Below are 57,316 nucleotides of genomic sequence, written 5' to 3'. Positions count from 1 at the left end.
CCCCGTCGAAGTCCCAGGCGTAGGTGACCGGCTTGCCCCCCGGCAGGCCGGAACCCTCGCTGGAGAACTTCACGCTGCGCGGCCCCGGGCCGGTGTCGGACGTGGTGGTGATCCTGGCGGTGGGCAGCGTGCCGTCACCGACGTAGTCGATGCGGTAGATGCCGGTGCCCTGGTTGATCACGCCCGTACGGCCGGCGCCCGAGCCGAGCCCGAAGTCGATCACGTACATGGAGCCGTCCGGCCCGAAATCAGCCTCGAACGCCTGGTTCCACTTCATATCGGTGAAGACGTTGTTGATCGACTGGATGTCACCCGCCTTGGCCGGCGGGAAGCGCGGGTCGGTGAAGGACTGGTCCTTGCTCAGGAGGGAGAACGTCTTGAACCAGTTCTGGTTCAGGTCGAAGTTGAACCACTTCGCGTCGAAGTACTCGGGGAACTTCGTGGGCGACGGGTTGTCGGGGTCGTAGTCGTAGACCGGACCGCTCATCGGCGCACCGCCGCCGCCGATCTCGGGGTACTGGGTCGATCCGGAGAACTGGTACCAGGCCGTCGCCGCCGTGGCCGGCGGCAGCTCACGCAGACCGGTGTTGTTCGGCGACTCGTTGACCGGGTCGGCGCAGTCGAACTTCGCCCCCGAGACCTTGGTCGCGAAGTCGTAGTCGTTGAAGGGGGTGTTGCCGCCGATGCAGTACGGCCAGCCGAGGTTCGCCGCCTTCGGTACGCGGTTGAACTCGACCGTGCCCTCGGGGCCGCGGTTCGGGTCCGCCGTCCGAGAGTCGGGTCCGTAGTCGCCCACCAGCAGCGCCCCGGTCTTCGGATCGGTGGTGATACGGAAGACGTTGCGCAGCCCCATCGCGTACACCTCGGGACGCGTCTTGTCCGTGCCGGGCGCGAAGAGGTTCCCCTCCGGGATGGAGTACGTCCCGTCGTCCTCGGGGGTGATCCGCAGAACCTTGCCGCGCAGGTCGTTCGTGTTGCCCGAGGTGCGCTGCGCGTCGAACACGGCCCGGCCCGCGCGCTCGTCGATCGGTGTGAAGTTGTCGGAGACGAACGGGTCGGTGTTGTCGCCGGTCGCGACGTACAGGTCGCCGTTCTTGTCGAAGGCGAGCGAGCCCGCCATGTGCACATTGGCGCGTTGGTCGTCGCGGTCGGTGGGGATCTCCAGGACCCGCTTCTCGGACGCCGGGTCGACGGTGTTCCCGGTGAGCGTGTAGCGCGACAGGTTGAGCTGTTTCTTCTCCTTGTCGGAGTGCAGCAGATAGAGCCAGTTGTTCTCGGCGAATCCCGGATCGAGCGTCAGCCCGATGAGCCCGTCGGACTGCTCCGTCATCTTCAGGCTGAAGTCGAAGTCGAGAGCGGTGGTCGTCTCGCTCGTCGCCTGGTCGAGAACCTGGAGCTTGCCCGTGCGCTCGATGTAGATCACCCGGCGGTCGGGGGTCACGGCCAGCTCGTACGGGTCGGAGAGGTCGGTCGCCAACCGCGTACGCTCGAAGGACCCCGTCTTGGTGGCGGAGCAGTCGCCGGGCTTGTTGCCGGCCGCCCACTGGATGCCGCCGAGCAGGTGCTTGAGGAAGTTCTCCTCGCCGAACGCGGACGGGTCATGGCCGCCGGCGGTGAACCAGGAACGCCCGCCGTCGTAGTTCTGGCACCAGGACCACGGGTGGTTGACGCCCTCGTCGAGCCCGGTGATGCCGTCGTTGACCTTGATCTGCGCGAGCGTGTGCACCTTGCCCGTCGGGTTGGTGCGCCAGTTGTACCACTCCTCCGTACGCTCCCAGAGTTCGGGAAGTCCCTTGGTGGAGGGGTGCGCCTGGTCGAGCACCTTCACGCGGCCGGTCTGGACCGCGGGGTGCTTGTCGAAGATCGCTCCGGTCAGCCCCTCGTACCAGTCCCAGTCACGCTCGCTCGCGGACGCGGCGTGCAGCCCCACCCAGCCGCCGCCCGCGCGGATGAACTTCTGGAGCGCGGCGCGCTGGGGCGCGTTCAGCAGATCGCCCGATTCCGGCGTGGAGTTGGTGTTGTTGAAGACGATCGCCTGGAAGCGCGCGAGGTTCGCGTCGGTGAAATCGGCGGCGTCGTCGGACGCCTCCACCTCGAAGCCGTTCTCCTCGCCGAGCTTCTTGATTCCCTCGATCCCGGCCGGAATCGACTCGTGCTCGAAGTTGGTGACCTTGGAGAAGACCAGGACACGGTAGGCCGCGGCCTGGGCGGGCGGGGGCGAGGCGACCCCGAGTCCGAGCACGAGCAGTGCCAGGACGACGGTGAAGGGCGTCAGCGCCCTTCGCGGTCGGCTGCTGCGCATGGGGGGTCGTTCCGGTGGACGGCTACTCATGGGCGCTCCCGATGCAGGTGGCGGCTACGGATGGGTAGAAAGCGCTTTCTTAAGTACGTCGCATAGCGTAGGTTCCCCGCTTCCGGAGGGTCAATGGGTCGGAAGCGCCCACTGTGGTGCGGGAGTTGCGGACACCGGAGCCACGGATACCGGAGCCGCCACGTGCGGTCGGTCGTTTTCCGGCGCGGTGGGCCGAATGTGACCGGGCGTGGTCGTACGTTCTGCGAGCCGCCGTCGCGAAGGCGGTGTCAGGGCGCCGCCGTCACCAAGTCGCCGCCCTGAGCCGTCCTTACGCGGCTGCCGTCAGGAATCCGGCGATGCGCGTGCGCAGCGACCGGGGGTCGAGACCGTGCGCCCTGAGGTGCTCGTCCATCTCCCCGTACTTGCGCAGCTCGCGCCGGCCCACCCCCAGCCCGAGTACCCGGTGCGGCACATCGGCCAGCGCCTCGTCCGCCGCCGCCGTCGACGTGCCGGCGAGATACGGCTCGACGAGCACCGCCTCGGCGGCGCGCCCGTCTCCGACGGCCCGGCGCAGCGCGGCGCCGTCGAAGGGGCGGACGGTCGTCGCGTACAGCACCGTCGTGTCGAGCCCTTCCGTCGCCGCGAGCACGCTGTCCAGCATCGGCCCGACCGCGACCACCACGCCGTGGTTCCCCTCGCGGACGGTCCGGAAGCCGGACCCGGTGACCGGCAGCGCCCGCGCGTTGGTCTGCTGCGACAGCCGCGCGTACACCCGGTCGTCGCCCTTCGCGGCGCGGCGCAGCAGGGCCTCGGCCTCGTCGGGATGCCCCGGCACGTGCACGGTCCAGCCGTCCAGCGTGTCGAGGAGCGCCACATCGCCCGGCGACATATGGGTGAAGCCGCCGGACGGCCAGTCGTACGATCCCCCGGCGCTCACCAGCACGCCGCCCACGCCCTGGTGCCCGAAGTCGAGCTTCACCTGCTCGAAGGGGCGCTCGATGAGGAAGCTCGCGAAGGTGTGGACGATCGGCCGCATCCCGGTGAGGGCGATCCCGCCGCCCGCGCCGACGAGCAGTTGCTCGCGGATCCCCACGTCGATCACCCGGTGCGGATGGCGCTGTTCCGCCTCGCGGAAGCCGTCGTGCCCGATCACGGCGAGTACGACGGCGAGCCGCGGGTCCTCGTCCAGCAGCCGGGAAGCGGTCGAGGCGAAGCGCTCACGCATGGTGTCCATCAGAGTCCTCCGAGTCGGTACGCGGTGGTCAGGAGTGGTCAGGAGTGGTCAGGACCGGGCTTCGACGCGGGCGACGACCGCCCGTGCCCGACCGGGATGGGGCGCGGTGAACGCCTCGTACAGCGCCTCGTGGTCCCGCCCGTCGACGGTCACGGCCGACCAGCCCGCCGCCGTGAACCGGGAGGCGATTCCGCCCGGCCAGCCGTGGGCGGCCGACGAGTTGTCGATCACGAGCGTGTGCAGCTGTTCGAGACCGGCGGGGCCCGCGTAGGCGATGGCCTCGTGGTTGCTGCCCTCGTCCAGCTCGCCGTCCCCGATGAGGACCCAGACCTTGGAGCCGGTACGCCCCTGCGCCCGCAGCCCGAGCGCGCTCCCGACGGCGAGCGGCAGCCCGTGCCCGAGCGACCCGCTGCCGATCTCGGCCCCCGGCACGAGCAGCCGGTCGGGGTGGTGGCCGAGCGGGGAGTCGTACGAGCCGAAGCCGGGGAGCAGTGACTCGGGGAAGAAGCCCTTGGCGGCGAGGACGGCGTAGTACGCCATCGGCCCGTGCCCCTTCGACAGCAGGAAACGGTCCCGGTCGGGGGCGTCGGCCGTCGTGGGGGAGACGTTCAGTACCCGGTCGTAGAGCACCCAGATCGCGTCGAGCGTGGAGGTGGCGGCGGACCCGTGCTTCTCGTCGCCGGTCATCAGAGACAGCAGTCGGTCGAGATCCTGGTAGCGGTACGCCGGAGCCTGCGGTGTCGGTGTCGTCATACTGATGACCGTGCTACCTCAACTTAACTTGAGGTCAAGTGCGCCGCCGCCGAAGGCGCCGAGGCTGCCGGGGCCGCCGCGGAACGGAAAAGCGGTTCGTGACCACCGGTCGGAGTGCGGTATTGTTCTCATGCGCGTTAGGCCAGGGGAAACCCCAGGTCAGGCGGGCATCGGGACGTGGCGCAGCTTGGTAGCGCACTTGACTGGGGGTCAAGGGGTCGCAGGTTCAAATCCTGTCGTCCCGACTGGAGACAGTCGCAGATCAGGGCCGGTTTCGGAGCAATCCGAGACCGGCCCTTGATCATTTCTGGGGACCAGTTGGCGACCAGTTGGGGTCCGGCGCCCTTGACCGGGTCAAGGTCATGACGATGGGGCTCGGCAGTGAGCGTGGTGCGCGCGGCACGTTGAAGTGAGCAGAGAGCGCCGCCTCGGCAGCCGTGATCTTGTGGACATCCGGGTGCGGGTAGCGCTGGGTGGTGGTCAGTGAACCGTGGCCGGCGATCCTGCGGAGGACGTGCACTTGGACCCCGGCGCCGGCGAACCAGGTCAGTCCGGTGTCCGGAGGTCGTCTCCCCTGGAAGGCCGGCGTCTTACTCCTGGTCGGCGGCCGGCGGGAACACCGCGTGTGGACATGGTCTGCGCGAACAGCCGCACACGGGCGGGGTGGCTCATGGTGCGGCGGAGGCGCCATGCGTGGTGGACGACGTCATCGCTGCGCGTCCACGAGGTGCGCAGGCCCGACCTCTACGGTGAACAGGCCCTTCCGGCCTCGGCCGTGACGCGAGGCTACGACTCAGTGCCCGCACGGGAACGAGACCGGTCGCTGCCACGGTACGTGTCGCCACCGGATCGGACCCGCTCCACACTGGGATCGTCTACCGGGAGGGCGCTTTTCCGGGGCTGGGCGCACACTGTGACGTACCGGCCTGAGAGTCGGGGGCGCCCGTGGGCGCCAAGGGACCGGGCAGACGGGGAAGCGGCACCCTGCCAGGGCGACCCGGGCACGGGACGCGCTCACGATCTCGTGGAACGTGGAACCCAGCCGTTCCCTCCGTCCTCTGGGAGCGGTACGTCACCGAACGGAAAACGGGCATCACGCGCAGGAGTGGTCGCCCGTCCGGAACAATGGGCGGCGATGACAGCACAGACTCCCGGCCACGAACCCGTCGACTACGGCCCCTTCGCACACCTGACCACTCCGAACTCTGCCCTGTACCGGCAGGTGATGCGCACCTTCCTGGCAGCCAAGGAGCGGTTCGCCGTGCACCTGCGGCCGGAGGACGTGCACGCCGCCATGGAGGCGGAGAGCAGACCGGCCGACGTGGAGCCGGTGGTCAAGGCCCTGGACGCACTTGTCGCCTGGGGCAATCTGCGGGCCGATCCGGACACCGCACGGGTGACGGCGGTCGAGGACTTCTACCGCAAGCGGTTCATCTACCAGCTCACGCGCGCCGGTGAGGCGGCCGAGGCCGCCTTGGGAACATACGACGAGTTGCTGGGGCGACGCGGCGAACTCCAGGCGGTCGCGCTGCACGACATCGTCACGCAACTGCGGGCGCTGCTCGTGATCGCGTCGGACGACGAGCCTGACCCGGCCAAGGCCCATCTCGCCCTGTCCGTGCTCACGGCGCGCTTCAGCGACCTCGCGGACAACGCCCGCGCGTTCATGGGGTCGCTCCAGCGCACCATCGACCTGCACGACATCGAGGTCGAGGCGTTCCTGATGTACAAGGACCGGCTGATCCAGTACCTGGAGCGGTTCATCCAGGACCTCATCACCCTCGGCGGGCGGATCGCCCTGTTGATCGGGGAACTGGAAGCACAGGGACGGGTCGGCCCGCTGCTGAGCCTCGCCGCCGCCCGTGAGGCCGCCGACGCCGCCCCCGAGGACGCCGAACACGCGGAGGCGGCGGCGCGGGAGAAGTGGGCCGCTCGATGGTCCGGGCTCGCGGAGTGGTTCGTGTCGGCGGAGGGACGCGAGTCGCAGGCCAGGCTGCTGCGTGGGCGGGCACTCGGGTCGATTCCGCAACTTTTGGCGGTGGTGCGGCAGTTGAACGAGAGGCGGACGGGGCGTTCGGATCGTTCGGCTGATTTCCGCGCACTGGCGCGTTGGTTCGCGGGGGCGCCGGACGACGAGGCGAGGCACCGGCTCTGGCGGGTGGCGTTCGGGCTGTACTCCTCCCGGCACCTCACGATCGACGCGGACACCCTCGCCGAACGGGCCGCCGAGCCGGAGCCGGCCTCGACCCCGTGGGCCGAGGCGCGACCGTTGCGGATCAGCCCCCAACTGCGCCGCACCGGCAGTTACGAACGGCGCGGCAAGCCCCGCGGAGTGGCTGACCGGAGCGAGGCGAAGCGCAGGCTCGCCGCGATCGCCGCCCGTCAGGCGGAACAGGCGGGCGCGGCCCGGTCCCGTCTCGCCACGGGCGGCCCGGTCCGGCTGTCCCGACTGGGAGAACTCGACCCGCTCGCCTTCGAGTTGTTCCTCCGCCTGCTCGGCGATGCCCTCTCCACCTGGCGGCCGGGCATGACCACCACCGCGGCCACCAGCGGGGACGGCTCGATGGAGATCCGGCTGACCGCGCTCGACGACGGCTCGACGGCCGAAGTGCGCACGCCAGACGGGGTGTTCAGCGGACCGGACCATCTGGTCGACATCATCGACCTCGCCGGGACCTTCGGCATCGGACCCAGGAGCGGGCGGGACGAAGTGGCTGTCGCGTCCGCAGGCAACGAAGAGGCGGGGTCGGCCGGGCCGGTGCCCGCGCCTGTGCGAGAGGGGGTTCTGGAGGGCGGAACGGCGCGGTTCGGCAGGTACGGGCTCCAGAAGGCCCTCCTGCCGCGGGATGGGGAGGAACGATGACCGGACCCCTGACCGAGGTCCTGGACGGCCAGCGGGAGGCCGACCTCCAGCGGGCCGCCCGCGCCCTGCTGAAAGAGCCGTTGCTCACCGCCGACGGGCCCCACTCCGACGCGTTCCGGCTGGTGCGCCGGCACGCCGCTGAGCTGAGGGAGTGGTTCGAGCGCAACGTCGGCTGGACACTGCGCACGGACGCCGAGGCCGCACGGCTGCGCAAGACGCCGGGCACCCTCACCGACGCCACCCACGCGGCACGCGAGACCGGCCGGGCCGCCCTGCCCTTCACGCGCCGTCGCTACGTCCTGCTGTGCCTGACGCTGGCGGCGTTGGAACGGGGTGAGTCGCAGGTCGCGCTCGGAAGGCTCGCCGAGCAGGTCGTCCTGGCCGCGTCGGACCCCGAACTCGTCTCCACCGGGATCACGTTCACCCTGGAGCGGCGGGACGAGCGCCTGGACCTCGCCGCCGTCGTACGACTGCTGCTGCGGCTCGGTGTGCTGTGTCGGGTGGCAGGCGACGAGGAGGCGTACGTCAGCGGATCGGGAGACGTGCTGTACGACGTACGGCGGCGTGTACTGGCGGGGATGCCGGCCGTCCGGCGCGGCCCCTCCCTGATCGAAGCGCGGGACTTCGAGGAACGCCTGGTGGAGATGACGGCGCAGACCGCGCTCGACAGCGACGAGCTGAGGTTCCGCGCGATCCGCTGGAAGCTGACCCGCGTCCTCCTCGACAGCCCGGTGCTGTACTACGACGACCTGACCGACGACGAACTGGCCTACCTCACCCGGCAGCGCGGTTTCATCACGGCGCGCATCGGCGAGATGACCGGACTGGTCGCGGAGGTACGCGCCGAAGGGATCGCCATGGTCGACCCTCTGGACGACCTCACGGACGTACGGATGCCGGAGCAGGGCACGCACGGGCACATCACCCTGCTGCTCGCAGGACACCTCGCGCGGGCCGACGGGCCCGTCGAGCCGGCGGAACTGGCGTCCCTGGTCCGTGAACTGGCCCTGAAACACGGCGGTTTCTGGTCGAAGTCGGCGCGAGAACCAGGATCGGAAACCGAGTTGGTGGAGCAGGCACTTCAGAAGCTGGGTGCGCTGGGGCTCGCCCTGCGTACGGAACGGGGCGTGCTGCCGCGGCCGGCCCTCGCGCGGTACGCGGTAGGAGACCCGGTCGTCAAAGAGACGGCGCCCGCCCGGCCGACCGTACAGGCCGGCACGACCGCGAAGAACGAAAGGTGAACCCCGCCTTGACCACGCTCCCCACCCCCGCGCCCGGCCGGTGGCGGCCCCTGCGCATCGGACTCGTCGACCTGTTCCACTACGACGTCGAGGAGTTCTGGTTCCGCGACGGCCGGCTGCTGCTGCGCGGCAACAACGGCACCGGAAAGTCGAAGGTACTCGCCCTCACCCTGCCGTTCCTGCTCGACGGAGACCTCTCCGCGCGCCGCGTCGAGCCCGACGGCGACCCGGGCAAGCGGATGGAGTGGAACCTCCTCCTGGGCGGCGAACACCCGCATCCCGAACGGCTCGGCTACACCTGGATCGAGTTCGGCCGGCTCGACGAGACCACGGGCGAGGCGCATTTCCGTACCCTCCTCTGCGGGCTCAAAGCGGTCGCCGGACGCGGAATCGCCCGCCACTGGTTCGCGGTGACGGACCAGCGGATCGGCGCCGACCTCGACCTTCTGGACGCGACCGGCACGGCGCTGTCCAGGGACCGGCTCGCGGAGGCCGTCGGCGCCCGCGGCATGGTGTACGACACCGCGAAGACGTACCGCAGAGCGGTCGACGAAGCGCTTTTCGGTCTCGGAGAGCGGCGCTACGGGGCACTGGTCGACCTCCTCATCCAGCTGCGCCAGCCACAGTTGTCCAAGCGCCCCAACGAAGCGGCCCTGTCCAGGGCGCTGACAGAGGCGCTGCCACCGATGGACCAGGCGGTCGTCGCCGACGCCGCGGAGGCCTTCAGGTCGCTGGACGAGGAGAAGGAGGAGCTGCGGGCGGCCCGCGAGGCGGAACAGGCGTCCTCGGGGTTCCTCGACCATTACCGTCGCTACGCCCGTATCGCCTCCCGGCGCCGGGCACGGCTGCCGCGCACCGAACACGCCCGGTACGAGAACCTCCAGCGTGAACTCCTCAAAGCGCAGGGCGAGCGCCAACAGGCCCAGGATGACCGGAAGAAGGCTGGGGAAAGGGCCGCGGCCCTCGACGAGCGGGCCGCGCGGCTGAGCGCCCAGGACGCCACACTGCGGACCGGGCCAGAGATGCGCGACGCCCGCGCACTCGAACAGGCGGCGGCCGACGCCTCCCGCACGGCGGGGGAACTGACGCGCGCCGAGGCGGACCGCCGGACGGCGGCCGAAACTCACACCCGGGCCTTGGGGCGGCTCGCCACCGCCGGCAATCGGCTCACCGTCGCACAGGAGACGCTGGACGACGTCCAGGACCGCCTGGCCGAGAACGGCGCAGCGGTCCGGCTCGATGCTCCGCGGACGCGGGGGGCCTCCGAAGCCGCCCTGCGCCGGGAGGCGGACGAGGCGACGGCACGCAGGCGGCGCGCCGTCGTGCATGTCGAGGAACTCATCACGCGGGCCGAGCGGACCGGGGAGGCGCGCAGGGCCGCCCAGTTGCGTGCCGACGAGGCCGAAGAGGAGGTCGTGCACAGCGGGGAGAGGCTGGCCGAGGCCGAGGAGAGCGTCGCCGAGGCGGGCCGGGCACTGGTCGCCGCCGCGCGGGAACACCTGTCGGGCTGTGTGGAGTTGCGGATTCCCGGGCTGCCCGGAGTCCTCGACGCGGTCCAGAACTGGGTGAGCACTCTGGACGGGCCGCACCCGGCCCGTGAGGCGGCGGCCGGGACCCATCGCACGCTCGCGTCCCAACTGGCCGACCGGGCCGCCGACCTGGCCCATCGTGAGGCGGCGAGGTCCCAGCGACAGCGGCTCGCGGCAGAGGAGCTGACCACTCTCGAAGCGGGCGGGCAGCGCGGTCCGTCGGCTCCGTACACCCGCACGCCCGATGTGCGGGAAAGGGGTCTCGGCGCCCCGCTGTGGCGGCTCGTCGATTTCCGCTCCCACGTCACCGAGTCCGAACGCGCGGGACTTGAGGCAGCGCTGGAGGCATCGGGGCTCCTCGACGCCTGGGTGCGGCCGGACGGTTCCGCGGTGGCGGCGGACGGCGACGACGTGCTGCTCGACCCCTTGAACCAGCCCGGCGGAGACACCCTCGGCAGCGTGCTGTGGCCGGCGGTGGACCACGCGGACGCGGGGGCCGCCGTGGCGGAGCCGACGGTCGAGCGGCTGCTCGCCGCTATCGGGCTGGCCGGAAAGGACGGCGGCAGCGCCGAAGAGACGACCGGAGGCTCCGGCGGCAACGACACCTGGGTCTCCGCGGACGGGCGATTCCGCGTCGGTGCGCTGACCGGAAGCTGGACCAAGGACAGCGCGCAGTACGTGGGAGAGGGCGCGCGGGAGCAAGCACGCCGCGCCAGGATGCGCGAACTGCGCATCGCCCTGGCCGCGTTGGAGGCGGAGCGGGAGCAACTGGCCGAAGAGCTGCGCACGATCGGCCGGCGGCGCGGCGTACTGGAGGCCGAACTCGCCGCGGTACCGGGCGAGGACGACCTGCGTCAGGCCCACGCCCGCGTCACGGCCGCGGCCGACGCGACCCGCCGGGCCCGTACGCGGCACGGTGAGCGAGCCGCCGACCTGACCCGCGCGACCGGGGACGCCGAGCGCGCGGCGGCGGAACTCACCGGGACCGCGGCGGACATGACCCTTCCCGCGGAGAGGGCAGGACTGGGCTCCGTACGCCAGGCGCTCGCCGACCGCACCGCCCTCCTCGCGGCGCTCTGGCCGGCGCTGCGTGAACGCGCCGAGGCCGAGCATGCCGTCCCCGGCGAGCAGGCGGAGAAGGACCGGGCCGAACTCCGGGTGTCCGAGCTCGCGGAGCGCACCGCGGAAGCGGCCCGTTCCGCCGCCGCCGCGGACGAACGGCTCACCACCCTGCGCTCCACCGTCGGAGCCGCCGTCGCCGAACTCCAGCGGCGACTGGAGGAGACAGCGGCGGCCGTACGCGACTGCGCGAGCGAACAGCGGCGGGCCCAGGACGACTTCGGCGACGCGGACCGGCGCGCCAGCCACGCCGAGGGACGTATCGAGCGGCTGGCCGAGGACGTCACCGAAGCGACCGCCGCCCGCGAACGCGCCATCGAGGCCCTCCAGCGGTACGTGTGCACCGGACTGCTGGCGGTCGCCCTTCCCGATGCCGTCGTACCGGACGGCGACGGCGGGGCGTGGGCGGCGACCCCGGCCGTCAACCTCGCCCGCGCCATCGAGTCCCAGCTCTCCTCCACGGACGACTCGGACGCGGCCTGGGAGCGTGTGCAGAAGCGTCTGAGTGAGGAGTTCGGCAGGCTGCAGGAGGCGCTGTCCCGGCATGGCCACACCGCCACGGCCCGTCCGAGCGAGGACGGCATGCGGGTCGACATCGTCTACCAGGGCCGTGAACGGGCTGTTCCCGAACTCGCCGAGGCTCTTGCCGCCGAGGTCGCCGAACTGACCCGGATCCTGTCCGCGCACGAGCGCGAGATCCTTCAGACCCATCTGATCACCGAGGTCGCGGGGACGCTTCAGGAACTCATCGGCGCCGCCGAAAGGCAGGTGCGCGCCATGAACAAGGAACTGGAGGAGCGCCCGACCTCGACCGGAATGAAACTGAGGCTCGTGTGGAGGGCGTCCCGGCGCGCCCCGCAGGGACTGGCGCAGGCCCGTGAGCGGCTGCGCCAGTCCGCCGACGCGTGGTCGACCCAGGACAGGGCCGCGGTCGGTGCGTTCCTCCAGGAGCAGATCGCGCGCCGACAGGCCGACGACAGCGCCGGCAGCTGGCTGGAAGACCTGACCGCTGCCCTCGACTACCGGACCTGGCACGAGTTCGGCGTCGAACGCCATCAGCACGGCAAGTGGGTACCGGCCACCGGGCCCGCCTCGGGCGGTGAACGGGTACTGGCGGCGTCCGTGCCCCTCTTCGCCGCGGCGTCCTCCCACTACGCGAGCGCGGGTGGCGCGTACGCCCCACGCCTGGTCACGCTCGACGAGGCGTTCGCCGGAGTGGACGACGACTCCCGCGCCAAGTGTCTCGGCCTGCTGCGCGCCTTCGACCTCGACGTCGTCATGACCAGCGAACGGGAATGGGCCTGTTACCCGCAGGTCCCCGGGATCGCCATCGCTCAGCTCTCCCGCGTCGACGACATCGCCGCCGTCCTGGTGACCCGGTGGGAGTGGGACGGCAGCGACCGGCGGCGCGGTACGGAGCCCGGCGGGCCGGTCGCCGGCCAGGAGCGGGCCGGTGTCGAGTACGGCACCGGAGACCAGGAGTCCCTGTGGAGATGAACCCTTCGGTGACCGCGCCCTCACCGACCGAACGAGGACCCGGATCGCGGAAACCCGTGGAGCGCGCCGGACCCACGGACGTCGTGGCGGCGAACCCGCCCCCGACACCGCGCGAGGGCGGACAGGACGCAGGGCGGATCGACGCCGAACGCCTCGGCCGCCTGCTCGGCGACCCCGGCCTCGCCTGGCTCGTGGAACGCGCCCGGCACCGGATGGCGCGCGGCCGGCCACTCACCGGTACCGTCGCCCTGTCACACCCGGATGAAACCCAACGCAGCGCTGCCGAGAGCCTGTTGGGACGCCCACCGCAGGCCGGCCGCTCCCTGACCGTACGCCTCAACAGCGTGGACGCGATCCTGCGCCGCTCCGGTGTCAGCCCTGACGGACTTGCGCCCGCCGTGGTGGCACTCACCGGCCCCGTCACCCCGCACGCGGAGGCGCGGCGCGGCGAGGAACGGGCATGGGAGGAGGCATACGCCCCGCTCGGCACCCTGGACGACGAGCTGGCCGACTGGGCCGGGCGGATACGCCGGGACGGACTCGTACGGCGACTCGCGCGCACACCGGAAGCCGCCGGACCTCTGGTGGAGGCCGCTGTGAAGGCGCTGCGCTCCCTGCCCGTCGTACCCCCGATGTCACGCGCGACGTTCGCGGCGCGGTATCTCTCCGGTGCCCACTGCCTGGACGAGGGGGCACCACTCGCCACTCTGGTCCTGTCGGGGCTCCGTGCCCTCACGGGCTTCCCCGACGGCGCCGGTGCCGTGTGGCGACGAGAAGCATGGGCGTCGGTGGGCCTGCTCAAGGACGACGTGTCGTCGACCGTCCTCTCCCTCAACCTGCGAGGCACCCCGGTCCTCGACTGGATGGCCGACGCGGGTGAGCCCGCGATCCTGACACTGCGCGCGCTCACCCGGCTCACGTCGGTTCCCGCCGTTCCGACGACAGGGGTCGTTCACCTCTGTGAGAACCCGGCCGTGCTGTCCTCCGCCGCCGACACCTTCGGCCCGGCATGCCCGCCCCTGGTGTGCCTCCAGGGACAGCCGTCGGCCGCCGCGCTCACCCTGCTGCGCGGTCTGTCCGCGCAGGGAGCGGATCTTCTCTACCACGGCGACTTCGACTGGGGTGGTGTGCGCATCGCCACGGCGCTACGGCGAAGTGTCCCGTGGCGGCCGTGGCGCTACACCGCCGCCCACTACCGAGCAGCGGTGGTCACAGTGGCCGAGGCCCCGGGCCTGACCGGCTCACCCGCGGCGACTCCGTGGGACCCGGCCCTGGCCGCCGCCCTCGCCGAGCACGGTGTACGTGTCGAAGAGGAGGCAGTTCTCGACGAGCTGCTTGCGGACCTGCAGACGCGGACTCGTTGAGGTCCACCGGAAATGCGCGGGACCCGCCCCTCGTCCTCGCGGTTCCGCAAGGACACCGTGCTCGTCGCGGATGGCACCCTGGTGCCCACTCGCGACCATTCGATTGCCGAATATTCCCCAACTGCCGCTACTCGACTGCCCGTCAGGTCGTGATTGACGCAGTCACCCGTTGGTCGTCGTAGTCGGCCGACCGCTGCCCGGCAATCGTTATGACTCCCGCGGCTGGAAGGAATCCGGCGCCAAGGCCGCCGTGGCACCACCAGCCCGCCGCGGAGGGCGAGCCCGGCGCATGTGGCACGCACCGGGCAGACGGTGCGGTGGTCGCGGACTGTACGGGCTCGCCGCCGGCCGACGTCCGGGTTGTTGTCCCGCTGGCGGAGGTATCGACGTCCCCTATGGTCGGCCCATGGCGTGTCGCCCGTCTCAAGGGTGTCGAGCGCTCGACCGACCGCGGTCGTATGTCCGAGCGGCGGAGACGCCCTGATCGACAAAGAGATCATCGCGTCGAACGTCGGCGGCCAGAAGGTCCGCGCTTCTTGCCGTTCAGTTCAGTTGACTGCGGTTGGGTCGATACACGCCCGTAGCCGATCAGCAAGGACGAGCGTCATAGGCGCTCTTGGCGACCTCAGTTGGGTGTCGGCGGAACCTGTTCCAGCCAATTCCAGAGGGCGCGTTCGCGGTCGGTGTCGTAGGACTCGGTGGAGGACGCCGTGGCCTTCTTCCGGTGGATGTAAGCACCGGTCGTGGCGGGGGTGACGCTGAGGATGGCGTCGGCGAGCTTCTTGCCCGCGGGGACCGGGGTATCCACGAGGGGGGTGACCGTGAACAGCGGGATGACTTTACTCATCAGGAAGGGAAAGGCTCCGCCGGTTTCGCGTGCGAGCCCGGTTCCGACCACGAGGCTGGGGTTGTAAGAGACGATGTCGATGCCGTCGGGCAATCGGCGGGCCCATTCGTGGACCAGGTGCACGCCGCCGAGTTTGCTCGTCACGTACGCACGACGGCCGGCCCGGACATTCCCGGAACGGTCGAATGCTCCGGGTCGGGAGATTTCCGGGATGGCCCAACGGGGTGCGGGCATGCTCCCCCCGGTATGCCGAAGATCACCGAAGTGCGCGTCGCTCACCGTGACGACAACGCGGGCCGGCGCCTGAATGTGAGGGTGCAGTTGCCTGAGGAGCTGGTGGGTGGACATGACGTTCACGGCAAAGGTCCTCTCGTATCCGTCGACCGTGGTCTGCAACGCGTTGGAGAGGTGGACACCCGCGTTGAAGACAAGTCCCCGCAGCGGAGGCAACTCGCCGGAATCCAGAAGATCTTCCAGCCGTGCGCCGGCGGCGGCGACGCTCACCTTGCTCGACAGATCGATGTCGACGGTCGAGACGTGCGGAGAGATTCCCCGCAGGCTCGGCAGCACCTCGACGGCAGAGGAGCCTCGTCCAAGTACCACAAGGTGGGTATCGGGGCTGCGTCTGAGGATGTCTCGCGCGGCTTCCAGGCCGATCCCCCGAGTGGCCCCGGTCATGATCAGGGTTCGGTTCGCTGCGGTCATCTGGGGGCCTCCGGGGCGTGATCGTGGGAGTGCGGGTGTGCGTCGGCGTATGCGTTCTCCGCCGCCATCGACACTGACGGAGTGTTCGATGATCGGGGAGACTTCGTCGAGCCTGGTATCCGCAAGGCCACGCACCCGGCCCGGCGCCTACCACTGGGGGGGGACAATGACGTCATGGTGGGAGATGAGCGGTCAGGTCTGGGCGAGTATCTACGCCACCGTCGCTCGGAAATGACGCCCCGGGATCGCCCTGGGGCGTCCCCTCTGTCTCACAGGCGTGTGCCGGGCCTGCGACGCCAGGAGCTCGCCGACGTCGCGGGCATCTCGGTCGAGTACTACACCCGTCTCGAACAGGGGCGCGCGTCCCGCCCTTCGCGGGAGATCCTCACCGCACTGGCGCGGGCCTTCCGGCTCTCGAACGCCGAGCGGGATCACTTGTTCCGACTCGCCGACGAGCGACCTCCGCAGCCGCGAGCACCGGCCGCTGAAATCCGACCGGAGCTCCAGCGACTGCTCAACAGCCTGGACGACACCATGCCGGTCACCATTCACGACGGCCGACTCGACATGCTGGCGTTCAACGTTGCCGCGGCGGATCTGCTTGGGCCCGTCTTCGACGACGGACCTTACGGTCACAACATCGTCCACCAAGCCTTCACGTCGGCGGGACTCCGCGAGGTGCTCGGGAATGAGGGAGCGGAGCAACTGGCCCGAGTGGCCGCCGCCGAACTTCGCAAAGCACTCAGTCTCTACCCGGAAGATGAGCACCTTCGTGCTCTGTTTCGCGAGCTGTCGACGAGCAGTCCCGAGTTCAGCCGCCACTGGGAGCGAGGAGAGATCGGAACGTGGAGGTCCGCGATGAAGCGCGTCAACCATCCGACCAGAGGTTTGCTCACGTTCGACAGCGAGATGCTGCACGACCCCGACAGCGACCACTGGATCATGCTTTTCACGCCCCGCCGCGCATGAACGGTGGCAGCGGGTAGGCCCGCGGCAGAGCAGCCGACCAGATGTCGGTGGGACCCACTGGTGTCGGTTCGACCGAGGACCTGTTCCGCGGGCTGCTGGACATCAGGATGGCGTCCAGCAGCCCGACCGATACCGGCTCACCCCCGCTCTCTCGGCGAGCACTCCGGGCGTCCGCGCGGCGGGGGCCTCCAGGACCGGGTGGACCTGTCAGGCGTTCATCCCTCCGTCGATGGTGAGGACTGAGCCGGTGGTTCCAGCGTGGTTGATGAGGATATCGAGACCGCCCAGGTCGCGGACTGCGTGTTCCACCAACCGTTCGCTGCCGTCGGGACCGGCGCGCTGTTTGCCTGAATGGCAATTCCGCGCTGCCCTCACGACCGATCTGATCGACGCCGTTTCTGGCGAGTGCCAGGGCAATTGCGGCGCCGATACCGCGCGAGCCGCCCGTCACCAGAACTCGTTTGCCTCACAGGTCTTTCATGCTTCTCTTCTTTGCGAGTCGATCTGGAACTCATCACAGGTCTCGCGGTCGGGCCGGATGTCCGCGAGGTGGCCTGCGGACACCCGGCCGGGATGTCGTCGGCGTCGTTCACCTGTCTGGAAGGCGCGGTCAGCCGTGCCGACCGGGGTGTGACGAGGGGCTGGCCCATCACCGTGCTCTCGTCGAGGCCGGGGTATCACCGCGCTCTCGCCGAGGCCGAGGCCGGGGTCGAGTCGACGTCTCGGACTGTGCCCGGCACAGGCCACGCGGGTGATCTGATGTTTCGGGCTGTTGTGCCGGACGTCTACGAGGCGACCGTCCAGAGTGTGCACCGCTTCGCTGCCGACCTCTCATCGTGAGGTCTACCGCGCACTGAACGCCGGATGCGCTTGAGTGCGCCCGTCGGCCGGGCTCGGCCGCGTACGTTACGCCGCCGGCCCGGCCGTCAGGGTGCTGCTCAGTTCACCGTGAACGTGGGCGATGTCCCCGTGAACGGCGTGATCTTCCCGAGCAGGTTCTTCGAGTCGCCGTGGTGCACGATCCGGTAGCTGCCGGGAGCGGTGTCCGCGCCGATGTCCCAGGTGACCGTGGCCTTCGACGTACCGGTCAGAGCGTTGATACGCGTCCAGCGGTACTTCGTCCGCCAGTCACCGTCGTCCAGCACCCGTACCCACGCCCCGTCGACCAGCCGCCGCACCTCCAGGAAGGTGCCGCCCCGTCGGAGGTTGTTCTTCGGGTGTCCGGTGGTGAACTCGACCGTCGCGGTACGGCCCCGGGTGTACGACGCCTCCGGCGGGGTCAGCACGGCCCCGAACGTGCTGCCGGGCGGCGGGTTGTCGTACACCACCCCGGTCTGGAAGTTGAACTGCCGGCCCGACTCGTCCGGCGGCGCCTGACCCCGGTCGAGCGCGGTGCCCTCGCGCAGGGACTTCGCGACCCGCGCGTACTCCTGCTGGTAGGCGGGCAGGGTGTAGCGGCCGTAGAGCGTGGAGCCGCCCTCGTACTGCTGGGTGTCGTACTCCTCGGGTGTCGTCACGTACTGGCTGTAGGAGTTGGCGTACCCCTGGAGCAGCACCCGGTCGAGCGGGACACCGAGCTGCTCCGCCACCGTGCGGCGGACGCGGAGGCCGGAGGTGATGGTGAACTCGCCCGGTCCCGCGACGAGATGGAGCTCGCCGATCTTCATGATCTGCAGGGGCAGGATCTTCGGGGTCACCGGATGGACGTTGCTCAGCAGACCGGTGGGGACCAGGCTCGCCTTCGGGTACTGGCAGGTCGCCAGCCAGGCGGGGGTGTCGATCTGGAGCGCCTCGATGATGGAGGCGACCGGTGTGCGCATGCCCTCCTCGAAGCCGGGGATCGCCGGACCGTCCTCGACGCTGCCCGCGAGCGTGGACGCGCCCACCACGGCGGGACAGGTGCGGTGCTCCTGCCCGTCCGGGGTGTAAGCCCCGTTCACCGTCACGTTCTCCATGTCGACGTACGCGAGGCGGGAGTCGACGCCGCCGCTGACGGGCTTCGCGTTCCGGTAGATCTCGCGCGCCTTGCCGAGCTGGCGTTCACCGAGGATGCGGGCGTTCTCGAACTCGTCCTCGGTCGGGCCCGATCCGGGCCTCAGATTGAGATTGGGGGACATGTCCCCGGCGTTGGTGTTGGGGAAGGCGGCGACGAATCCCGGGGTGTTGTCGAGATAGCGCACCCCCTCCAAATCGTGCTCCCAGGCGTACGAGGCGTAGCCCTTGTTGTCGGGGCTGATGAGCCTGTTCTTGTTGGTGATCGAGGTGTTGTGGGTGGCGAACCAGCTGATCGCGCCCGCGTCCTTGTCGCCCTGCCGGAACCGCAGCACGGTCATCGCCGGGTCGATGCCGCCCGGGAAGGCCGCCCGGTCGGCGGCCGGATTGCGGTCGAACGCGGTACGGGAGCGGTTGACGCTGGCGTTGGTGAGCGTGCCGGTGCCCAGGCTGATGGTGCCGGGCCGCAGATCCTCGTGGGCCTTGACGACGGACTCCACGATGCCGTCGACGATGGCCCGGTAGGTGGCGCTCTGGAAGCCGAGCACGGAGAGGTTGTACGCGACGTCGTGCGAGTAGCCGCCCGGTCCCGAGTGGGTGTGGGTGGCGGACAGCAGGACGTTCTCGTCGCCGTACAGGCTGCCGTAGCGCTCCTTGAGGCGTGCGACGACGCCCTGTCGCACGGACTGGAAGACCATCGCCAGGTCGGCGTTGACGTACACCACGCGCTTGCCGGTCGTCCGGTCGGCGACGACGAACGCGCGTGAGCGCTGCCGCTGGTGGATGCCGGACGTCTTCTGGTCGAAGCTGGAGTAGCCCATCATCCCGGTCTCGGCGGCCTCGCCCGTGACATCGGCGATACCGCGTCCGACGAGGTGGTCCGCGTCGGCGGCGCTCGTGCCGTCGGACGCTCCGCCAGAAGCGACGGCCGGGGGAGGTGCGGTGAACGAGGCGGCTCCCAGGGCCGCGACGAGCGCCAGGACGGCGAGCCTGCTTCTCGAACGGCGTGCGGTGGGGGGTGACATGAGACCTCCTGGGCGGCGAACGGCGCGCGACGGTGCCCCGACGGTAGAGGCGCGTACCCCGCCCCGCATAGATCTCTACCGGACAGTAGGCGGCGGGGTGCCGACGGGAGAAGGAGCCGGCCCGGGCCGGGGCGTACCCGGGCGCGTCGGTAGCCTGCGCCTCATGACCCGCGCGTGGATCCTGCCGATGCTGTTCGTGCTCAGCGGCTCACTTGTCGCCGCCGCGCTCGTCCTGGGCGGGGATCCCGGCGCGGCCGTCGTCCCCCTGCCCGCCTTCGCGGGGCTTGGGGTGCCGCACTCGCCGCTGGTCTTCCCGCGGTCGATCGGCGCGCGGGAGGCGGAGCGCCGCAGCGCGCTCGACGGCCGGCCGGTCGTCTACTGGCGGCCGGGCTGCCGGTACTGTCTGCGGCTGCGCCGGCGACTGGGCCGTGGCGCCCGCCAGTTGCACTGGGTGGACATCTGGCGCGGCCCGGCCGGAGCGGCGGTGGTGCGGGCCGCCAACGACGGCGACGAGAGCGTGCCGACCGTCTTCGTCGCGGGCCGGCCGTACGTCAATCCGGACCCGGGATGGGTACGCGACCAGCTTCCGCCTCCCGTCTGACGCGGACGCCGCACCTCGCACGTCGCCGCGGTCCCGGTCCCGGTCCCGGTCCTGGCCGGGGTCGTCGGGGTCGGGGCTTGCGGGCTGTGCCCGCGTAGCAGGCCGCTTCCGCGTCGGTGACGTTCGCGCCTGGTCTTCGAGGTCGGGCCGCCACCGCTGGGTGGGGACGACGCCCGGGTCGAGCGGGTTCCAGCCGTCGAAGAGGCGGACGATGTCCGCGTGGGGGCGCGCCTGCCCCGGGGTGCCGGCGGCGCGGTACGCACCGGTGAGACGGGCGATTCCCTCGGGGTCGAGATCAGGAGTCACGTGGGTGATGGTGAGCGTGCTTCCCGAAGGCAGCGCCGCTTTGAAGTGCTCGACGATGCCGTGGGCGCCGTCGTCGACCCGGTCGTCGGTGGCCAGGATGGAGGGGAAGGCGGCCGGCGCCTCGCCTGCGGCCTCCCGGTCGGCGGGGAAGTTGTGCCGCGACCAGGCCGCGTACTCGTCCAGCCACGCCGTGTTGAGCGCCCCGCCATCCAGAGTCCTTGGCCCTCGGCGGTATGGTCCCGGCTCCGCCCCGGGGGCCAATGGGGACCGCACGGTCCTACTCCTGGGGGTCAAGGGGTCGCAGGTTCAAATCCCGTCGTCCGACTCGCGAGAGTCGTAGACAAGGGCCTGTTCCGGAGGAATCCGGAACAGGCCCGTGGTCATTTCGCGGCACGTAACCAGGTCAGTCAGTCGGCCGGGCGCAGCAGCGGGCGCTGCGCCGCCTTCTCCCGCTCGTACGCGTGGCGGGCGGCGGTCGTCGAGGCCAGCGTGGACACCTCGGCCACCGGCACGTCCCACCAGGCTTCGGAGGCGGGCGCGCCGGCCAGCGGGTCGGTCTCGATGTGCACCACCGTCGTACGGTCACTGGCCAGCGCCGCCGCGAAAGCCTCGCGGAAACCGTCGACTCCGCCCGCCCGGATGACATCCGCGCCCAGGCTCGCCGCGTTGGCGGCCAGGTCGACGGGGAGGACCCCGCCGTCGTGGCGGCCACTGGCACCGTCCCGGTAGCGGTACCGGGTGCCGAAGCGTTCGGAGCCGAGAGACTCGGAGAGCGCGCCGATGGAGGCGTACCCGCGGTTCTCCACCAGCACGATGACCAGTTTCAGGTCCTCGGCGACCGCGGTCGCGATCTCCTGGGCCATCATCAGATACGAGCCGTCGCCGACCAGGATCACCGCCTGGCGGTCCGGGGCCGCCATCTTCACGCCCAGGCCGCCCGCGATCTCGTAGCCCATGCAGGAGTAGCCGTACTCCACGTGGTAGCCCAGCGGATCGCCGGGGCGCCAGAGCTTGTGCAGGTCACCGGGGAGGGAACCGGCCGCCGCGATCACCACGTCACGGTCGTCCACGGCGTCGCGGACCGCGCCCACGATCTCGCTCTGGCTGGGCAGTGGGGTGTTCTTGCGGGCGAAGGCGGCGTCCACCGTCTTGTCCCAGCGGCGGACCAGTTCGTTCGACCGCTCGCGCAGAGCGCCGGGCACGGTGTGGCCGGCCAGTGCGCCGTTCAGCGCCTCGATACCGGCCCGCGCGTCGGCCTGAAGCATCAGGGCGGCCTGCTTGGCGGCGTCGAAGGAGGCGATGTTGAGGTTGATGAACCGGACGTCCGGATCGGCGAAGAGAGTCCGGGATGCGGTGGTGAAGTCCTGCCAGCGGGTGCCGATACCGAGGACCACATCGGCCTCGCGGGCCAGCGCGTTGGCGGCCGGGCTGCCGGTGTGCCCGATCGCGCCGACCGCGGCCGGGTGGCCGTGCGGCAGTGCGGCCTTGCCGGCCTGGGTGACGGCGACCGGAATGCCGGTGGCGGCGGCGAACGCGGCCAGCGCGTCGGTGGCGTCGGAGTGGATCGCACCGCCGCCCGCCACGATCAGCGGGCGCTCGGCCGCGCGCAGCAGCCGTACGGCCGCGGCCAGCGCCGCCTCGTCGGGAGCGGGGCGGCGTACCTGCCACACCCGGCGCTCGAAGAACTCCTCCGGGAAGTCCCATGCCTCGGCCTGTACGTCCTGCGGCAGTGAGAGCGTGACCGCGCCGGTCTCGGCCGGATCGGTCAGCACCCGCATGGCCTGCGTCGCTGAGGAGAGCAGTTGCTCGGGACGCCAGATCCGGTCGAAGAAGCGGGACACCGGGCGGAAGACGTCGTTGACGGTGATGTCGGCGGCGTAGGGGAGTTCCAGCTCCTGGAGCAGCGGGCTCGCGGACCGGGTGGCGAAGGTGTCACCGGGCAGCAGCAGTACGGGCAGCCGGTTGATGGTGGCCAGTGCCGCGCCGGTCACCATGTTGGTGGCGCCGGGGCCGACCGAGGCCGTACAGGCGAGGGTGGAGAGCCGGCGACGGGTGCGGGCGAAGGCGACGGCGGCGTGCACCATGGCCTGCTCGTTCCGCGACTGGTAGTAGGTCAGGTCGTCGGGCTGCTGGAGCAGCGCCTGCCCGATTCCGGCGACGTTGCCGTGGCCGAAGATGCCGAAGCAGCCCTCGATCAGGCGGTGTTGGACACCGTCGCGTTCGGTGTACTGCCGGGCCAGAAACGTCACCAGCGCCTGGGCGGTCGTCAGCCGCCGGGTGCCTTGGGTGGTGCTCACCGTGGTCCCTCCGCATCGCACATGGGCACGCGCGGGTCGGTCGGCATGCCTTCCCAGGAGGCCCGCACCCAGTGGTGGGCGGGGTCGTCGCAGCAGGCCATGGTCCGCTCGGGGTGCGGGCCCGCCAGCACATTGAGGTAGTACATCGGGTAGCCGGGGGCGGCCATCGACGGGCCGTGGTAGCCGCGGGGCACCAGCACCGCGTCGCCGTGGCGGACCTCTTCGAGGAGGTCGACGCCGTCCGCGTACACCCGCTGGTAGCCGATGCGTTGGGAGACGGGGCCGGATTCGGGACCGGGGTCCGCGCCGTCGGTCCGGCCGAGTTCGAAGTAGTAGATCTCTTCGAGTACGGCTTCTCCCTCGCCCCGCTCGTCGTGCTTGTGCGGCGGATACGAGGACCAGTTGCCGTCGGGGGTGAGCACCTCGACCGCGACCAGCCGGTCGCAGCCGAAGCCCTCGGGGGAGGCGAAGTTGTTGACCTGGCGAGTGGCGTTCCCCGCGCCGCGGGTCTCCACCGAGACCTTCTCGGCCGGTCCGTACGCGGGTTCCAGCCGCCGCTCGCAGCGGGCGGCGGGCAGCGCGAACCGGCCGCCCTCTGCCGAGTGGACGGTGACCTCGGCGTCGCGCGGGGCGTACGCGAAGTCGCTGACCCGGGCGAACACGTCGGTGCGGCCGGCCAGTGCGAAGGTCCGGCCGTCGACGGTGACGCGGCAGGCACCGGCCAGCGGCAGCACGATGCACTCGCTGTCACCGGTGCTGAACTCCGCCGACTCGCCGGCCGCCAGTTCCAGCACCCGCAGCGAGCTGTAGGACCAGCCCGCGTCCTTCGGGGTGATCGCCAGCCGGAAGCCGTCCGCGCCGGCCGAACCGGCCGAACCGGCGGGCAGACGCAGGGAGTTGGTCATCAGGTGTTCTCCCGTCCCAGCAGTGAGACCGCCGTGTCCACCGCGGCGGCCACATCGTTGTCCGGCGGGAAGAGCATGGTGCGGCCGATGATCAGCCCGCGGACGTGCTCGATCCGCAGGGCCCGCTGCCAGGAGGCGTACATCGCGTCGGGGTCGCCGCCGCCCTCGCCGCCCAGCAGCAGCGTCGGCATGGTGGTGGAGGCCATCATCCGTTCCATCTCGTCCACCACCGGCACCTTCAGCCAGGTGTGGGCGGACGTACGGCCGAGGCCCTGGGCGATGTTGTTGGCCCAGATCTGGGCGTCGGGCTCCAGGATGTTGCGGAGCCTGCCGTTCTCGCGGACCGACTTGAAGGGCTCGACCAGTGCCAGCAGCCGTCGCTCGGCCAGCTCGTTGATGGCCTGGGCCGTCGCGCTCAGGGTCGCCGCGGTGCCCTGATCCGCGGGGTCGATACGCAGCAGCGTCTTGCCGCCGTCCAGACCGCCCTCGGCGATGCCCCGGGCGTCGTAGCCGCCGAAACGGTCGTCGAGTTCGAAGGAGGCACCGGGCAGTCCGCCGCGGTTCATCGAGCCCAGTACCAGTTTGCCGTCGAGGGCGCCCAGCAGTATCAGGTCCTCGACGAGATCGGCGGTGCCGAGGAAGCCGTCCACACCGGGCCTGGAGAGCGCTTCCAGGCAGCGGGCCAGCAGCTCGTGGCGGTCGCCCATCGCCGTCGGGTTGCCGCCGGCCGCGACCGCGCCGCGCGCCGGGTGGTCGGCGGCCAGGATGAACAGCGGCCGGGCGAACCCCGCCGGGTCGAACCGGGGGCGGGCCGCGGCGGCCCGGCGGATGGCGTCCGGGTCGGTCAGCCGCAGGCGTCCCACCGAGGCGATGTCTGCGGCGGCGGGGCGGACGTTGGTGATCACAGCTGTGCTCCAGGGGTGGTACGGCGACCGGCCAGCAGCAGGTCGATCTCTTCGGGGGTGGGCATGGCGTCCGCGCAGGAGTGGCGCGAGGCGACGATCGCCCCGGCGGCGTTGGCAATCTCCAGCACTCGGGCCAACGGCAGCCCCGCCACCAGGCCGGCCACCAGCGCACCGCCGAAGGCGTCGCCGGCGCCGAGCCCGTTGACCACGTCCACCGGTACCGGTGGGACCACCACGCTCTCGGTGGCGGTGCGGGCCAGCACTCCGGCGGGCCCCAGTTTGACCACGGCGAGGCGCACCCCGCGCTCCAGCAGCAGATCGGCGGCCCGGTCCGGATCGCGGGTGCCGACGGCCACCTCGACCTCGTCGCGGTTGCCGACGGCGACGGTGCAGTGCTCCAGGGCGCGGGCGTAGTGGCCCGGGGCCTGGTCCGGGTCGTCCCAGAACATCGGGCGCCAGTCCAGGTCGAAGACGGTGTCGGTGCCCGGCTCCCGGTCGGCGACGGCGCGCAGTGTGCTGCCGCGTGAGGGCTCGGCGGATAGTCCGCTGCCGGTGATCCAGACCACCCTGGCCCGGCGCAGCGCCTCGGTGTCCAGGTCGTTCTCGGTGATCCGCAGATCGGGGGCGTCCGGCCGGTAGAAGTAGAGCGGGAAGTCGTCCGGCGGGAAGATCTCGCAGAGTACGACCGGGGTCTGGGCGCCGGGAACGGTCACCACATGCCGGTCGTCCACGCCGAAGCCGCGCAGTGCGGTGCGGACGAATCCGCCGAACGGATCGTCACCGACCCCGGTGGTCACCGAGGAGCGCAGCCCGTGCCGGGCGGCGGCGACCGCCACATTGGTGGCGCTGCCGCCCAGGTACTTGGCGAAGGTCCGCACCTCGGCGAGAGGGGTCCCCGTCTGCTCGGGGTAGAGGTCCACGCCGACCCGGCCGAGGGTCATCAGGTCGTACGTCATGCGGCGTCCTCCTCGGTGCCGGTGCCGGTGCCGGCGGCGGCGGCCCGGTCCACGTACAGGCCCGGGTTCTCGCAGAGCGTGACCAGCGTCGCCGGCCAGGACACGTCGTAGCCCGTGGCGGCGCCGAGCCGGCGGACGGCCTCCCGCTTGTGGCTCCCGTGCACCACCATCACCGCGCGGCGGGAGTGCGCGACGATGGTGCGCACCCCCACCGTGACGCCGTGGCGCGGGACTTCGTCGATCGAGGCGTAGTCGGGGAAGGTGCCCAGGTTGTCCTCGCGGGTGGTGTCGGCGAGGGCGGTGACCCGGCTGCGGCTGTCCTCCGGCGAACCGGGCGGGTTGAACGCGATATGCCCGTCGGAGGCGCCCGAGGCGAGGATGAACAGGTCCACCCCGCCCGCCGCGGCCAGCCTCTTCTCGTACGCGTCCGGGTCGGCCGGGTGCGGGAACCAGACGGAATCCGCCGGGATGCCGAGGCCGGGGCCGGCCGCCGCGTTGAGCGGCGCCACGATCTCCTCGGCGGCGAAGCGGTGGCAACTGTTGTGGGCGCTGTGCGCGATGTCCTGGTAGCCGCCGTCCGGGGCGGGCACGACGTACTCGTCCATCATGGCGATCACGACATGGCGCAGATCGAGCCCGCGCTCGGCGGTCAGGACGGCGAGTGCTTCGTACACCGGTTTGGGGCTCCGGCCGCCCGGACAGCCCAGCACATAGCTCAGTGAGGCCCGCCCGGCTTCGGCGATGCCGTCGGCGATCTCGTGGGCGAGTTCTTCGCCGAGCGCGCCGGGGCTGTCGAAGACACGTGGGGACAGGGGGGCTGACACGGTGTTACTCCTTCACGGCCCCAGCGAGCATTCCGTGGATCATGCGGCGCTGGAGGAAGATATAGCTGATGAGTACGGGAAGTGCGACCAGGACGGCCGCGGCGGCGGTGACGCCGGGATCGCTGTTGCGGCGGTTGCCCGCGAAGAACGACAGGGCGAGCGGTGCGGTCTGCACACTCGCGTCGTCCGGTACGAGCACCAGCGCCAGCAGGAACTCGTTCCACGCGAAGAGGAAGAGCAGCGCGGCGAGGGCACCGATGGCCGGCATCGCCATCGGCAGCAGGATCGACCGCAGAGTCCGGAACTTCGAGGCGCCGTCCATCGAGGCGGCTTCCCGCATCGCGGGAGGCGTGGAGTCGAAGAAGGTCTTCATCCAGAAGATCGCGAACGGCAGGGAGAGCCCGATCTGTGGGAGGATCAGCGCCCAGTAGGTGTTGAGCAGTTCCCAGGACTTGAGCTGGTGGTAGAGCGGGATGACGGTCGCCTCGTAGGGCGTCACCAGTCCGGCCAGCAGCAGTACCAGAAGGGCCCCCTTGAAGGGGAAGGGGAAGGCGGCGAAGGCGTAGCCCGCGAGGATGGCGAGCAGGATGGTGCCGACCACCACGCAGGTGGCGACCAGCATGCTGGAGATCAGCGGCTGGGCCGAGAGCCCCCGGTCCCATGCCTCGGCGAAGTTGGCGAAGCTGACGGAGCTGGGCAGCCCGAAACCGCTGTGGCGGCTGCCCGGCTCACTCAGCGCGAGCAGCAGGACGGACAGGAAGGGATAGAGCGCGAGGAGCGCGGCGACCCACAGGACGGCATGGCCGATGAGGGTCTGGCGGCGAGTGCTGTTGATGGTCATCCGTCAGTTCTCCTTCCCGCGCACCACGCGGATGATCACAACGGTGACGACGAGGACGACCGCGGTCAGACAGATGGAGATCGCGGAGGCTGCGCCGACCTCGCGGGTGAGGAACGCGCCCTGGTAGATGAAGACGCTGGGGACCGTGGTGGAGGAGCCGGGACCGCCGGCGGTGGTGTTCCACACCAGGTCGAAGTTGCGCAGCGCGTAGGTGACCGTGAGCACCAGGGCGACGGAGATCTCGCCGCGCAGCGCGGGCAGGGTGACGGTGAAGAACTCCCGGATCGGGCCGCAGCCGTCCAGTTGCGCCGACTCGTACAGCTCCACCGGGATCTTCTGCACACCGGCCAGGAAGAGCACCATGCACAGGCCGAACATCACCCAGGTGCCGATGAGCCCGACCGAGGGCAGCGCGGTGGCGTAGTCACCGAGCCAGGCTCGGGTGAGGGAGTCGAGGCCGACGGCGCTCAGTATCGCGTTGATCGGTCCGTCGATGTCGTACATCCAGCGCCAGGAGACCGCGACCACGACGGTGGCCAGGATCTGCGGGAGGAAGAGCACGGCGCGGAAGAAGGCGAGTCCGCGGACCTTGATCCGGGAGATCAGGGCGGCCAGCCCGAGGCCGATGGCGACGGGGAAGACGGCGTAGAAGACGAGGAAGACCAGGGAGTGGCCCAGCGCCGCGGGTATCCGGTCGTCGCTCAGCAGGGCGGTGTAGTTGTCGAGCCCGGCCCACCGGCCGAGAGTGATGCCGTCCCAGTGGAACAGGGAGATCCAGGCGGTCTGGCCGATCGGGCGCAGCACGAACAGGATGTAGAAGATCGCGGCGGGCGCGAGGTAGAGGAAGGCCGGCCAGTACTGGCGGGCGGCCCAGGCCCGCACCCGGCCCTGGGGGGCGTGCGCACCGGTGCCCTGCCCGGTGCGGCCCGTCGGGCCGGCCGGGAGGCGGGGACTCATGAGGCGTCCTGGGCGTCGGTCCGCTGCTTCTTGGCGAAGGCCAGCCAGTCCTTCTGCAGGCCCTGGGCGAAGCCCTCCGGGGTGCTGCGGCCGGACAGCAGGTTCTGGGTGGTGGCGCCGACCGTGTCGTACATCGTGGTGGAGGCCCAGTCCAGATAGAAGTTCTGGCCGTCGTCGGCGAGCAGCTTCAGACCGATGTCGTTCACCTGCTCGACGACCGGGCTGGCCGCCTTGACCTCCCTGCCGCCGGTGACCGGGGTGCGGCCCACATCGGCGATGACCTGGGCGAACTCCTTGCTCATCAGCATGTCGAGGAAGGCGACCGCTGCCTTGGTGTTCTTGCTCTTCGCGGAGATGTGCCAGCCCAGGCCCATCGAACCCACCGAAGCGCGGGTGCCGTCGGCGCGGGCGGGCAGGGTGAAGCCGACCTCGCCGTTCATGGACTCCTGGAGCGGGGGAGCGTTCCAGGAGCCGGCGATCAGGAAGGCGCCCTGCCCCTGGCTGAACTTGGTGACCGCGTCGTCGGAGCTGATGCCGTCGTAGCCCTTGCCGAAGTAGCCGTCCTTCGCCCAGTCCTGAACGGTTCTGGCGGCTTCGACGGTGCCGGGGTCGGCGACGGTCGCGCCGGGGACGCCGCTGATCCAGGAGCGGACATCGCGGCTGGGCACGTTCTGGGCCTGGACCAGCCCGATGACCTGGCTGGCCGGGTACTTCTCGGCGTTGCCGAGCATGAGGGGCTGGGTGCCCGCTTCCTTGGCCTTGTCGAGCGCCGCCGTGAACTCTTCGTACGTCTTCGGCGGTTCGATGCCCAGCTTGTCGAGCGTCTCGGTGTTGTAGAAGACGCCGACGAACTCGGTGGCCGGGCTGATGCCGTAGAGACTGCCGGAGCCGAAGATCGAACCGTCCTGCGACCAGCGGAACTGCTTGAGCGCGCCGTCGGTGAAGGTGTTCTCCCAGCCGTACGCGCGCATGACGTCGTCCAGCGGGCGCAGCAGTCCGGCCTCGACCAGCGGGCCGTCGGTGCCGTAGCCCTGATTGCCCTGCGCCAGGTCCGGGGCGTCCGAGCCGGACATCGAGTTGACGACGGTCTTCATCAGGTCGTCGAAGCCCTTGGTGGCGACGTCGACCTTGACGTTCGGGTACTTCTTCTCGTACAGCGGCACGAGCTTCTTGAGGGTGCCCTCCTCGCCGGCGTCGGCGAGGACGCGAAGGGTGGTGTCACCCAGCTCCGCCACTTCCTCGGGCGTGACGGGCTCGGTGATACGAGGCCCCTGGATTCCGGAGGAGGCGGCCGGACCGCCCGCCCCCGGAACACTGCAGGCGCTTGCCAGGAGGGCGGTCAGGGCGATCCCTGCGACCCTGTTCCAACGCGGCTTCTTCATGGGTGCTCCGACTTTTTTCGGCACGCGTCTTCGCGAACCGGGGGCAGCGGTGACATACGGATGTGGGGATGGTCCGGCGGACGGTGGAGGTCCGGGGGCTACGGGAGCCCCGGACCGTCCGGGTACGCCGGGTGCTCAAGGTGCCGTGGTCCCGTCGGCACACCGCACGGCGGGCGGTGTGCCGACGGCACGGTCCACGGTGTCTCAGAGGTGTGCGGCGACCCTGGCGGTCAGCCAGGTGTGGTTCGCGGCCTGCTCGGCGGCCACCTGGGGGTAGATCTCCGCGGGCGTCGGCGCGCGGTCCTGTTCGACCACCAGCCAGTCGCGGTAGCCGCCGCCCAGCAGTTCGGCGAGGAAGGCGTCGATGTCGACATCACCCTTGGTGAAGGGCACGCAGACATCCGCCCACCAGGTGTCGAAGTCCTTGCGGCGCTCGGCCTTGGCGCGGTGGATGACGTCCATCTCGACGTCCTTCACATGCACGTGGTTGATGCGCTCGCGCCAGTTCTTCAGGCACTCGACCGGGTCCCCGCCGGCGAGCTGGATGTGCGCGATGTCCAGCGTCAGCCCGACCTCGGTGAGATCGAGCAGCCGGTCGACCTCCCAGGGCGATTCGACGAAGGTGGAGATGTGCGGGTGGAAGGAGGGGCGCAGCCCGTACGAGCGGGCCAGTTCGACGGCGTTCGCGGAGAGTTGGGCCAGCCGCCGCCAGCCGGCCTCGTCCAGCGCCAGCGACCGGTCGTCCCAGGCGCGGGCCGGGTTCTCCAGCAGCGCCTGGCTGCCTTCGTCGGCGAGGATCGCGAGGGGCGTCTCGCCGGACCGCTCGGCGCAGGCGGCCAGTTCACGGCACGTCTGCTCCATCCGCCGCATGTCGTACGCGACGACGTCGTCGCCGAGCGCGTAGTGGACCGGGATGTAGGCGCCGACCGCGGCCAGGCCGTGGCGGGCGAACGCGGTCGCGGTCTCCTCGGGGGTGCCGAAGAATCCGGGCGGGCCGAGTTCGCTGCCCTCGTAACCGGCCTCGGCCATCGAGGAGAGCAGCGCGTCGGCGGAGGTGCCCGCACCGCCCGCGCCCTCGCCGTAGACGCCGTAACTGACCGGGGCGTTGCCGAGCCGCGGCCCGGGTGTGGTGATCTGCTCGGACGTGGTCACTTGCCGTTCTCCTCTCCGGCGGCTTCCCCGCCGACCTGGATGCCCTCGCGCGCCGCGAGGGTGGCGATCAGGGCCTGGAGGCAGCGGATGTCCTCCGCGGCGCCGGCCGCGCCGGAGCGGACCGGGGCGCCGTCACGTACGGAAGCCGCGAACTGTTCCAGCTGGCGGACGAAACCGGTGTCGTAGCCGTGCTTGACGGTGGAGTCGTGGCGTACGCCGTTCTCCACCCGCTCCACCCGCAGCGAGCTGCGCACATCGACCAGGTAGGGGGCCGCCATGTCCAGGCGCAGCCGTCCGTCGCGTGCCAGTACCGCGATCTCCTCGCCGTACTCGGGGTGGTCCGGCAGCCAGTTCCAGTTGATGACCAGCTTGGCGCCGTCGCCCAGATCGCCGGTGGCCAGCAGACACGGCGGCTCGCCCTCGACCGGCCAGGGCCACAGCTCGGCGGAGTCGAACGCGGTGGGCAGGGTGAAGCCGAGGGCGCGCAGCACCGAGAGCTCGTGGATCACCGATCCGTTGAGGACGTCGCGGTAGTAGGCGGCGAGGGGGGCGGGAATCTCCCCGACGGCTTCGGCGGTGCGCTCGGCCTCGTAGGCCAGGTCGTCCTCGACCACGGACATATCGGCGTCGTCGGCGGGGCGGGACATCCGCAGATGCTCGACCTGGGGCTCGTCGGCCGGGTGGAGCACGGTGACGCGGACGGTGCGCGGGGTGTCGAGCCGGGCCAGCTCGGCGGCGGCGACCTCGGTCAGCGGGTCGTACATCTTCATGTAGCCGACCTGGAGGACCAGGCCCCTGGAGTCGGCGAGCGCGCCCAGTTCCGCGGCCTCGGCGGTGGTGAGGCAGAGCGGCTTCTCGGCGAGTACGTGCTTTCCGGCTTCCAGGGCGGCGCGGGCGGCGCGGGCGTGGGTGCCCGGGGTGGCCAGCAGGACGGCGTCGATGTCCGCGTCGGCCAGGACCGTCTCGTAGCTGTGGGTGGAGCGCACGTTCGCGCCGGCTCCGGCGGCGACCTGTGCGGCCCGTGAGGGCGACAGGTCGCAGACCGTCACGAGCTCGAAGAGCTCGCCGAGGCGCTGGACGGCGGGCAGGTGCACCGACTGGGAGATGGTTCCCGCGCCGATCACGGCGAGACGGACGGGTGAGGAGACCGGCATCTGAGACTTCCTTGGCTCTGCGGACTGAGGGCGGCACGGAAGCGACCGCACCCCAAAAGAGGAATGAAAGATTCCGCCTCTTCGGCGTTCTCAGGATTATGCAGTGAGTCAGACCAGATAGTCCAGAGTCTGTACCAGATCGACATCTGGTCCGGAGACTGGTTGCTCTGGTACTTTCCTGCCGTGACCGAATACGACGCCCCATCAGCCGCGGGACCCGCCGTACAACTCGCCCACCAAGAACTGGTACAGCTCCTCGACCGCCGGGTCTGGGTGCCGGGCAGTCGACTGCCCGGCGAGCGCGCCCTGGCCACCCGGGTCGGAGTGAGCCGCAGCAGTCTTCGGCACGCGCTGGCGAGACTCGAAGCCGAAGGACGGGTGAACGCCTCCGCCCAGCGCGGCTGGTACGTCTCGACCGATGTGGTCAGCGAACCGCCGAGCCTCCTGCGGAGCTTCACCGAGATCGCCCGCGAGCGCGGACTGCGGCCCACCGCTCGGGTACTGCACCGCAAGGTGCGCCCCGCGACCTATGACGAGTCCGCCCGGCTGAGGGTGGCGCCCGCCTCCGAGGTCCTGGAGATCTCCCGGCTGCGCGGCCTCGACGAGGTGCCGGTCTGCGTCGACACCACCGTGCTGATCCGGTCCCGGGCACCCGGCCTGGAGACCGCGGACCTCACCGACCGCTCCCTGTTCGGGGTGCTGGAGGAGATCGCCGGAATCCGGGTGACGCGCAGCGCGTACACGGCGCGGGCGGACGGTGCCGACCCGGTGCTCGCGGGCCTGTTGCGGCTCCCGGCCGGCACCCCCGTCCTGGTCGGCGAGGAGGTCACCTGTGATGCGCAGGACATCCCGGTGCTGCTCGGGCGCGCGGTGTACCGGGGCGACGCCTACCGCTTCGAGGCGACGCTGCATCGCTCGTCGGACTGACACCGCGCCGGCACGCGGCGCGTACCGCCTGCCGCGCACCGCGCGCCGCATCCCGCGTACCGCGTACGAAAGAAGGATCTGTGAGCACCACCGAAGTCACCGCCGCCCTGGATGTCGGCGGAACGAAGATCGCCGCGGGTCTGGTGGCCGCCGACGGCACCGTGCTGCACCGCGCCGAGCGGCCCACCGCTGTCGACGGCCGGCTGCGCGACCCGGGCCTGGCCGGCACCGCGGCCGCCGCGCGGGCGCTGCTGGCGGAGGCCGGCCGCCGCGGACTCACCGTCGGCGCCCTGGGCGCCGGCTTTCCCGAGTATGTCGCCGCCGACGGACTGCTGACCAGCCGTGAAGTGCTGGCCTGGGACATCCAGCCCCAGCGGGTGCTCCGCGCCGAACTGCCCGGCATACCCGTCGTGGTCGGCTCCGACGTACGGTGCGGGGCGCTGGGCGAGGCCCGTTACGGCGCCGGGCGCGGCCTGGACAACTTTCTCTACGTCTCGCTGGGCACCGGGCTGTCGTCCACCGTCGTGCTCGGCGGAACTCCCGTACCGGGGCGGCGCGGTGAGGCCATCGCGCTGGGCGCCTTCGAGGTCCCGGCGTCGGTCGACCCCGGCTGGCGCGGCAGCCTGGAGGAGTACTGCTCGGGCCGCGGCATCGGTGACCGGCGCAGCGCGCTCGGCGGGGTCACCACCCCCGGCGCCCGCGAGGTGACCGAGCTGGCGGAGCGCGGCGACCCGGACGCGGTCCGCGTCCTCGCCACCGCGGGCGCCGCGCTGGGCACCGTACTCGCCATGGCCGTCCGGCTGTTGGACCCCGACGCGATCGTTCTCGGCGGTGGCCTCGGTACGGCGCGGGGCCCGGTGTGGTCGGCGATGGAGTCCGCGTACGCCGAAGGCTGCGCGGCCCGCCCGGACGCTCCTTCCTTGCTGTCCGCCGCCCTCGGCCCGGCCGCGGGGCTGATCGGCGCGGCCCACCTGGCCTCCGCCTGACGCGGGCCTCCGGGCCGCGTAAGGGCTGCCGGCGCACAACCAAGGGCGATACGGGGGCTGTTGCCCCGTCGGCCGCTTGCGTCAGATCTCTGTCTCCGTGGCCTTGCGTGATACGCCGGACCTCTTGGCCCGCCCGCTGTAATACAGGATGTCCTGGTGGGCGCGTTCGATGATGTCGCGTGCTTCGGCCTCGGCCTGGTCCGGTTGGTGGTCGCGGATGGCGTCGAGCACGCGCCGGTGCGCGGGCAGGGTGCGCTTGTGCCGGGTCTTCGACGTGGTGTGCATGCGGCGTTGGGTGTGAAGGGCGATCGCCAGCATGGAGTTGAGATGGATCAGGAGTTCGTTCTCGGTGGCGTCGACGATCGCCGCGTGGAATGCGAGGTCCGCTTCGACGAACTCGTCGGTGTCCTCGACCGCGTCCTTCATCCGCCCGAAGGCGTCCTCGATGGAATCGACGATGCGGGGGCTGGAGTTGTGCGCGGCTTGTCGGGCCGCCGCGGGTTCGAGGAAGAGGCGCAGGCCGGTGAGATCGTCCATGGCCGAGGCGGACGTGGTGTCGGTGTAGCGCCAGACCAGGACATCGGGGTCGAGGAGGTGCCACTGGGAAGGCTGCTGAACGATGGTGCCGCGCCCGACCGTGGACTTCACCAGGCCCTTCCCGCGCAGGACGCGGGTGGCTTCGCGTACGACGGGACGGCTGACGCCGAACTTGGTCGTCAGCCGTTCCTCGGTGGGGATCGCCGATCCGGGCGGGTACTCGCCGGAGACGATGGCGGAGCCCAGCGCGTGAACGACGGCCCCGTGAGAGCCCTCAGATGGGTACAGCCGTTCAGACGCAGCGTTCATGGTCGCCATTGTCGCACCCGCCGCGGGTCCGCGTGGGGGTCGCGGCCCGCGTCGGTACCTGCCCATGTGTCAGCTCGGGAAGGCGGTCACCGTTGAACGGGTCACCCGCCGATTCCCGCGGGAGTGTTGGTCTTCGAGGCGGCTTCGCCGGTGGTCGTGGCATTGATGTCGATGTGCCGGGTCTCGGGTGCGTACAGCAGCGAGATGAAGGTGACGGCGCTGAGGCTGATGGCCAGCAGGGCGACGGGCCAGGTGGCGTCGTCGGCCGCGGCGGAGATGGCGACGGCGACCAGGGGGGCGAAGCCTCCGAAGATCGCGGCGCTGATCTCGCGGCCGAAGACCAGCCCGCTGAGGCGGACCCGCGAGGCGAACAGCTCGGAGAAGAAGGCACCTTGGGCGCCGAGCATGGCCGCGATGCCCACGCCGATGCCGAGCACCATGGCGAGGATGACCAGTCCTTCGGAGCGGGTGTTGACCAGGGCGAAGAACGGGAAGGCGAAGAGCGCGGAGAATCCCGCGCCGAAGAGGTAGACGGGCTTGCGTCCGACACGGTCGGTGAGCGCGCCGAACAGCGGGGTGGTGACGACGGCGACGCCCGCCGCGCAGGCCACACCGACGGGCCCGACGCTGGACGACATGGCGAGAGCGCCGGCGATGTAGGTGACGACGAAGGTCTGGTAGATGTAGCTCACGCCGGACTGCGCGACCTGGGAGCCCATGACGATCAGGACGGGCTTGCGCTGCTCGCGCAGCAGATCCTTGAGGGGCGAGGTGGAGACGGCGTCCTGGGACTGCAGTTCCTGGAAGGCGGGGGTCTCGTCGATGCGCAGCCGGACGAAGAGGGCCACGGCGATCATGAGGATGCTGGCGAAGAAGGGGAGACGCCATCCCCAGGACAGGAACTGATCCTCGGGCATCTGGGTGAGCAGGGCGAAGACGCCGGACGCGAGCAGCAGGCCGATGTACACGCCGACGCCGGGGAAGCTGCCGAACAGGCCGCGGCGGTTGGGCGGTGCGTTCTCCGCGCTGAAGACGGCGGCACCACCGAATTCGGCGCCGGCGCCGAAGCCCTGGGCGAGGCGCAGCACGATCAGCATGACCGGTGCCCAGAAGCCCGCGGTTTCGTAGCTGGGGACGGCGCCGATGAGGGTGGTCGCGCCGCCCATCAGCAGCAGGGTGATGACCAGGACCTTCTTGCGTCCGACGCGGTCGCCCAGGGCGCCGAAGTAGACACCGCCCAGGGGGCGGACGAGGAAGCCGAGGGCGAGGGTCGCGAAGGCGGCGAGGGTTCCCAGGAGCTCGTGCTCGGTCGGAAAGATGATCTTGTTGAAGACCAGTGAGGCTGCGGCTCCGTACAGGAAGTAGTCGTACCACTCGAGAGCGGATCCCACGAGCGCCGCTGCTGCCACGGCGCGGGGGGACGAGCGGCGTGGTTCGGCTGCGCCGGGGTGCGTCTTGGACATGAGGTTTCCTCCTGGCGGCGGGGCACGGTTGCCTATCCGCCGAGTGCGGCCGTTTTCGGCCATGGCGGGAACGTAAGCCGCGCGTCATGTCGAGGTCAATAACTTGTCACACCTATCTGAAAGATTTGTATGACCAATCTGGACTCTTGGGCAGACAAGGTCGTAGCGTGGTGACGCGACAACACCCGCAGCTGCCGCCCGGTGGCTTCAGAGAGGCATCCCATGAGCGTTCTAGACGGCTACCGCGTCCTCGACCTGTCGATCGCGATGTCCGGGCCCTTCGCCGCCGCACGTCTGGGCGATCTGGGCGCCGACGTGGTCAAGGTCGAGCCGACCACCGGCGAGTGGCAGCGCCATGTCGCCGCGGGTGGGGCGACCGGCAACCGCATCAACGTCAGCTTCCTGTCCCTCAACCGCAACAAGCGCAGCCTCGCGGTGAACCTGAAGGACCCGCAGGGACGCGAGGCGCTGCTGGAACTGGCCCGCACCGCCGATGTCTTCCTCCAGAACTACCGCCCCGGCGTCGCCGAACGCCTGGGCGTGGACTACGAGTCCGTCAAGGCCGTCAATCCGCAGATCGTGTACGTGTCGATCTCCGGCTACGGCGAGAGCGGCCCCTACGCCCAGCGCCCCGGGCAGGACTTGCTGCTCCAGGGCATGTCCGGCTTCATGAAGAGCGCGGGCCGGGTCGGCGACCCCCCGCACCCGGCTCCGCTGTACGTCGTGGACGCGGTCACGGCCTCCACCGCGTTCGAAGCCGTACTGGCCGGCCTGCTCCACAAGGAGCGCACCGGCCAGGGCCAGCTGATCACGGTCAACATGCTGGACTCGATCATCGCGCTGCAACTCCAGGAGATGAGCGTCTACACCCAGGGCAAGGTGCGGGCCACCCGCACCGACGAGCCGCACGCCCATACCTACATCCGCGCCCCGTACGGCGCCTTCGAGACGGCGGACCGGGAGATCACCCTGGCGTTCCCCGCACTGCCCAAGCTGGGCGCGCTCCTCGACCTGCCCGAACTCCTCGGCATGGACTCCGAGGTCGACGGCTTCACCCAGCGCGACACGGTCTTCCGCCTGGTCGCCGGCAAACTGCGCGAGCGCACCGCCCAGGAGTGGCTGGAACTGTTCGACGCCAACGGCATCTGGGCCGGCCCCGTCTACGGCTACGCCGACATCCCCGACGACCCGCAGGTCAAGCACAACGGTTCGCTGCTGAGCTACGAACACCCGACCGAGGGAACGGTGACCACTCCGGGCTTCCCCATCCACTTCACCCGGACACCGTCCGCACTGCGCCACCCCACCCCGCTGGTGGGCCAGCACAGCCGCGACATCCTGCGCGAGGCAGGCATCAGCGAGCAGCGCGTCGACGCGCTGCTGAACTCCGGAGCCGTCACATCCGAGCAGGTGTGACGATGACCACACGGCAGACCGCCGCGGCGGACCGAACGAGCCCGCCCGTCAGCCTGCGCGGCATCACCTGGAACCACCCGCGCGGCTACGCACCGCTGGAGGCCCTGAGCGACCTCGACCGGCACGGCACCCACCGGTACGGGCCGGCCACCGGATCCCTCGTCTGGGAGCGCCAGCCCCTGGAGGGCTTCGAGTCCACGCCGCTGAGCGAACTCGCCGACCGCTACGACCTGCTGGTCATCGACCACCCCCACCTCGCCGACGCGGTCGAGGCGCGGGCCCTGCTTCCCCTCGACGGTCTCGTCGACGCCGCGGAGCTCGACCGGTGGCGGGCCGGCACCGCCGGTGCGTCCTTCGACAGCTACCGGCACCAGGACCGGCAGTGGGCCGTCCCGCTGGACGCGGCCACACAGGTCGCGGCCGTGCACCCCGACGGGCCGCCGGCCCAGGCGCTGCGCACCTGGAACGACGTGCTCGCGCACGCCGTACGCCACGGCGTCACCCTGTGCCTGGGCGGACCGCACGCCTTCCTGACCTTCACCTCGATCGCGCTCGCCCACGGAGCGACGCCCGGAGGACCCACCACTTACCTGCCGCGCGCCCAGGCCCTGTCCGCCCTCGACCTGCTCGCCCGCCTCTACCGGCACTGCGACCGGACAACCGCGGCCGGCAACCCGATCACCGTCCTGGATTCGGTCGCCGCCGGCGCCAGCCCCGCGGTGTGCCCGCTCGTCTACGGATACGTCACCTACAGCCGCGAACCGCGCCTGCTCTTCCGGGACGCACCCCGCGGTCCCGAGGGCCTGATCGGCAGTGTCCTGGGCGGCACCGGCGTGGCCGTCTCCGCACGCCGGGCACACCCCGAGGCGGCCGCCACCCACGTACGACGCCTGATGTCCCCCTCCGTCCAGCAGGACCTGGTACCGCGAACGGGAGGGCAGCCCAGCTCCCGCGCCGCCTGGGCCTCGGACCAGGTCAACGACGACTGGGGCGGCTTCTACCGCGACACCGTCCGCACTCTCGACGCGGCGTGGGTACGCCCCCGCCGCCCGGGATGGGTGACGTTCCAGGACACGGCCTCGCAGCTCGTCCGCGAGGGCCTGGCGGGCGAACAGCCCGCCGAGACGATCGCCGACCACGTCGACGCCCTGTACTCCCGCTTCCTTCCCCCGACCCCCGGAGAGCCGCAGCCATGAACGACATCGCTTTCGACATCGACCACCACATCGCCACCCTCACACTCACCCGCCCGCACAAACTCAACGCGGTCACTCCCGACATGACCACGCGTATCCGCGAGGCCGCCCACGAGATCAACACCAACCGCGACATCCGCGTGGTCGTGCTGACCGGCAGCGGCAAGGCGTTCTGCGCGGGCAGCGACATCGCCGAACTCGACTCCTATCCCACCGCCTGGGAGTTCCGGGACCGCCCCGACTACTGCGACGCGATCCGCGGCATCCGCAAACCCGTCATCGCCGCCGTCAACGGCTACGCCTTCGGCGGCGGGCTGGAGATGGCCATGTCCTGCGACATCAGGCTCGCCGCCGGCACCGCGTCGTTCGCCGCGCCGGAGATCAAGCTCGGCTGGATCGGCGGAGGCGGCATGGCGGCGTTCCTCACCCACAGCATCGGTCCGTCCAACGCGGCCCTCATGCTCTACACCGGCGATCCCATCACCGCTCAGCAGGCACTGGCCTGGGGCCTTGTCTCCGCCACGCACCCGTCCGAGGACCTTCTCCCGGCCGCCCGGGAACTGGCCGGACGCATGGCCGAGCGCGCCCCTGTCGCAGCCCAGACAGGCAAGCTCAACCTGCGGGCCGCGTACGCCATGCCGCTGGAGAACTGCATCCAGTACGAACGCGACCTGCAGACCGTGTCGTTCGCGACCCAGGACGCCGCCGAGGGCCGCGAGGCGTTCAAACAGAAGCGCCCCGCCAAGTTCACCGGTCGCTGATCCGGCCTGATCCGAACGGCAGGCCGCCGGACAGGACCTAGGGCGTGTTGCGAAAGTAGCGCCGTCCGCCCGAAGGGCGGGGCCGACGGCGTCTGGTGCGTGCGATCGCAAGGCGGAGGATTGTTCTCGTACTGGACGTACTTGGATGATTCCGACAACGCGGCGAGTGCGCGTGCCAGGCGTCGTCGGCCAGGCGGGACTTTCGAAACACGCCCTAGCGGGGGATCCGGACCGTGAAGACCGTCGAACCCGGGTGGCTGGCGAGTTCGGTGGTGCCGTTGTGAGCCTGTATCAGTGATCGCGCGACCGCGAGTCCCAGGCCGCTGCCGCTGCCGCCGCGGTCGCGCGTACGGGCCTTGTCCACCCGGTAGAAGCGGTCGAAGACCCGTTCCTGGTCAGGGACCGGAATTCCGGGACCGCGGTCGGCGACCCGCACCACCGCGGCGTCCAGGACCGTCGCGACGGACCACGCCGCCAACAGGGCAGCCGACCCCGCCAGCTACCTCGGCCGGTCCTCGGCACCCGCCATCGGTGCTCCATGGCGACGACGACCACATCGCCCAGCCAGTCGCTGATCCTGCTCGACGCGCTCAAGGCGAAGCGCGTGGAGGCCACTCGATACGTCGTCAAGGGAGCCGACCACGGGGACCTGGCCTTCCTCGGCGATCTCGAGGCCGGCGAGAAGTGGGCCACGCGGAAGGTGATGGGCACGATCACCGGATTCCTGGACGGGAAAATTCGGGGGTGAGGCGGGCGTTGGGCGGGGCGGCGCGGGGGAGTCAGGGCCGCCGGCCGACCACCGGCCGGGCGGGCCGTCCAGCGCGGCCCGCACCTTCTTGTCCGGGTAGGCGGACAGGCCCGACACCGCCACCGTCCCGGCGGGGCCGCGCAGCAACGGGCCGTAGCGCGCCGCCACTTCGTTGTCGGGGGTAGCGCAGTGCCGTGACGATCGCCGTCCCGGCCCGGGTGCGGAACGCGCCGGCGTCGTCGCACAGGATCGCGAAGCTCAGAGCACCCACCACCACCTCGGGCACGAAAGCCACGACGGGACTGTTCGCCGTCCATGTCTCGGCCCCCGACCGGGCGCCGCTCACGAGCCACGCCGCCCCGGCCACCAGCCGGCCGGCCAGCAGCGCCTGCGGCCCCCACCACCGCAGCGTCCGCCTCCGTGCCGAGGTGGTCAGTCTCTCGTCCCGCATCCGCCGGATCAGCGGTGCCGGCTCGGGCGCCCGCTTCGCCACGGAGAGCAGATCACCGGGCCGAGCGGGTTGGCGGGCCGCGTCCAGGAGCACCCCGGCCGGCCCCTTTCCCTCGCGGGTGGCGACGAGTCGCCCGGGTTGGCCGACCCGTAGATGCCGCTCGGACACCAGCCGGGCCGACTCCGTCTCCGTCAGCGGGTACTCGCCGCCGTGCAGGTACGCCAGCTCGTCCGTGCTCAGCTCGGGAAGCGGGTCGGGCGGCGCCCCGCGACGGACCCCGCGCCGTGCCGGCCAGGTCACCACCCCCAGCGCGGCCAACCCGACGCCGAACACGACCACGAACGACAGTGAGGGATAACCCCCACGGAGCAGTCGGATCCCGCACGCCAACCAGCCTCCTCGGCACCACGGAGGCGCCGGCCGCCGGCGCCCCTGCGGGTAGCTGCCCGCAGGGGCGCCGCCGACACCGTCGAAGTCGGTCCGGGTCAGTCCGAGTTCTGGGTGGCCCGGCGGCGGCGTACGACGAGGATGATGCCCGCGCCCACGACGACCGCCGCCGCGGCCGCGCCCGCGATGGGCAGTGTCGCGGAGGAGGAGCCGGTGGTGGCCAGATTGCCGCCGGTCGTGCTCGACCCGCTGCCGCCGGTCGAGGACGTACCCGCGCCACCGGTCGACGAGGAGCCGCCGTCCGAGCCCCCGGTGCCGCCGGTCGAGCCGCCCGAGCCGCCCGAGCCGCTGGCCGAGCCGCCGGTCGCCCCGTTCGATCCGCTCGACCCGGCCGACCCGCCGCCCGTCACGTCCAGCGTGATGGCCGCCTTGTCGTTGGCCTTGTCGGGGTCGTACGGCCGTGCCTCGGTGCTCAGCGCCACCGCGCCCTTGGCGCCCGCCACCTGCTTGTCGATCCTCAGCTTGAAGGTGTAGGTCTCGCCCCCGCCCTCATCGACCCAACGCTGGCTGATGCCGCAGGAATACGCCTTCCCCTTGGGCTCGCAGTACCCGTGGGGCTTGACGACCGACGTTCCGGCAGGGGGTGTGACCAGGACACTGACGAGCGGGTCCTCGTACCCGGTCAGCACCCAGGCGGGACCGGCGTTGGTGAACTTCACCGTCAGCGGCACCGTCTCGCCGACGCGACCCTTCAGGGCGGCTCCCGTCACCTGGTAGTCGGCGGTGTTGACGGAGGTGACCGGTACGTCGACGGCGTTGTCGGTGCCCTCGCCGCCGGACGGGCGCTCGACCAGCTTCACCGCCGGCGCGGTCCCGGCCACCGGCTGTGTGGCGGATTCGTCCAGCTCCGGTGCGGTGTCCCCGACGGTCAGGCGCAGGTCGTCGTAGAGCGCGCGGTCCAGGGCCTTGACCGAGAGAGGCTTCTCGGGCGCGTAGACGTCGCCGGGCTCCACCGCCTGGTCGAACTCACACACCACGTTCGACTTCTCGGTCATCTCGTCGTAGGAAGGGACCTGGTGCGACTGGCAGTTGGACGGAATCGCCGCGTAGTCCAGGCCCCTGGTGACGGAGTAGTAGACCCAGACCTTGTCGGCGGTCTTGGTGCCCTTGTTCGCCACCGTGACCGGCGGATCGAAGCTGCTGCCCGGCTTCACGCCGTTGATCGGGGCGATGTCGCCCAGGACGAGAGCGGGCGCGGGCTCGTCCGCGATCGCGGCGGGGGCCACGCCCAGTGCGATCAGGCCGACGCCGCTCAGCGCGGCGACAACGGTACGAGACGCACCAGACGTGCGAGCGGTACGGGAGGTACGGCGGATGTGTGGGGGAATCAGCATGGAAGAACCTCTGTGGGACGCGGGTGAACGGACGGTGCCCTCCAGGAGGACAGTCCCTCTACAGCAGAGACTCTTGTCGTCGAAGAAGGGTTGCACGCAAGGGACTTGGGGTGCGCCGAATCCGAACGTCCCGGGCCGTTACAGCTTCACGGCCCCCGAGCGGGACGGTGGCGTCAACGAGTGCTCGATCCGGGCGAGCTGGTGGCCGAGGCTTGTCATCCACACCTCCAGATCGACCGACAGGGAAGCCGGTGGGTAGTCGCCCGGTTGCGGTACGGGCCGCCGTGCGGGCACCGTTCGGCCGGCCGGCAGCGAAGCGATCCGGTCGGCCTCCACTTCCAGAGCGGCCGCTGTGGCGCGGACCCAGGCCGCGGGCGGCCCCGTCGTACCGGAGCTCGGACGCAGGCCGAAGCGGGGCAGCCGATGCGCGCCCATGAGCACGTGGTTGGCGACAAGGAGCACCGCGTGCCAGTCGGTGCCGGTTCTCTCCGAGGCGCCCGGGGACTCGCCTCAGTACTGCGCGTACGCCTCCTCGGCGAGGCGCAGCCTGTGCCGGCTCGGCGACGTCTGTGGCTGCGTCTGCGTCTGTGGCTGCGGCTGCGGCTGTGCCGACGAGCCCGGCGCCGGGGTCGGCAGTGTCTCCGCGGTCGTGGGCACCAGGCCGCCGCACGGGTGCGTCAGCCCGGCCATGGCACGGCGGATTTCCCTTCGGGCCCCGGCCGGCCAGGCCAGGAGCCCGCACAGCAGACCGATCACGCCGCCGGTGACGACGTCGATCATCCGTGCCTCCGACAGCGCCAGGTGACCGGCGACAACTGGCCGAACGCGGTGGCCACGACCACCCCCTTCGTGGTTCTCCCGGCCGTGCGGTAACGCCCTGAACGTCCGGCGGATCCGCCGCGTCGCCGGTCGCCGATCCCGTGCGGCGGCCGGGTTCTCAGCTCTGGTCGGCCTCGCCCGGCTTGCCCGGCTCGTCCGTCGCGTGGGGAAGCAGGGGAAACAGCCGGGTGATGAGGGCCACCGGCCGGGCGTCGTCGGGCCGGGCCAGGGGGCGCTGTTCGCGGTCCTGGTACGGCGCGAGCGCCCGCCGGATCACGTCCGCGACCCGGCTCATCTCCCCGGGTGTCAGATAGGCGACGGCGCTGAAGGCTTCGTCGTGGCGCCATGCGGACGGCGCCTCGTCCCGCTGAGTCAGCCATCGCTGCCAGCTCTCGTCCTCCAGCCCCCGGGCCAGGTCGCCGAACCGCTCCTCCGCGGCCCCGGCGGCGGCGAGGTCGTGCCGCCTCAGCCGCCAGGGCCGTGCGCGGCCCCCGAGGTGAGGGGCCTCTTCGAGGTATCCGTGACGGGCGAGCTGCCGCAGGTGAAATGAGCAGAGTCCGGAGCTGTAGCCCAGCCGGGAGGCGGCTTCGGTCGCCGTGACGGTGCCGACTTCGGCGAGCAGGTCCAGCAGGGCCGTACGGACCTCGTGCTCGCGCAGTCCGTCGCCGGCGCCGAGTGCGCGGTCGTTGACGTCATCTTCAGTCACTTTGCAAAGTCTGCTACTTTGCAAAGGTCTTGGCAAGTGCGTGAAGGGGGAGCGGCCATGTCGGTTCGCCAGGAGCGGTCCCGTCCCGTCGACCGGCGGGTCCGTGTGAGGGGCCGACCCGTCGACTCGTATCCGCGACTGCCGCCGGAGGCGGGACGCGGTTCGGTGCGCCGGGTCACGGAGGTGGGGGAGGAGGTGCTGAGCCGGCCGTGCCGGGAGGTGACCGCATTCGGTTCCCCCGAGTTGTCGGCGCTGATCGACGACATGTTCGTGACGATGTACGTGGCCGAGGGCGCCGGCCTGGCCGCGAATCAAGTCGGCGTCGACTTGCGGCTGTTCGTGTACGACTGTCCGGACGACGACGGGATCCGGCACGTCGGCCACCTCGTCAACCCCGTTCTGGACCAGCCCGATCCGGGCAGCCGCCGACTCGTCGACGACTTCGAGGGCTGTCTGTCCGTGCCCGGTGCGGTCATGGCGGTTCCCCGCACCGATCGTGCCGTCGTTCGCGGATTCGACAAGGACGGCACCCCGCTCGTCATCGAGGGGCTGGGCTACTTCGCCCGGTGTCTCCAGCACGAAAGCGATCACCTTGTCGGCCACACGTATCTGGACCGGCTCTCCAGGCGGGACCGCAAGGACGCGTTGCGGCAGACGGCAGAACGGCGCGAGGTAGTCTTCGCCCAACGTGCGCTCAGGGCGGCCGACTTGGGCTGATCCCGGCCGGGGTCCGCCATGCTCCTTGGCGTGAACCGTGACCACCCGGGAGTGTCGTGGACCCTTGGTGCCCCGCCGCCGCCCCATCGTGAACCTGCCCGATACGGGCGACTCATGTGATGACGGCGGCAAGGGAACGACTGTGCAGATCAATCGACAAGTCAACCGACAAGTCAACCGCGAGGTCAACCGAGAGGTCGGCCGACGAGTCGTGCTGCGCGGCGGCGCGGCCTCAGCGGCCGGGGCCGTGCTGGCAGGGGCGTACGGGAGTGATCCGGTGGCGGCAGCCACCGGACGGCGCCCCGAGCCCGCCGCCTGGCGGGAGTTGCGCCGGGCGGTGGGCCCGGCCGCCCGGCTGTACCGACCGGGCGATCAGGACTACCCGGCCCACGCCACCGCCGACAATCGGCGCTACGCCTCCATCCGCCCCGCCGGCGTGCTGAGTTGCGCCTCGCAGGACGACGTGGCGGCGGCTGTCCGGTGGTGCGCGAAGCACGCAGTGCCCTTCGTGCCCCGCTCCGGCGGCCACAGCTATGCCGGGTTCTCCACCACCAGCGGTCTGGTGATCAGCCTGCGGGCGATCCGGCGAGTGACGCCGCGCGGACACCAACTGCGCGTGGGCGGCGGCGCCACCAACTCCGACGTGTACGCGGCCCGCGACTCGGGCCTGTACTTCCCCGGCGGACGCTGCCCCGGCGTCGGCGTGGCCGGCCTGACACTCGGCGGCGGGCTCGGCTTCAACGACCGCAAGTGGGGACTGACTTGCGACCGGCTCGCCGAGACCCGCGTCGTCCTGTCCGACGGCACCGTGGTGCGTGCCGCCGACGACGAGAACGCCGATCTGTTCTGGGCGTGCCGAGGCGGGGCGGGCGGCAACTTCGGCATCAACACCGCGTTCGTCTTCGACGCCGTACCGGTGAACCGACTGCGTGCCACCGTCTTCGACCTCACCTTCGAGCTGCGGGCGGGCGTGAAGGTGATGGCGCAGGCGCGGCACCTTCTGGGCGCCGACCGCGGCAACGACCTGGATCTGCGCATCGGCTTCAAGCACGCGGGCGACGGCACGACGTCCCTGTCGGTGCTCGGCCACCGGCTCGGATCCGAGGAGACGCTGCGCGCGGCCTTCGGGGCACTGCTCAAGCTGCGCCCGGCCAAGGTGTTCATCGAGGAGCGCGACTTCTGGTCCGCGCAGGACCACCTCAAGGCGCCCCTGTCGCCGGAGTCCCATGCCACCAAGTCCCTTGTCCCCGACCGTTGGCCGACCCCGGACACGGTGACCGCCATCATCGAGTGGGTCCGTACCTGGCGCCCCGGACCGGCCGGGGCCACCGGCCAGGTGACGCTCTTCGCCATGGGCGGCTCCAGCGGCGCACCCCGCCCGGACGAGACCGCGTACCCCCACCGCGGAGCCACCTTCGTGATCGACATCAGCGCCCGGTGGAAGCCCGGCACCGCACCCGCCGAGGTGGCCGCCCTGCTGGAGCAGACCCGCACCACGCACCGCACGCTCCGCCACCGCCTGCGCACCGACGCGGCCTACGTCAACTTCCCCGACCCGGATCTACGGGACTGGCAGCACGCCTACTACGGCGCCAACTACGAGCGCCTGGTCGACGTCAAGCGCCGGTACGACCCGGCCGGGCTGTTCCGCTACGCGCAGGCCGTCGGCGGCCCCGAGAGCCGATGAGTCCACTCGGCGTGGAAGTCCTCCAGGCGTAGAATTGACCGGCGACAGCGCCCCATGACGCGACCGCGACCCCGGTGAGCCGTGACGGAGCCGGGCGACGGCAACGACGGAAGGTGGCACGCCATGTCCGGACAGCCCCCGCCCGACGACGCGGACGACGCTCAAGACGCGGACGCCGCGAACGCCCCGGACACCGAGATCCCGGCGAACCCCTGGCAGCGGCTGGACGACCTGTACGCCGAGCCGCCACCGTGGGAGATCGGCCGCCCCCAGCCGGTCTTCCTCGACCTCGCGCGGTCCGGGGCCATCCGGGGGCGGGTGCTGGACGTCGGCTGCGGGACCGGCGAGCACGTGCTCATGTGCGCCGGCCTCGGCCTCGACGCCACCGGTGTGGACCTGGCGGCCACCGCGCTGCGGGCCGCGCGGGACAAGGCGAGCCGGCGCGGCCTGCCCGCGCGCTTCCTGCACCACGACGCGCGGCGGCTGGCGGATCTGGGCGAGCGGTTCGACACGGTGCTCGACAGCGGCCTGTTCCACCTGCTCGACCCGGACGACCGCGCCGCCTTCACGGCAGGCCTGCGGGCGGTGCTGCGTCCTGGGGGCCGCTACTTCATGCTGTGCTTCAGCGACCGGGAGCCCCGCGCGCCGGGGGCGGTGGGCGGTCCCTACCGGCTGACCAGGGACGACATCACGGCCGCTTTCGCCGGCACGCTGCGGATCGACTCCGTCGAGCCGGCCACGATCGAGATCATCCTGGACCGGGAGGGCATCCGGGCCTGGTCCGTGGCCATGACGGCGGACGCCACGACAGCACCGGTCGCGCCGGCGGACGCCGCGTCCGCCGGCGACACGAGCATCCTGGCCCGGGCCCGCGTGGCGACCAGACTGCCGGCCCAGGATCTCGACCGGGCGCGGCGTTTCTACTCCGGGAAGCTGGGTCTGGAGCCCGTCGACGAACGCCCAGGTGGGCTGCTGTACCGCTGCGGCGGCGTGGAGTTCGTGCTGTTCCGGTCTACGGGTGCCTCTCCCGGCACCTTCACTCAGATGGCGTTGACGGTGGACGACATCGACACCGTCGTACCGGAACTCAAGCGGCGTGGCGTGGTGTTCGAAGAGGTCGACGTACCCGGCTTCCGGACGCGGGACGGGATCGCCGAGATCGAGGGGAACTACCCGAGCAAGGGCGCGCGGGGTGAACGCGGCGCCTGGTTCCGGGACAGCGAGGGGAACATGCTGGGCATCGCGGAGCCGATCGTCTGACATCTGACATCGATCACTGCCACGTTCGACCGTCCGGCGGTTACCTCTGTCCTTCCGGGCTCGTCACTGCCATGACGTAACTCGCTCAAGGAAGGTGACGACATGACCGGACCAGTTCCGGACGAAGCCCTCGCGGGTGCCTTCGAGCAGCAGCGCGGGCGACTCGTCGCGGTCGCCCACCGGATGCTCGGATCGCGGGCGGACGCCGAGGACGCCGTGCAGGAGGCATGGTTGCGGCTGGCGCGCCAGGACACGGACGCGATCGACAACCTCGCCGGCTGGCTGACCACCGTGGTCGGCCGCGTCTGCATCGACGTGCTGCGCTCACGCAAGGCCAGGCCCGAGGCGTCGTACGACGACCGGCTGCCCGAACTGGTGGTGACCGAGGACGACGGTGGTGCGCCCGAGGACGACGCGCTGCTCGCCGAATCGGTCGGGCTGGCCCTGCTGGTGGTGCTCGACACCCTGCGCCCCACCGAGCGGCTGGCGTTCGTGCTGCACGACATGTTCGCGGTGCCGTTCGACGAGATCGGCCGGATCGTCGGCAGGTCCACGGACGCCACCAAGATGCTCGCCAGCCGGGCCCGTCGCAAGGTGCAGGACACGCCTCGTCCCACCGAGGAGCGGCAGCGGCAGCGCGCGGTCGTCGACGCTTTTCTCGCGGCGGCGCGGGGCGGAGACTTCGAAGGGCTGCTGCGAGTGCTCGACCCCGACGTGAAGTGGCGCTCCTACAGCAGGCGTGGCGTGGTCGACAGGCTGGGCGCGGCCGAGGTGATCGGCAGGGCCCGCAACGGGGTTCGCGCCTCGGTGACCACACGTCGCGCCCTTGTCAACGGTGAGCCCGGGATCGTGGTGTGGGGCCCGAACGGCAAGGTGCTGAGCGTGATGGCGTGCACGGTGTCCGACAGCCGGATCGTCGAGATCCTCTCCGTGAGCGACCCGGTGCGCCTCGCCTCCATGGACCTCCCGGCACGGCCCTGAGGCCGCGGCGGTGTTACGTACGGCACGAGCGTTTCGTTCACGCAGGGGGAACCCGCCCACGACGAAGGAGATCCATCATGCAGCCCCGGCTCAACCCCTACGGCACCGCCCTCGGGCCGAAGTTCGTGAAGCACATCGTCTCGGCGAACAGAGTCGTGGCCGACTCGACGCTGCCGGCGGCGACCCAGGAACTGGTGAAGATCCGCGCCAGCCAGATCAACGGCTGCGGGGGGTGCCTCGACATGCACACCAAGGACGCCGCGCACGCGGGGGAGACAGCGGTACGGCTGAACCTGGTCGCGGCCTGGCGCGAGACGACGGTCTTCACCGACGCGGAGCGGGCCGCACTGGAACTCACCGAGCAGGGCACCCGACTCGCCGACTCCGCCGGTGTCACCGACGAGGCGTGGGCGGATGCGGCCAAGCACTACGACGCGGAGCAGCTCACGGCACTGGTGTCCCAGATCGCCGTCATCAACGCCTTCAACCGGCTGAATGCCATCACCCGGCAGCGAGGGGGCGACTACCAGCCCGGCCAGTTCGGATAGCGAAGGCGCCGCCGTTCCAGAGGTGGCGCCGGGCGAGCCCGGAAGATTCCGGGCTCGCCCGACCGCGACCGCCCGGGGCGCGGGTATCGCCGGTGGGAACAAGCACCGTATGACTGATCCCCAGGCACTGGCCGCCGACAGCCGCGGCAATCTGCTGGTCTCCTTCACGCCCGGCGCGGAAGGCGCGCCGCCTCCCGGCGCCCCCGTGCCCTTGGCCCTGACGGCGCTGTGGCACCGGGGCGAGGTCGTCATGGTCCACGACCGGTTCCGGGAGAGCTGGGAGCTGCCCGGCGGCACGCTCGAACCGGGGGAGAGCCCTCGGCAGGCAGCCGTCCGCGAACTGTACGAGGAGAGCGGGCAGGTTCCCGACGGCCCCTTGCGGTTCGTCGGCCACGCCGGTTTCCTGCTGGGGGCCGGCCCCGCGCGGCGTGCCGAATACGGTGCCCTGTTCACGGGCGATGCCCTCGGCCGTCGTCGGTTCGAGGCCAACGACGAGATCGGGATGATGCGCTGGTGGGACCTGACCGCGCCCCTGCCCGGCCGTGTGTCGGGCATCGACCGTTATCTCGCCCGGCTCGCCCGACCCACCGGTCCGCCGTGAGCGCGCCGCGCCGCGTCCGACCGCGTTCTGTCCGGTTCAGAACGCCGCGTCGGCCACCGCCGCCCCGGCGAAGGACAGCCCGACCCCGGCGCCGACAGTGAGCAGCAAGTAGCCCGCGGCAGCCCCGTCCGGGTCGCCGCCGCGCACCACGCCGCCTGGCAGGCCGTACGTCGGCTGCTCACCGGCCACCCGGCCCCCGACCTCCGTAAGACGTAACGCGTCCCCCGCGCCCCGCCCGCCCGCCCCACACTCCGACGAGGTGTCCGCCGACGACCACCGCTCCCGCGCCGATGCCACCCGCGTACGACTCCGGTGACACCGCCTGGCTGCTCGCCTCCACCGCCATGGTGCTGCTGATGACGCCGGGACTGGCGTTCTTCTACGGCGGCCTGGTGCGCACCAAGCACGTCCTGATGATGCTCAAGATGAGCTTCGCCGCGCTCGCCTTCGGCACGCTCGTCTGGTGGGCGATCGGCTACACGCTGGCGTTCGGTCCCGACGTCGGCGGGGCCGGACTCATCGGCAACGTCGACCACGCGTTCATGCGCGGTATCGAGCTGAACACCCTGACCGGTCACATTCCCACGTTCGTCTACAGCACCTTCCAGATGGGCTTCGCGATCATCACCGTCGCGATCATCACCGTCGCGCTCATCAGCGGCTCGATCGCCGACCGCGCCACGATGAAGGGCTGGCTCGTCTTCGTCGTCCTGTGGCTGCTGATCGTCTACATCCCGCCCGCGCACTGGGTGTTCGACTCGAACGGCTGGATCGTCAAGCACCTCGGCGCGCTCGACTTCGCCGGCGGTCTGCCGGTGGAGCCGAACTCCGGGGTCGCCGGGCTCGCCGTGGCCCTCGTGCTGCGGGCCCCGCGCGACTTCGCCCGCCGCGAGGAGCGGCCCAACAACATCCCGCTCGTCGTGCTCGGTGTCGCGCTGCTCTGGTTCGGCTGGTTCGGCTTCAACTCCGGCTCGGCGCTGAGCGATCAGGACACCGCCGCCGCCGCGTTCATCAACACCCAGCTCGGCGCGGCGGGCGCCATGGTCACCTGGCCGCTGGTCGAGAAGTGGCGCACCGGCACCGTCACCACCGTGGGGGTCGTCTCCTCGGCCGTCGCGGGCATGGTCGCCATCACCCCCGCCTGCGGCGAGATCAACACGCTCGGCGCCGTCATCACCGGCCTGGTCGTCGGCGCGGTCTGCGCCTTCGCGATCACGCTCAAGTACCGCTTCAACGTGGACGACACCCTCGACGTGGTGGGTGTGCACGGTGTCGGCGGTCTGATCGGACTGATCATGGTCGGCCTGTTCGCCACCGCGCGGATCAGCGGCGAGAAGGGGCTCTTCTACGGAGGCGGCTGGGGTCTGCTCGGCAAGCAGCTCGTGGCCGTCGTCGCCGTGATCGCGTTCTCCTTCACCCTCACCTGGATCATCGCCAAGGTCGTCGAACTGACCGTCGGCTTCCGCGCGAAGGAGGTGTACGGCAAGGTCCCGGGCGCGGACCGCGAGCGCGCCTACGACTTCCAGACCGCCGAGCGCCTCGGTGCCCTGCTCCCCGCCGGAGCGGTGACCAGCGACGACGAACTCGCCAAACAGATCACCAAGCTGCTCCGGGCCCGGGAGGACTCCAAGTGACGCGTTCGTCAACCTAGTTGGAGGTTCCTCTCATGCGTGTGTTCCTTACCGGCGCGTCCGGCTGGATCGGTTCCGCGGTCGTCCCGGAACTCATCGGCGCCGGCCACCAGGTCGTCGGGCTCGCCCGCTCGGACGCCTCGGCGGCCGTACTCACCGAGGCGGGCGCCGACGTACGGCGCGGCACGCTCGACGATCTCGACACCCTGCGCGCCGCGGCTGCCGAGTCCGACGGCGTGATCCATCTCGCGTTCAAGCACGACATCGCGTTCAGCGGCGGCTTCGAGTAGTCCGCCGACGCGGACCGGCGAGCCATCGACACATTCGGCGAGGGGCTGGCCGGTTCGGACCGCCCGCTCCTCATCGCCTCCGGGACGCTCGGGCTGGCGCCGGGGCGGCTCGCGACCGAGGAGGACGGCCAGGCCGGCGATCCGGCCGGCCCCCGGGTGACCGGCGGCCCGGCCAAGCGGCTGGCCAACGCGCGGGTGACGGTCGCCCTCGCGGACCGCGGCGTCCGCTCGTCGGTCGTACGGCTTCCTCCCACGGTGCACGGCGACGGGGACCACGGCTTCCTCGCCACCGTGGTCGCCATCGCCCGCGAGAAGGGTGTCTGCGGCTACATCGGCGACGGCGCCAACCGCTGGCCCGCCGTGCACCGGTCCGACGCCGCGCACCTGTTCCGCCTGGCGCTGGAGGGCGCGCCGGCCGGCTCCACGCTGCACGCGGTCGCGGAGGAGGGCGTGCCGATCCGTACCGTCGCCGAGGTGATCGGGCGCCACCTCGGCCTGCCCGTGGTCGCGGTCTCCGCCGCCGACGCGCCCGCCCACTTCACGTGGCTGGCCGGCTTCCTCGGCATGGACTCGCCCACCTCCGTCGCGCACACCCGCCAACTGCTGGGGTGGCGGCCGACCGGCCCCGGGCTGATCGAAGACCTCGAACAGGGCCACTACTTCGCCGCGCCGCCCGCCTGACGCGTACCCCCACCCCCGGCTCGGTCCGGCGGTCCGTCAGAGGGTGAACGCCTCGACGAGGGTCCAGACGGCGAGTCCGGCCATGCACGCGGCGCCGATGCGCTGGACGGTCTTCAGGGGCACGCGCTGGGCGATGAAGCGGCCCACCAGCAGGGCGAGGGCGGAGACCGACATCAGCGCGAGGGCCGAGCCGATGGCGGTGGGCAGCCAGCCGTTGCTGGCGGCCAGGTTGGCGGTGGTGATCTGGGTGAGGTCGCCCCATTCGCTGATGAACACGGCCATGAAGGCGGTGGTGTAGACGGGCCAGAAGCCGGTGACGGTCTTGCCGGCGCCCTCTTCCTCGTCCTCGTCCCCGCCACGCAGCAGCACGAAGGCGCCGAACGCGAACAGAGCGGCCGAGACGAGCTTGACGGCCATCGCCGGGAGCATGCTGAGCAGGCTGCCGGCGCCGACCGCGATGGCGACATGCACGAGGAACGCGGTGGACGTGCCGAACCACACGTACAGGGGGCGCATCCGGGTGCCCATGGCCAGTGAGGCGAACATGGTCTTGTCGGGGAGCTCCGCGAGGAAGATCAGCCCGAAGGCGGTGAGGATCGCCAGGGGGTCGAAGGACATTCTCTTGGCTTTCTGCCGGGGCCGGGCCGTCAGCTCGTACGGCACCCGGGGAGGCGACGGGAAGAACCACTCGACCCGGCATGATGGAGCGGCCCACGCAGGAACGCGGGCCGGATCATGCCTTGGCCGAAGGTCTCGTCCGCCCCCGCAGAGTATGCGGCGGCCCGGTGGCCGGGACGCCTCGCGGCGTCCAGCGTGTCGACCAGCGGTTCTCGGGACTACTCCCCTTCGCTGCCACCGATCGTAACAGGCGCTCCCGGACGGCTGTCACCCGCGCGGGTGACAGCCGTCGACGGCATCGGAACAGGCATCGGAACAGGCATCGGAACACGGCTCACAGGACGAAGCCGCTGGGGAACGGATCCGCCGGGTCCAGCAGGTAGTTGGCTGTTCCGGTGATCCACGCGCGGCCCGAGAACTCCGGCACCACGGCCGGTACGCCCGCGACCTCGCTCGTGCCCACCAGCCGCCCCGTGAACCGGGTGCCGATGAACGACTCGTTGACGAACTCCGTGTCCAGCGCCAGCTCTCCCCGGGCGTGCAGCTGTGCCATCCGCGCGCATGTGCCCGTGCCGCAGGGGGACCGGTCGAACCAGCCGGGCCGGATGGCCATGGCGTTGCGGGAGTGCCGGGCGTCCGAGCCGGGCGCCAGGAACTGCACATGCTTGCAGCCGCGGATGGCCGCGTCCGCCGGATGCACCGGCGGGTTCCGCGCGTCGACGGCCTCCGAGATCGCGAGCCCCGCAGCCAGGATGTCGTTCTTGCGCGCCCGGTCGAAGGGCAGCCCGAGGGACGCCAGATCCACGACGGCGTAGAAGTTGCCCCCGTACGCCATGTCGTACCGGACCTCGCCCAGCCCCGGCACCGTCACCCTCGCGTCGAGTTCCAGCGCGAAGGCGTCGACATTGCGCAGCGTGACCTGCTCGGCGACCCCGTCGCGCACCGCCACGCGGGCCTCGACCAGGCCGGCCGGGGTGTCGAGACGTACGACGGTCTCGGGCTCGGTCACCGTGACCATCCCGGTCTCCACCAGTACGGTCGCCACCCCGATCGTGCCGTGCCCGCACATCGGCAGGAAACCGCTGACCTCGATGTAGAGAACGCCCCAGTCCGCGTCCGGACGGGTCGGCGGTTGCAGGATCGCCCCGCTCATCGCCGGATGCCCGCGCGGTTCGTCCATCAGGAACCGGCGCAACGGATCCAGATGTGCCATCGCGTGGCGGCGCCGCTCGGCCATCGTGGCGCCGGGGACGGGCGCCACGCCCCCGGTGACCACGCGCGTCGGCATGCCCTCGGTGTGGGAGTCGATCGCGCTGATCGTCCGCACGCCGCGCATCAGCCCCGCTGCCCTTCCGTGGCGAGGAAGTCGATCGCCTGCCGCATCTCGGCGGTGATCTGCTCCCGGTGGGCGGGGATCAGCGGGCCGCGCGGCGGACGGCACGGGCCGCCGTAACGGCCGACCATCTCCATACCGAGCTTGATGGCCTGGACGAACTCGGTGCGCGAGTCCCAGCGGAACGCGGCGACCAGCGGCCGGTAGAGGGCGCGGGCCTCCGCCAGCCGCCCTTCCGCGGCGAGTCGGAACAGCCGGGCCGACTCGGCGGGGAAGACGTTGGGAAAGCCGGCGAACCACCCGGTGGCCCCCATCAACAGGCTCTCCAGCGCCACGTCGTCGGCGCCGCTGATCACGTCGATACCAGGAGCCCGCTCCTTGATCTCCAGCACGCGGCGCACGTCGCCGGAGAACTCCTTGACCGCCAGCACGTTGTCGATCTGGGCGATCTCCGCGAGGAGCCGGGGCGTCAGATCGACCTTGGTGTCCACGGGGTTGTTGTAGACCATGACGGGCAGCCCGACGGCGGCCACCGCCTCGAAGTGCGCCACCACCTCCGCCGGGTTGGCCCGGTACATCGTCGGAGGCAGACAGAGCACCCCGTCGGCGCCGTCCTCGGCCGCGGCCTCCGCCCACCGCACGGCCTGGTGCGACCCCGGCCCGTGCACGCCGACGACGACCTTGCCGCGACCGCGTACCGCCTCGATGGCCGTACGGGCGACGGTGCGCCGTTCGTCGTCGGTCAGCGACGAGTACTCGCCCAGCGATCCGTTGGGGCCGACACCGTCGCAGCCGTTGTCGACGAGCCAGCGGCAATGGTCCGCGTACGCGTCGTGGTCGACGGCCAGGCCCGCCGGGGCCGAGGGATCCCGCCGGTACGGCAGCGCGGTCGCGACGACGACACCGGTCAGGGGGTTGGTGGTACGGCTCGTACGGCTCATGAAGTGCTCTCCTGCGCAGGGGAGTCGGGGAACGTGGGCGGAGTCTCGGGCGGGCGGGCCAGCTCGCCGAGCCTGATCGGCTCGGCGACGGGCCGGTGATGGGGGCCGGCGCTCGCGTCGGCGGTACGGCGCAGTTCGGCGACGGTCGGCCCGCAGATACGGGCCTGGCAGGGGCCGAGACCGGCCCGCGTCGCCAGCTTCGCCACCGCCGCTTCCGTACGGGTGGGGTCGACGGCCGATCGGCACACCGCCGCGTACGTCGTCTCCTCGCAGCGGCAGATCACCGTGTCGGGGCGCAGCCAGCCGGGCCAGGCACGGCCGATGGGATGGGCGGCGGCCAGCCGGGCGGCGAACGCCCTGCCCTGGTCGCGGCTGCGGCGCACAGCGGCGAGCGCGCGTGAGTCCGGGGCACCGCCCGCCGCGATCCAGCCCGCCACCGCGCCCTCGGCACGCGAGGCGGGGGCGCCGGCGATACCGGTGATCTCGCCCGCCGCGTACACGCCGGGCCGGCTCGTCCGCTGGTCGCCGTCCACGGCGACGAACGCCTCGGCGGGCGACCCGGCCGCCCCGTCCGGCACCGGACGCAGCGCGCACCCGGCCGCCACCGGCAGCTCCAGCCGCGGGGTGAACCCGTGACCGACGCACACGGCGTCCACGGCGACGACGCGTTCGCCGCCGGGCACCACCGACCAGTCCGCCCGCACGCGGGCACTGACGATCTCCTCCACCCGGCCGTCCCCACGTGCCTCGACGACCGCCCTGCCCCACTGGTACGAGACCCGGTGCCGCCCCAACGCCGCTGTGTACGAGAGGAGTTCACCGGACTTGCCGAGCTGCGCGGCGAGTTCCCACGGGCGGCGCAGCCAGCCGACGGCCACCGCCCCCGGCCTGCCCGCCTCCAGCACGGCGAGCACCCGCGACCCGGCCTCCAGCAGCGACGTCGCCACGGGCAGCAGGAAAGGCCCCGTGCCGGCGACCACCACCCGGTCCCCGACGGCCAGGCGCTCTCCCTTGGCCAGCGCCTGGGCCGCGCCCGCGGTGTAGACACCGGGCAGGTCCCAGCCGGGGAACGGCAGCACCCGGTCGTGGGCGCCTGCCGCGAGCACCAGGGCGTCGGGCTCCAGCACGTGGCGGCGCCGGGGCGTGCCGCGCAGGACGTGCACCAGTGGCGGCCCGTCGTCGGCAGGATCGCGGCGCTCCAGCGCCCATACGGAACTCTCCGGCCACCAGGAGCAGCGCGGGTGCCCGAGCACCCGGCGGCTGCGGCGGTCGAAGGAGCGGTGACCGTGCTGAAGGACTGCGGGGTCGGCCGCCTCGTACGCCTCGGGCAGCATCCGGTGGTACTGGCCGCCGGCCCGTTCGGCCGTGTCGATCAGTGTCACTTCCGCGCCGGCCGCCAGCGCCGCGTCGGCGGCGGCGAGACCGGCGGGTCCGGCCCCCACGACGACGACCTGGCGACGACCGGTCGCCGATGCCCCCGTCACCGGGCCCGCCGCCCGTCGCCGGTGGCCCGCGACTGCGTGGTCACGGCGTCACCGTCCCGGGCACGCCGGCGGCACGCCCGTACGTCGCGCTCGTCGTTGACCGTCACCAGACAGTCGAAGCAGACACCGATCCCGCAGAACACACCGCGCGGCGCCCCCGAGGGGGCCTCGCGCCAGGACGTCCGGCCCGCCGCCAGCAGCACCCCGGCCAGGGTCTGGCCCGCGACGCCGGTGTACGGGTCACCGTCCACCGTGATGGTCAGCGGCCGGTCCTGGCGCCCGGCCGGGTCGGACCCGCCGGGTACGAGACGTGGGCTCACGGTCCCTCCTCGGTCACGGTGGGGCTGTCGGTGCCGAGCACCGCCGGCCGGTCCACCCGGAACGGGCCTGTGCCGATCGCCGTCCGACTGCCCGTCAGCAACTCGCGCACGAGCCGCGCGGTACCGACCGACAGCCCGATTCCCGCGCCCTCGTGGCCCGTCGCGTGCCAGAGACCGGTCAGTCGCGGGTCGGCGCCGATGACCGGCAGATGGTCGGGGACGTACGGGCGGAAGCCCCCGTACGAGCGCGTGACGTGAACGCCCGCCAGCGACGGGAAGAGCTTGAGCGCCTTGGCCGCGATCGCGGACAGCACCTCGGGGCGCATGCGGTCGTCGAAGCCGACGCGTCGCCGGGACGACCCGAGGAGCACGCTGCCCGCCCGGGTGGACTCGACCACGGCCGAGGTCTGGAG

At 71.3% G+C, this 57,316-nt stretch carries 47 protein-coding genes, 1 tRNA gene and 7 pseudogenes (2 of these 55 running past the window's edge); 24 read left to right on the top strand and 31 right to left on the bottom strand.

The features are described from left to right. The 3 genes from OG700_RS04225 to OG700_RS04215 all read right to left on the bottom strand — a co-directional run. Positions 1-2,302 carry the 5' portion of a ThuA domain-containing protein gene (locus OG700_RS04225; RefSeq protein WP_405609055.1) on the bottom strand. The gene continues 1,163 nt to the left of window position 1, outside the view, so the window shows 2,302 of its 3,465 coding nt (coding positions 1-2,302); the start codon lies at positions 2,300-2,302; its stop codon lies off the left edge, out of view. A 319-nt stretch (positions 2,303-2,621) separates the two neighbouring features. Next, positions 2,622-3,527 carry a transketolase family protein gene (locus tag OG700_RS04220; RefSeq protein ID WP_405609052.1) on the bottom strand — a complete coding sequence of 302 codons (906 nt, stop codon included), beginning with the start codon at positions 3,525-3,527 and terminating at the stop codon, positions 2,622-2,624. Between the two features lie 48 nt (positions 3,528-3,575). Then, positions 3,576-4,280, bottom strand: coding sequence for a transketolase (locus tag OG700_RS04215; RefSeq protein WP_405609049.1), 705 nt, complete (start codon positions 4,278-4,280; stop codon positions 3,576-3,578). Positions 4,281-4,451: 171 nt separating this feature from the next. On the opposite strand from OG700_RS04215, the gene OG700_RS04210 reads away from it, so the two are divergent. Next, positions 4,452-4,525, top strand: a tRNA-Pro gene (locus tag OG700_RS04210). A gap of 56 nt (positions 4,526-4,581) precedes the next feature. On the opposite strand, the pseudogene OG700_RS04205 reads toward OG700_RS04210, so the two are convergent. Next, positions 4,582-4,836, bottom strand: a pseudogene (locus tag OG700_RS04205) (hypothetical protein); the annotation flags it as partial. 579 nt (positions 4,837-5,415) lie between these two features. Here OG700_RS04205 and OG700_RS04200 point away from each other — a divergent pair. The 5 genes and pseudogenes from OG700_RS04200 to OG700_RS04180 all read left to right on the top strand — a co-directional run. Next, a complete protein-coding gene (locus OG700_RS04200; RefSeq protein ID WP_405609046.1) occupies positions 5,416-7,143 on the top strand; it encodes a TIGR02677 family protein in 1,728 nt (575 codons plus the stop codon). Continuing rightward, positions 7,140-8,384: a TIGR02678 family protein gene (locus tag OG700_RS04195; protein ID WP_405609043.1), complete on the top strand. Its 1,245-nt coding sequence runs from the start codon at positions 7,140-7,142 to the stop codon at positions 8,382-8,384. The genes OG700_RS04200 and OG700_RS04195 overlap by 4 nt, the downstream gene beginning before the upstream one ends. Positions 8,385-8,392: 8 nt before the next feature. After that, positions 8,393-12,529: a TIGR02680 family protein gene (locus tag OG700_RS04190; RefSeq protein ID WP_405609040.1), complete on the top strand. Its 4,137-nt coding sequence runs from the start codon at positions 8,393-8,395 to the stop codon at positions 12,527-12,529. Continuing rightward, on the top strand, positions 12,526-13,893 hold the full coding sequence (locus OG700_RS04185; protein WP_405621419.1) for a TIGR02679 family protein: 1,368 nt from the start codon (positions 12,526-12,528) through the stop codon (positions 13,891-13,893). Before OG700_RS04190 ends, OG700_RS04185 begins: the two co-directional genes overlap by 4 nt. Before the next feature lie 39 nt (positions 13,894-13,932). After that, positions 13,933-14,146, top strand: a pseudogene (locus tag OG700_RS04180) (IS5/IS1182 family transposase); the annotation flags it as partial. A gap of 372 nt (positions 14,147-14,518) precedes the next feature. On the opposite strand, the gene OG700_RS04175 reads toward OG700_RS04180, so the two are convergent. Further along, positions 14,519-15,445, bottom strand: a complete 927-nt coding sequence (locus tag OG700_RS04175; RefSeq protein ID WP_405609037.1) for an SDR family NAD(P)-dependent oxidoreductase — start codon at positions 15,443-15,445, stop codon at positions 14,519-14,521. Positions 15,446-15,619: 174 nt separating this feature from the next. Here OG700_RS04175 and OG700_RS04170 point away from each other — a divergent pair, with 174 nt between their 5' ends. Then, on the top strand, positions 15,620-16,414 hold the full coding sequence (locus OG700_RS04170) for a helix-turn-helix domain-containing protein (RefSeq protein ID WP_405609034.1): 795 nt from the start codon (positions 15,620-15,622) through the stop codon (positions 16,412-16,414). A 938-nt stretch (positions 16,415-17,352) separates the two neighbouring features. On the opposite strand, the gene OG700_RS04165 is transcribed toward OG700_RS04170, so the two are convergent. Beyond that, positions 17,353-19,431 (bottom strand): neutral/alkaline ceramidase, encoded by a 2,079-nt coding sequence (locus OG700_RS04165; RefSeq protein WP_405609031.1) that lies wholly within the window; start codon positions 19,429-19,431, stop codon positions 17,353-17,355. Between the two features lie 163 nt (positions 19,432-19,594). Here OG700_RS04165 and OG700_RS04160 point away from each other — a divergent pair, with 163 nt between their 5' ends. Further along, a complete protein-coding gene (locus OG700_RS04160; protein WP_405609028.1) occupies positions 19,595-20,032 on the top strand; it encodes a glutaredoxin domain-containing protein in 438 nt (145 codons plus the stop codon). Between the two features lie 177 nt (positions 20,033-20,209). On the opposite strand, the pseudogene OG700_RS04155 reads toward OG700_RS04160, so the two are convergent. From OG700_RS04155 to OG700_RS04105, 11 genes and pseudogenes are all read right to left on the bottom strand, one after another. Further along, positions 20,210-20,611 (bottom strand): annotated as a pseudogene (locus OG700_RS04155) (SAM-dependent methyltransferase); the annotation flags it as partial. A gap of 134 nt (positions 20,612-20,745) precedes the next feature. Next, the gene (gene iolD, locus OG700_RS04150) at positions 20,746-22,635 is read right to left on the bottom strand and encodes a 3D-(3,5/4)-trihydroxycyclohexane-1,2-dione acylhydrolase (decyclizing) (protein WP_405609025.1); all 1,890 of its coding nucleotides are present in this window, start codon (positions 22,633-22,635) and stop codon (positions 20,746-20,748) included. Then, entirely contained in the window at positions 22,632-23,540 is a 909-nt protein-coding gene (gene iolB / locus OG700_RS04145) for a 5-deoxy-glucuronate isomerase (protein ID WP_405609022.1), read from the bottom strand. Before iolB ends, iolD begins: the two co-directional genes overlap by 4 nt. After that, positions 23,540-24,442, bottom strand: coding sequence for a deoxyribose-phosphate aldolase (locus OG700_RS04140; RefSeq protein WP_405621417.1), 903 nt, complete (start codon positions 24,440-24,442; stop codon positions 23,540-23,542). Before OG700_RS04140 ends, iolB begins: the two co-directional genes overlap by 1 nt. Next, positions 24,442-25,401 carry a 5-dehydro-2-deoxygluconokinase gene (gene iolC, locus OG700_RS04135; RefSeq protein ID WP_405609019.1) on the bottom strand — a complete coding sequence of 320 codons (960 nt, stop codon included), beginning with the start codon at positions 25,399-25,401 and terminating at the stop codon, positions 24,442-24,444. Before iolC ends, OG700_RS04140 begins: the two co-directional genes overlap by 1 nt. Then, complete coding sequence (locus tag OG700_RS04130) at positions 25,398-26,225, bottom strand: 6-phosphogluconolactonase (RefSeq protein ID WP_405609016.1); 828 nt, start codon at positions 26,223-26,225, stop codon at positions 25,398-25,400. The genes iolC and OG700_RS04130 overlap by 4 nt, the downstream gene beginning before the upstream one ends. 4 nt (positions 26,226-26,229) lie before the next feature. Further along, positions 26,230-27,066, bottom strand: coding sequence for a carbohydrate ABC transporter permease (locus OG700_RS04125; RefSeq protein ID WP_405609013.1), 837 nt, complete (start codon positions 27,064-27,066; stop codon positions 26,230-26,232). 3 nt (positions 27,067-27,069) lie between these two features. Continuing rightward, a complete protein-coding gene (locus OG700_RS04120; RefSeq protein WP_405609010.1) occupies positions 27,070-28,023 on the bottom strand; it encodes a carbohydrate ABC transporter permease in 954 nt (317 codons plus the stop codon). Then, on the bottom strand, positions 28,020-29,405 hold the full coding sequence (locus OG700_RS04115; RefSeq protein WP_405609007.1) for an ABC transporter substrate-binding protein: 1,386 nt from the start codon (positions 29,403-29,405) through the stop codon (positions 28,020-28,022). Before OG700_RS04115 ends, OG700_RS04120 begins: the two co-directional genes overlap by 4 nt. Positions 29,406-29,609: 204 nt before the next feature. After that, entirely contained in the window at positions 29,610-30,557 is a 948-nt protein-coding gene (locus OG700_RS04110; RefSeq protein ID WP_405609004.1) for a sugar phosphate isomerase/epimerase family protein, read from the bottom strand. Next, positions 30,554-31,711: a Gfo/Idh/MocA family protein gene (locus OG700_RS04105; protein WP_405609001.1), complete on the bottom strand. Its 1,158-nt coding sequence runs from the start codon at positions 31,709-31,711 to the stop codon at positions 30,554-30,556. Before OG700_RS04105 ends, OG700_RS04110 begins: the two co-directional genes overlap by 4 nt. Positions 31,712-31,894: 183 nt before the next feature. On the opposite strand from OG700_RS04105, the gene OG700_RS04100 reads away from it, so the two are divergent. Next, the gene (locus OG700_RS04100; protein ID WP_405608998.1) at positions 31,895-32,638 is read left to right on the top strand and encodes a GntR family transcriptional regulator; all 744 of its coding nucleotides are present in this window, start codon (positions 31,895-31,897) and stop codon (positions 32,636-32,638) included. A gap of 80 nt (positions 32,639-32,718) precedes the next feature. Continuing rightward, entirely contained in the window at positions 32,719-33,624 is a 906-nt protein-coding gene (locus tag OG700_RS04095; RefSeq protein ID WP_405608995.1) for an ROK family protein, read from the top strand. A gap of 81 nt (positions 33,625-33,705) precedes the next feature. Here the strand turns inward: OG700_RS04095 and OG700_RS04090 are convergent, their stop codons facing one another. Further along, positions 33,706-34,470 (bottom strand): FadR/GntR family transcriptional regulator, encoded by a 765-nt coding sequence (locus OG700_RS04090; RefSeq protein WP_405608992.1) that lies wholly within the window; start codon positions 34,468-34,470, stop codon positions 33,706-33,708. A gap of 101 nt (positions 34,471-34,571) precedes the next feature. Next, complete coding sequence (locus tag OG700_RS04085; RefSeq protein WP_405608989.1) at positions 34,572-35,933, bottom strand: MFS transporter; 1,362 nt, start codon at positions 35,931-35,933, stop codon at positions 34,572-34,574. A 222-nt stretch (positions 35,934-36,155) separates the two neighbouring features. Here OG700_RS04085 and OG700_RS04080 point away from each other — a divergent pair, with 222 nt between their 5' ends. From OG700_RS04080 to OG700_RS04070, 3 genes are read left to right on the top strand one after another with little or no spacing between them, the layout of a single operon-like run. Then, on the top strand, positions 36,156-37,349 hold the full coding sequence (locus tag OG700_RS04080) for a CaiB/BaiF CoA transferase family protein (RefSeq protein WP_405608986.1): 1,194 nt from the start codon (positions 36,156-36,158) through the stop codon (positions 37,347-37,349). A gap of 2 nt (positions 37,350-37,351) precedes the next feature. Beyond that, positions 37,352-38,545, top strand: a complete 1,194-nt coding sequence (locus OG700_RS04075; protein WP_405608983.1) for a carbohydrate ABC transporter substrate-binding protein — start codon at positions 37,352-37,354, stop codon at positions 38,543-38,545. Beyond that, entirely contained in the window at positions 38,542-39,306 is a 765-nt protein-coding gene (locus OG700_RS04070; protein ID WP_405608980.1) for an enoyl-CoA hydratase/isomerase family protein, read from the top strand. Before OG700_RS04075 ends, OG700_RS04070 begins: the two co-directional genes overlap by 4 nt. A gap of 214 nt (positions 39,307-39,520) precedes the next feature. Here OG700_RS04070 and OG700_RS04065 read toward each other — a convergent pair. Next, positions 39,521-39,748: pseudogene (locus OG700_RS04065) on the bottom strand (ATP-binding protein); the annotation flags it as partial. A gap of 96 nt (positions 39,749-39,844) precedes the next feature. Here OG700_RS04065 and OG700_RS04060 point away from each other — a divergent pair. Further along, on the top strand, positions 39,845-40,054 hold the full coding sequence (locus OG700_RS04060; RefSeq protein ID WP_405608977.1) for a hypothetical protein: 210 nt from the start codon (positions 39,845-39,847) through the stop codon (positions 40,052-40,054). A gap of 31 nt (positions 40,055-40,085) precedes the next feature. Here OG700_RS04060 and OG700_RS04055 read toward each other — a convergent pair whose 3' ends face one another. From OG700_RS04055 to OG700_RS04035, 5 genes are all read right to left on the bottom strand, one after another. Next, complete coding sequence (locus tag OG700_RS04055; RefSeq protein ID WP_405608974.1) at positions 40,086-40,844, bottom strand: hypothetical protein; 759 nt, start codon at positions 40,842-40,844, stop codon at positions 40,086-40,088. A gap of 146 nt (positions 40,845-40,990) precedes the next feature. Continuing rightward, on the bottom strand, positions 40,991-42,286 hold the full coding sequence (locus OG700_RS04050) for an LAETG motif-containing sortase-dependent surface protein (protein ID WP_405608971.1): 1,296 nt from the start codon (positions 42,284-42,286) through the stop codon (positions 40,991-40,993). 138 nt (positions 42,287-42,424) lie between these two features. Continuing rightward, the gene (locus OG700_RS04045; protein ID WP_405608968.1) at positions 42,425-42,721 is read right to left on the bottom strand and encodes a hypothetical protein; all 297 of its coding nucleotides are present in this window, start codon (positions 42,719-42,721) and stop codon (positions 42,425-42,427) included. A gap of 75 nt (positions 42,722-42,796) precedes the next feature. Continuing rightward, positions 42,797-43,066, bottom strand: a complete 270-nt coding sequence (locus OG700_RS04040) for a hypothetical protein (protein ID WP_405608965.1) — start codon at positions 43,064-43,066, stop codon at positions 42,797-42,799. A gap of 157 nt (positions 43,067-43,223) precedes the next feature. Further along, positions 43,224-43,811, bottom strand: coding sequence for an ArsR/SmtB family transcription factor (locus OG700_RS04035; RefSeq protein WP_405608962.1), 588 nt, complete (start codon positions 43,809-43,811; stop codon positions 43,224-43,226). A gap of 57 nt (positions 43,812-43,868) precedes the next feature. Between OG700_RS04035 and def the strand changes: the two genes are divergently transcribed. The 10 genes and pseudogenes from def to OG700_RS03985 all read left to right on the top strand — a co-directional run bounded on the left by def (position 43,869) and on the right by OG700_RS03985 (position 52,207). Beyond that, positions 43,869-44,528, top strand: coding sequence for a peptide deformylase (def, locus tag OG700_RS04030; protein WP_405608959.1), 660 nt, complete (start codon positions 43,869-43,871; stop codon positions 44,526-44,528). 142 nt (positions 44,529-44,670) lie between these two features. Continuing rightward, positions 44,671-46,215, top strand: a complete 1,545-nt coding sequence (locus OG700_RS04025) for an FAD-binding oxidoreductase (RefSeq protein WP_405608956.1) — start codon at positions 44,671-44,673, stop codon at positions 46,213-46,215. A 123-nt stretch (positions 46,216-46,338) separates the two neighbouring features. After that, positions 46,339-46,941, top strand: a pseudogene (locus OG700_RS04020) (class I SAM-dependent methyltransferase); the annotation flags it as partial. Between the two features lie 63 nt (positions 46,942-47,004). Beyond that, positions 47,005-47,475: a VOC family protein gene (locus tag OG700_RS04015; protein WP_405621415.1), complete on the top strand. Its 471-nt coding sequence runs from the start codon at positions 47,005-47,007 to the stop codon at positions 47,473-47,475. A 102-nt stretch (positions 47,476-47,577) separates the two neighbouring features. Continuing rightward, positions 47,578-48,456: a sigma-70 family RNA polymerase sigma factor gene (locus tag OG700_RS04010; RefSeq protein WP_405608953.1), complete on the top strand. Its 879-nt coding sequence runs from the start codon at positions 47,578-47,580 to the stop codon at positions 48,454-48,456. A 77-nt stretch (positions 48,457-48,533) separates the two neighbouring features. Further along, positions 48,534-49,004 carry a carboxymuconolactone decarboxylase family protein gene (locus tag OG700_RS04005; protein ID WP_405608950.1) on the top strand — a complete coding sequence of 157 codons (471 nt, stop codon included), beginning with the start codon at positions 48,534-48,536 and terminating at the stop codon, positions 49,002-49,004. A 109-nt stretch (positions 49,005-49,113) separates the two neighbouring features. Next, positions 49,114-49,605 (top strand): NUDIX domain-containing protein, encoded by a 492-nt coding sequence (locus OG700_RS04000; protein WP_405608947.1) that lies wholly within the window; start codon positions 49,114-49,116, stop codon positions 49,603-49,605. A 120-nt stretch (positions 49,606-49,725) separates the two neighbouring features. Then, positions 49,726-49,821, top strand: a pseudogene (locus OG700_RS03995) (urease accessory protein UreD); the annotation flags it as partial. Between the two features lie 74 nt (positions 49,822-49,895). After that, positions 49,896-51,239: an ammonium transporter gene (locus OG700_RS03990; protein ID WP_405608944.1), complete on the top strand. Its 1,344-nt coding sequence runs from the start codon at positions 49,896-49,898 to the stop codon at positions 51,237-51,239. Positions 51,240-51,271: 32 nt separating this feature from the next. Beyond that, positions 51,272-52,207, top strand: a pseudogene (locus OG700_RS03985) (SDR family oxidoreductase). Positions 52,208-52,243: 36 nt separating this feature from the next. On the opposite strand, the gene OG700_RS03980 reads toward OG700_RS03985, so the two are convergent. The 6 genes from OG700_RS03980 to OG700_RS03955 all read right to left on the bottom strand — a co-directional run. Then, a complete protein-coding gene (locus tag OG700_RS03980) occupies positions 52,244-52,825 on the bottom strand; it encodes a TMEM165/GDT1 family protein (protein WP_405608941.1) in 582 nt (193 codons plus the stop codon). 334 nt (positions 52,826-53,159) lie between these two features. Beyond that, entirely contained in the window at positions 53,160-54,161 is a 1,002-nt protein-coding gene (locus OG700_RS03975; protein ID WP_405608938.1) for a proline racemase family protein, read from the bottom strand. Next, entirely contained in the window at positions 54,161-55,099 is a 939-nt protein-coding gene (locus OG700_RS03970) for a dihydrodipicolinate synthase family protein (protein ID WP_405608935.1), read from the bottom strand. The genes OG700_RS03975 and OG700_RS03970 overlap by 1 nt, the downstream gene beginning before the upstream one ends. Then, on the bottom strand, positions 55,096-56,583 hold the full coding sequence (locus tag OG700_RS03965; protein ID WP_405608932.1) for an FAD-dependent oxidoreductase: 1,488 nt from the start codon (positions 56,581-56,583) through the stop codon (positions 55,096-55,098). The genes OG700_RS03970 and OG700_RS03965 overlap by 4 nt, the downstream gene beginning before the upstream one ends. Beyond that, positions 56,580-56,903: a (2Fe-2S)-binding protein gene (locus OG700_RS03960; RefSeq protein ID WP_405608929.1), complete on the bottom strand. Its 324-nt coding sequence runs from the start codon at positions 56,901-56,903 to the stop codon at positions 56,580-56,582. Before OG700_RS03960 ends, OG700_RS03965 begins: the two co-directional genes overlap by 4 nt. Then, positions 56,900-57,316: the final stretch of an NAD(P)/FAD-dependent oxidoreductase gene (locus OG700_RS03955; protein ID WP_405608926.1), read on the bottom strand. The gene runs 801 nt beyond the window's last position; the window shows 417 of its 1,218 coding nt (coding positions 802-1,218); its start codon lies beyond the right edge, outside the window; it ends in the stop codon at positions 56,900-56,902. Before OG700_RS03955 ends, OG700_RS03960 begins: the two co-directional genes overlap by 4 nt.

This window comes from Streptomyces sp. NBC_01508, assembly GCF_045040315.1.
Classification (GTDB): Bacteria; Actinomycetota; Actinomycetes; order Streptomycetales; family Streptomycetaceae; genus Streptomyces.
Note: the sequence above shows the minus strand (reverse complement) of the source record. Positions and strands in the feature narration are given on the sequence as shown.

Bases quoted from the DNA above. Each gene is read 5' to 3' on its own strand.
- OG700_RS04220 (WP_405609052.1), bottom strand. From the start codon at position 3,527: ATGGACACCATGCGTGAGCGCTTCGCCTCGACCGCTTCCCGGCTGCTG.
- OG700_RS04215 (WP_405609049.1), bottom strand. From the start codon at position 4,280: ATGACGACACCGACACCGCAGGCTCCGGCGTACCGCTACCAGGATCTC.
- OG700_RS04200 (WP_405609046.1), top strand. From the start codon at position 5,416: ATGACAGCACAGACTCCCGGCCACGAACCCGTCGACTACGGCCCCTTC.
- OG700_RS04195 (WP_405609043.1), top strand. From the start codon at position 7,140: ATGACCGGACCCCTGACCGAGGTCCTGGACGGCCAGCGGGAGGCCGAC.
- OG700_RS04185 (WP_405621419.1), top strand. From the start codon at position 12,526: ATGAACCCTTCGGTGACCGCGCCCTCACCGACCGAACGAGGACCCGGA.
- OG700_RS04175 (WP_405609037.1), bottom strand. From the start codon at position 15,445: ATGACCGCAGCGAACCGAACCCTGATCATGACCGGGGCCACTCGGGGG.
- OG700_RS04170 (WP_405609034.1), top strand. From the start codon at position 15,620: ATGGTGGGAGATGAGCGGTCAGGTCTGGGCGAGTATCTACGCCACCGT.
- OG700_RS04165 (WP_405609031.1), bottom strand. From the start codon at position 19,431: ATGTCACCCCCCACCGCACGCCGTTCGAGAAGCAGGCTCGCCGTCCTG.
- OG700_RS04160 (WP_405609028.1), top strand. From the start codon at position 19,595: ATGACCCGCGCGTGGATCCTGCCGATGCTGTTCGTGCTCAGCGGCTCA.
- iolB (WP_405609022.1), bottom strand. From the start codon at position 23,540: ATGACCAACTCCCTGCGTCTGCCCGCCGGTTCGGCCGGTTCGGCCGGC.
- iolC (WP_405609019.1), bottom strand. From the start codon at position 25,401: ATGACGTACGACCTGATGACCCTCGGCCGGGTCGGCGTGGACCTCTAC.
- OG700_RS04125 (WP_405609013.1), bottom strand. From the start codon at position 27,066: ATGACCATCAACAGCACTCGCCGCCAGACCCTCATCGGCCATGCCGTC.
- OG700_RS04120 (WP_405609010.1), bottom strand. From the start codon at position 28,023: ATGAGTCCCCGCCTCCCGGCCGGCCCGACGGGCCGCACCGGGCAGGGC.
- OG700_RS04115 (WP_405609007.1), bottom strand. From the start codon at position 29,405: ATGAAGAAGCCGCGTTGGAACAGGGTCGCAGGGATCGCCCTGACCGCC.
- OG700_RS04105 (WP_405609001.1), bottom strand. From the start codon at position 31,711: ATGCCGGTCTCCTCACCCGTCCGTCTCGCCGTGATCGGCGCGGGAACC.
- OG700_RS04090 (WP_405608992.1), bottom strand. From the start codon at position 34,470: ATGAACGCTGCGTCTGAACGGCTGTACCCATCTGAGGGCTCTCACGGG.
- OG700_RS04085 (WP_405608989.1), bottom strand. From the start codon at position 35,933: ATGTCCAAGACGCACCCCGGCGCAGCCGAACCACGCCGCTCGTCCCCC.
- OG700_RS04080 (WP_405608986.1), top strand. From the start codon at position 36,156: ATGAGCGTTCTAGACGGCTACCGCGTCCTCGACCTGTCGATCGCGATG.
- OG700_RS04075 (WP_405608983.1), top strand. From the start codon at position 37,352: ATGACCACACGGCAGACCGCCGCGGCGGACCGAACGAGCCCGCCCGTC.
- OG700_RS04070 (WP_405608980.1), top strand. From the start codon at position 38,542: ATGAACGACATCGCTTTCGACATCGACCACCACATCGCCACCCTCACA.
- OG700_RS04060 (WP_405608977.1), top strand. From the start codon at position 39,845: ATGGCGACGACGACCACATCGCCCAGCCAGTCGCTGATCCTGCTCGAC.
- OG700_RS04050 (WP_405608971.1), bottom strand. From the start codon at position 42,286: ATGCTGATTCCCCCACACATCCGCCGTACCTCCCGTACCGCTCGCACG.
- OG700_RS04045 (WP_405608968.1), bottom strand. From the start codon at position 42,721: ATGGGCGCGCATCGGCTGCCCCGCTTCGGCCTGCGTCCGAGCTCCGGT.
- OG700_RS04040 (WP_405608965.1), bottom strand. From the start codon at position 43,066: ATGATCGACGTCGTCACCGGCGGCGTGATCGGTCTGCTGTGCGGGCTC.
- def (WP_405608959.1), top strand. From the start codon at position 43,869: ATGTCGGTTCGCCAGGAGCGGTCCCGTCCCGTCGACCGGCGGGTCCGT.
- OG700_RS04015 (WP_405621415.1), top strand. From the start codon at position 47,005: ATGACGGCGGACGCCACGACAGCACCGGTCGCGCCGGCGGACGCCGCG.
- OG700_RS04010 (WP_405608953.1), top strand. From the start codon at position 47,578: ATGACCGGACCAGTTCCGGACGAAGCCCTCGCGGGTGCCTTCGAGCAG.
- OG700_RS04005 (WP_405608950.1), top strand. From the start codon at position 48,534: ATGCAGCCCCGGCTCAACCCCTACGGCACCGCCCTCGGGCCGAAGTTC.
- OG700_RS04000 (WP_405608947.1), top strand. From the start codon at position 49,114: ATGACTGATCCCCAGGCACTGGCCGCCGACAGCCGCGGCAATCTGCTG.
- OG700_RS03990 (WP_405608944.1), top strand. From the start codon at position 49,896: ATGCCACCCGCGTACGACTCCGGTGACACCGCCTGGCTGCTCGCCTCC.
- OG700_RS03980 (WP_405608941.1), bottom strand. From the start codon at position 52,825: ATGTCCTTCGACCCCCTGGCGATCCTCACCGCCTTCGGGCTGATCTTC.
- OG700_RS03975 (WP_405608938.1), bottom strand. From the start codon at position 54,161: ATGCGCGGCGTGCGGACGATCAGCGCGATCGACTCCCACACCGAGGGC.
- OG700_RS03970 (WP_405608935.1), bottom strand. From the start codon at position 55,099: ATGAGCCGTACGAGCCGTACCACCAACCCCCTGACCGGTGTCGTCGTC.